The following is a 56,742-nucleotide window of genomic DNA, read 5'->3' on the forward strand; positions in this document are numbered from 1 at the left end:
GGCATCATCGCCGTGGATCCGACCAGTCCTTTCAGTGGCGGCGCCCTGCTTGGCGACCGCATCCGGATGCAGAACCATGCAGTCGACCACGGCGTCTTCATCCGCAGCATGGGTACCCGGGGCAGCCTGGGCGGATTATCCCATACCACCGGGGAAGTAATCAAAGCCATGGACGCTTTTGGATTCGAGTGGGTGATTATTGAAACGGTAGGCGTCGGGCAGGCTGAAATCGACATTATGCACGTGGCCGATACCACCGTGGTGGTGCTTACCCCCGGGGCCGGCGATGCCATTCAGACCATCAAGGCCGGAATCATGGAAATTGCGGATATCTTTGTGGTAAACAAGTGCGATCTGCCCGGCGCGGCCAGGGTGGCCGCGGAAGTGGAAATAATGCTGGATATGCAGGCCGGACGCCTTGACTGGCGGCCGCCGGTGGTGACCACTTCCACCTTGAGTGACCGGGGAACGGCTGATTTGCTGACGGCAATTGATCAACACCGCCGCTACCTGGTGCAGGGCGGCTTGTTCACCCGGCGCCGTCAAACCAGGGCAAAAGACGAAACGCTTTCCCTGGTCAACCACCGCTGGCAGCAACTGGTCCAAAAAAAAATCACCACGCCCGGGCCGGTGAACGATCTGCTCTCCGCCGTGCTGTCCAGGGGAATGGATCCATATACAGCCGCCGCCCGGATTTTTTCCTTCCTGACCGCCGGCGGGGAGAATCACTGATCTGCAGGTGTTGATGACCCGGGATATAATAATATTACATTTCCAGCGAAAGGAGTGCATACCATGCAGGTTACCTTTCTCGGCCATGCCGCTTTTTTGCTTGCCGGAAGCAAAAGCGTGCTCATCGACCCTTTTATCACTGGAAATCCGGTGACTGTAAGCAAAGTGCAGGATTTGCACCCGGACCTGATTCTGGTCAGTCATGGCCATGACGATCATCTGGGCGATACGGTGGAAATAGCCCGGCAATCCGGCGCCACGGTGGTGTCGGTCTTCGAGTTGGCCAATTTCTGCATGCGCCACGGGGTGGGGGCGCATCCCATGCATATCGGCGGCAGCCATCAGTTCGACGGGGTGCGGATCAAGCTGACACCGGCCTGGCATGGCAGCGGCCTGGCCACCGGCGGAACGGCTGAATACCTGGGTACGCCCTGCGGTTTTATCATTACCATGGACGGACACACCGTATATCATGCCGGTGACACCGGGCTGTTCGGGGACATGAATTTAATCAGCCGCCGGCAGGCCATTGACCTGGCCCTGTTGCCCATCGGCGACAATTTCACCATGGGGCCGGATGACGCCCTGGAAGCAGTGCAATTGCTCCAGCCGCACACGGTGATTCCGATGCACTACAACACCTGGCCGCTGATTGCCCAGGATGCCTCCCGGTTCAAACAGGATGTGGAGGCAAAAACCACGGCGCGTGTGGCGATCTTGAACCCGGGGGAAAGCTATGAGCTCGTTTGAGCAAGCGCCGGGAAAAGAACAGGGCGCCCGGTTGCTGGAACTTTTGTTGCAATCGCTGGAGCAATGGCAAAAGGTTTCTTCCCGTCCTGATGCCGTCGCTTGTGCTGCTTTTTTACACGGGCAGATCTACGGCCTGGCCACCGCCTTACGCCTTTTTTTCCCCGGTCCCGGCAATCTGGGCGAACAGGCCGCTTTGGCGTTGCGGCCTTTATTGACACAGCATCATTGTGATTGCGCTCCGGCGAATAAAAAAGGTGATCTTTAAGATTGATTCCTCTCTTGGTTGCAGGTTATTAGCAGCAAGTCTTCCGCCGGACAGGGCGGGACGCGGACCGGATTCAGCCAGATGCTTTGTCCGGTGTGCATTTTTACACCGCCGGACGTACGCCGGAAATAGGTAACCGTAAATATGACAGCTCCCGGCACGGCCGGCCCGGTTTCCGTTTTCAGTTTTATGGCGTATTGTTCCAGCACCGATTGCCGGTCCATCCCCGCCTGCCAAGCGCAATCGAGGTAAAGCACATCCGCCGTTTCACCGGTCTTGCACCCGCCGGCCGTCAAGACCGCGCTCACCCCTTCCGGTCCCGCCGCATGCCGGCACAAGGCATACAGGCGACAGTCCGGCCGCCACAGCTCCAAGCGGCGGCCGTTTTCCTCCGGCTTCAATTCCACCTGCCAGCCCCGCCGCTGCAACCCCGCCGCCACCGCCAGTTGAAAAGCAGCCGGAGCAAAATCCCGGCCGTCCCTGAAACCGGTCCACCATTCCGCAAACCCCGCCTGCCGCCGGATCAAAGACAGATCCTTGCCCAGGCAGGCCAGGCGCTGCATGGTCGTGCTCATACCGGTGATCAATCCCAGTTCGCTTAAAGCACACTCCTCTTTTGCCCGGTACCAGAGATAGCCCAGCGGCGGCACCCCGGACGGCGGCAATTCTATATACCGTCCCCGCGCCGGCCCGGCGCCGTCCATTTCCTTAAGCCGGTCAGTACACTTTTTCAGCCAGTCCAGCCCGGCCAGTGATTCTATTTCCGCCAGCGCATCATCCACATCGTGCAATTCCAAACCATCAACCTCCTTTAAATAGATGCAACAAAACCGTCAAACCACTCGCCAAAAGGCGGAACACCGGTGAGAAAATTCTTCCTGTGCGCTGTAACAATGGCTTCCCGGTATACATATTTTAGATCAGAACAATGCACCCGGGTGCAGTTTGTTCAAAAAAATCAGCAACAAGGAGGTATTTTCGCATGGTTGATGTGGTTGAAAAATCGGGCGTGGAAGTCAAGGCCTTTCCCACCAGCGTGTTTGGCATGGCCCTGGGCGCCCTGTTGGCCGGAGTCGGACTGTTCCTGGCCGTAGCCGATGCTTTTCCCGCCGTGGTAAGAGTAATTGGTTTTATTCTCTTCCTGGTCGGTGTAATCATTTTCGCCCTTTAAAAGCACCATTTCAGACTGGCATGGATAGGGCCGCTGCTTTTGTGGCCCTATCTCATATCATTAATATAAGGATGTGTTCAGTATGACTGTCACTGAAAAACCCCTGCATGAAACTCTGGATACGCTGGTAACCAAACTTGAATCCATCCAGGCGGAAAAGAGCAATCAGATGGAAGACGCCGCCAAAATCACATCCAACATTGACCGGCTGGCCGAAGCGATCGCTCATCTGGAAATGACCCGGGCCAGGGAAAACAAGCTGGCCCAAAAACTTGATATACTGACCGGCCAGATCGAGAACCTGACCCGCCTGCCCTACCGGGGCGCACCGGTTGCTCAAAAGAGTCTGGAATCAACATTGCGCACATTGATCACAGGCACCCGCACCGTCGGACAGGTGATTGAAATTATTGCCAACAGCATCCAGCTGATGTTTGATTCGATAATTAAAACCTTTAACGACTACAAAGTTACCACTTCCGGCACGGTTGAACGTGGAGACAAGAGCAATTCCCTGGATTTGGCCAAGATTCTGGATCCAATCAACACGCTTTTGCGCAGCATGGCCGATAAAAAGAACGGGGGCACTCAAAGTGCCGGGGGAAATGAACAGCAGTAAAAGGAGAGGACACCATGGGCATGTCCGGCAGCACCGCTCAGGTGGAAAAAATAATTTTATTTAAAAGGCCGGTGATGAAAGGGAAAAACCTGCGGCCGGAATACGGGGAACTGCTCCTCAAACATGGAGCCACCGGCATTGAACCCCTGCCGTTAATTGACGGCGTCTTGTGTTCCCTTCCCAATACCCCGCAAATTCAGGAACTGCATGCACAGGATGATATCAAAGCTCTGGCGGACAACGCCCGGATTAAACTGCAACCGGTCAGCATAATCTCTGAAAACATCCAGTTTAAAAGTGATCATTACCAGGTAATACCCTGGGGTATTCACCGCATCGGAGCGGATCTGGTCTGGCCCAAATCCGGGGGGGAACGGGTAAAAGTAGCCGTGCTTGATACCGGGGCTGATCTGGAACATAGGGATTTAAAAGGAAATATCAAGGGCGGGGTAAATATTCTGCACCCCGGGGAGGCACCGGCGGATGATCACGGTCACGGCACCCATGTCTGCGGTATTATTGCTGCCGTGGACAATGATTTTGGCATCAAGGGTACTGCCCCGAAAGCATCCCTGTACCCGGTCAAAATATTAAACCGGCAGGGGGAGGGCAGTTTTGCCGGTATTATTCGCGGTTTGGACTGGTGTTTGCGTCATGGCATACAGCTGGTGAACATAAGTTTTGGTACGGATGAACCTAACCGGGCATTGCATGAAGCGGTGCGCCGGGCGGCAGCCGGCGGCATAATCATTGTCGCGGCTGCCGGCAACGACGGCTCTTATCAATCGGTGGACTATCCCGCCGCCTATCCGGAAGTGGTGGCCGTTGCCGCCATGGATGAACATGATCAACTGGCCTACTACAGCAGCCTGGGACCGGAAATCAAACTGGCCGCGCCCGGTAACAGAATCATGTCCACGGGAACAGGCGGTACTTTCAAACGGATGAGCGGTACTTCCATGGCTGCGCCGCACGTCACCGGCGCCCTGGCCCTCTTGATCGCCCTGGCGCCGCGGGAAAAACCGGCTGATTTGCTGGAGATGCTGATTTCCTCGGCCGAGAAACTAACCGCTCTGGATTACGGACCGAATAATGCCGGACTGGTCAGAGCGGATCAGGCGGCCAGCAAGCTGGGCGAAATGACAAGAACAGTTGACGGCAGCAGGTTGGGGGGCGAAGATCGACCGCCGTCACTGGTGTTGCGCCGTTCCTTCCCGTACCGGAGAACCATCTTCAGGCGCAACATCAAAACCAGCCAGCGATGACATTAAAACAAGGGCCGTAAACGATACGGCCCTTGTTTTATATGGCTTTCCTTTATTTCCCCGCCGGGTTGAGCAGCTGCGCCACACCGGACAGCAGTTGCTGCAGCGCCTCGCTGTCCTGAGTGTTCAGCGACTGACGCACCATGTCCGCCGCACCGCCCAGCAAGCCGAGCAGAGCGGCCGGATCAATGCTGTCCCGCAACTGTTCCAGTACCGCCGGGTCAATATTCAAAAACATGCTGCGGAAGGGTTCGGGCAACATACCGGGATCAAGTTTTTCCAACCTTTTCGCCTCCTGTTCAACCAATGTCTATATCAATTTATGAGCGTGCGGCTATTTTTGCTCCTCGCTGGCAAAAGCAGTTGCAGGAATTGCCCTTCCGGCAGCGAATGAAAAAGGATGCCGTCAAAAAACGGGAAGAATAAACAACGTCAAAGAAAATCCCCGGGAGTGAAATGTATTGCTTGAGTCTTGCGTGTTTTGTGACCTGGAAACAACCGGCTTGAACCCCGAAAAAGACGAGATAATTGAAATTGCCCTGGTCAGGCTGGTTAACGGGGAGATTAACGGAACCTGGCATTCATTGGTCCGTCCCCGGGGACATGTACCCGTTAACGTACGCCGGCTTACCGGACTGGACGATGCCCAACTGGCCGGCGCCCCGGAACTGGGGGCGGTTTTGCCGGCCGCTTTGCATTTCATCGGACATGAACCGCTGGTGGGACATAATATATCTTTTGACCGTGACTTTTTGGCTTTTGCCGCCGGCGCGCTACCCAACCCGGTTTATGATACCCTGGAATTGTCCCGGGTGCTGTTCCCTTCATTTCCCGGGCACCGCCTGGCCGAGCTCTGCCGCCGGTTGAACCTGGAGCACGCCAGCACCCACCGGGCACTGGACGACAGCCTGGCAACAGCCGCCCTTTACCGGAAGTTACTGAAAACAGCAGCCGGACAGGATGCCCGGATACTGCTTTATCTGGCCGCCCTGCTGCAAACGGCCGGTTCCCCCTGGGCGCCGTTAATGGAGCAAATAGCCTGGCAGTCGGCCGGAACAGGAATCGAAAGGACGGTGCTGTTCACCCCGGCCGCCCCGGAAACCGGGCAACCGCTTCCGGCCGGAACACCGCCCCCGGAAGACAGCGGCCCGGAACAACTGGCTGCCATGTTCGAACCCGGCGGACCGCTGTCCGGACGCATTCCCGGCTACGAATACCGGCCGGAACAGCAGTCGGTGGTGGCTGCAGTGGCCCGCGCCTTTGCCGGAAAAAAATTTTTGCTGGTGGAAGCAGGTACGGGCACGGGTAAATCCATGGCTTATATCATTCCCGCCCTGTACTGGTCTTTGCTCAGCGGCGAGCGGGTGGTGCTGGCCACCCGGACCATCAACCTGCAGGAACAGCTGTGGAACAAAGACATCCCCCTGGTGCAAGAGGCATTGCCCGCCCCCTGTCGCGCCGCACTGGTCAAGGGCCGGCAGAATTACCTCTGCCTGCGCCGCTGGCTGCACGCACTTTCCGCCGGCGGGTGGTCGCCACCCGAAGCGGCTTTCATGGCCCGGATCTTGCTCTGGGCCGCCGCCACGACAACCGGAGACCGCAGTGAAATAAACTTGAGCTATAATGAACAGGAATGGTGGCTGCAAATTTGCGCCGACAGTGAAGCCTGCCTGGGCACCGGCTGCCGCTGGTATTCCCGGGACTGTTTCGTTACCCGGGCCAGGCGGCGGGCTGAGGCAGCCAACTTAATCATAGTCAATCACTCTCTCTTGCTTTCCGACGTCCGGGCGGACAACCGGGTGTTGCCGGCTTACGGCCCCCTGGTCATTGACGAAGCACACCACCTTGAAGACGCTGCCACCGAACAACTGGGCCGGCAGCTCTCCCGGAACGGATTGCGGCGCTGGCTGAACGGTGTATACAAGCTAATCCGTCAACTGGGCGAACCGGTTCCGCCCCGTGACGCCGGCGAGTGGCTTCAATTGCTCCAGGAAGCACGCCTGTCCCTGCAGCAGACGCGGGAAACAACGGATCTTTTTTTTAACACACTGATCGAATACATCAGACAGCTTTTCCACAGTCAAAACAAAGACGCATCCCGTTGTACGCTGCGTTTAAAGCCGCCCGGGGAACTGCCGGTGCAGGCTGAGCTGGACAACCTGTCAAGCCGGCTGAAGGGGCTCCTGGACTGCCTGACCAGGCTCCAGGCCGTCCTGGAAGCCTGGCAGGCCCTTAATGAGGCCTGGGCCGGCCAGGCCGGGGATGTCACCCAGCAATTGACCGCCGGCGAGGCAATGGCCGCCGACCTTTTATTTATTCTGAATTACAGCGACCCGGAATTCGTTTACTGGGTGGAAACAACCGGGGAGGGGGAAACGGCAGGCTGCACACTGCATGCCGCACCGGTGCAGGTGGGGGAAATTCTGTACCGGGAGTTGTATCAAAACAAGGAAACGATTGTCTTTACTTCGGCTACGCTGACAGTTGACGGTTCCTTCGAGCATTTTGCGGAACGCACCGGAATCAACCTGCTGCCCGCCGGCCGGGTGCAAAGGCTGCAGGTGGATTCACCTTTTCAATACGATAAGCAGTCCCTGCTCTGTATTGTCAGAGATATCCCCGGCCAGGGTTTTGCTCCCGAAAATGAATATTACGCCGCCCTGGTGCCTGCGCTGGCCGGTCTGGTCCGGGCTACCCGCGGCCGCATGCTGGCCTTGTTTTCCTCCCACCGGGTGCTGCAGGAAACCTACCGGTTGCTCAAACCGGCCTGTGAGGAAATGGACATCTGCCTGCTCGGTCATAACATCGACGGCAGCCGCTCCCGCTTGATGGAAGAATTCACTCATACGGAACGGGCACTGCTTTTTGGTGCATCCAGTTTCTGGGAAGGGGTGGATATTCCCGGGCAGGCCTTGAGTTGCGTTGTTATAGTCAAATTACCCTTCGGCTCGCCCGGGGCGCCAGTGGTGGAAGCCCGCTTGGAACAACTGGCCCGGGCGGGAAAGGACGGTTTCCGCCATTACAGTCTGCCGCAGGCAATCATTCGTTTCAAGCAGGGTTTCGGCAGGCTGATCCGCTCGGTTAACGACCGGGGTGCCGTGGTAGTGCTGGACAGCCGCCTGGTGAGCAAAAAATACGGCCGTTTGTTTTTAAACTCCCTGCCCTTGAAAAGCCATATCCGGGGTGATCTGGACATGATCATCAAGCGGGTGTCCCAGTGGATGGAGCAACCGGTAGCCGTCGCCCCAAACCGGTCCTTGTTCGAACCGGGGGATGTGGTGCACCGCTTTCCGGCCGGGATGCGGAAATAAATAATTTAGTCACGTTTCTCCCGGAATCGCCATATTATATAAGAAGCCAACCTAATAAAGGGGTGATTGACATTGCGCGTATATTTTTTACGTTTACCTTCCTTTATCAGGTCAATATTATTAAAGGTATGGAAATAAGTTCCGGGGCGGGTGCAAAACCGCCCCCGCCTTTTTATCCGAATTAAAGGATTTTCTACAGTCGCGTAGAACGGTCTTAAAGAGGGAAATTTACCGGCTGCAGCTTACTCCCAGCACACCGCCCAGGGTACCGGCCAGCACGGCCAGCAACAATTTTTGGTACAGCGGGGTGGTACCGGCGGATACGGGAGGCAGAATATAGACGGCAATCAACCAACTGAAAAGAAAAAACAACACAGCCACCGTCAGTCCGTAAATCAATCCCCGGTTGCCTGTTCTCCGGGCTGTGGACCAGGCACCGCCCAAGACACTGAAAAAATAAACGCCGGCGGAAACCCAGGGCAGACTATGTTCCGGGAGGCTGGAAAAATAGCAGGCGGCACCGGTAAATAGACTTCCCAGCACCGAAATGGTCAGGGCCAGTAAAGCGCCACGCAGAACCTCCCCCAAACTGAAGCCGGGTCTGTTATTGGCAAGCATGGAATCACCTCCCGTTTTTTTTATATCTATACTGATGCCCAATGGTTATTATGACCTAATTTACCGTAAGAAGGATTGCAAAATGAAGGGACAAACAATTGCTTATCCAATCGGAAACAATTTATACCTGAATGTAACCAACCGGTGTTCAAACAACTGCGTTTTTTGTATCAGGAATACAGAGGAGGGAGTCGGCTTCAACCTGTGGCTGCAACAAGAGCCTTCCTTTAGCGACTTGCAGGCGGCGCTTGCCGGTGCGCAACATTACCGGGAAGTGGTTTTCTGCGGTTATGGCGAACCGCTGCAGCGCTTGGAACTGGTCAAAAAAACAGCCGCCTTTTTAAAGCAAAAAGGAGCGCGCATCCGTATCAATACCAACGGCCAGGCCAACCTGGTTTACGGCCGCGACATAACCCCGGAATTGAAAGGCCTGGCGGATGTGATCAGCATCAGCCTGAATGCCGGCAATGCCGCGCAGTACGTGGCACTATGCCGGCCGGCCATGGGTCCGGCCGCCTACGGCGGTATGCTGGATTTTACCGCCCGCTGTCGTGATATTATTCCGCAAGTTGTGCTGACGGTGGTGGAGTGGCCCGGGGTGGAGATCGAAAAATGCCGGGAGATTGCCTCCCGGTTGGGTGTCTCCTTCCGGGTGCGGCCATTCAGCGGCACCTTGAAAAAGCAGCAGGCAAAGCCCTGACAACCCGCGATCTCCAGCGGTACGGATTGCCCAATCCCGGTCGCGGCAATATAATTTTGCCGTGCTCCTCGACGGCCGGTTATTGAAGTTACGTGAACCGCGCCGGTAAAAAAACCCGGCTGTATTCACCGGCCGGCTATGGATTCAACCCCGGCCCGGGCTTTTGAGACTGCCTTTTCTCCGCTACGGGTACGCCGGATAATGTTTTCGGCGGTTGCGCGCCGGCCGGAGTATCGTCGTCGGTGAAATCGTGCTCCCAACGGCCGTCCAGGTTAATCATGGTGGCCGAACCGGTCTTTTCCCGGACAAAGGAGTCACCCTTGACAAATTTATTTTGATTGTCTTTTTTCATTTTTCCGTCCTCCCTTATTCTGTTCTGTAAATATATAATTGACACCCGCTCCGGTTAATATACTTTTCCCGGGCTATTGCGCCAAATGCGGGACATAATATAGCTGTCCTCAAATTATTGTCCCGGAAAGGAGCAATAGTGATGCAACGCTGGTTCTGGAGCGCCCTGGCCGGAACATTGCTGGCCGGGCTGATCCTGGGCGTCTGGTTGGCGCCCCTGCTCGGGCTCACTCCGTCGGCCAAGCCCATGTTACCGTCCCCAAACGAACAAACCATGATCAATTACATGACCCGTCCGGCCAACCGGAACAACGTGGCCAACATGTTCAGTACACCGGAAATGCACCGGGTGATGGTGGAGGCCATGCATTCACGGAACGTACAGCAAAATATGGCTTCAGTAATGTCCGACCCCGGCGCCCGCCAGGCGGTGGCCAATATTATGGCCGCCCCGGTCATGCGGCCGGTCATAATCGAGATCATGACCACACCGCAAATGCGCCCGGTATGGCGGGATATGCTGCACGACCCAAGGCTTAAAACATTGTTGAACCAAAACACCCTTTAATATATGAAGGGAGGTGAGAATGTGACCGGTCAGCAAACTGTGTTGCAAGTGGCGGGCATGTCCTGCAACCATTGTAAAATGGCGGTGGAAAAGGCACTTAAGGCAGTTGAAGGAGTTACCGGGGCAGTTGTGGATCTGGCCGCCAAAACTGCCACTGTTGCACATGGACCTGCCGTGACCAGAAATCAACTGGTTGAAGCGGTGGAAAAAGCCGGCTACCAGGTGGTCGGATAAAATGTCGACAAAGAAACACCCGGGAGTAGTCGTGTAGAATACTCCCGGGTGTTTCTTTGCGCCGTGTCGTAACAACGAGGGATTTGATGGAATAAAAATGAATATTTTAGCAGGAAACACTATCATTGGTAGCGAAGTAATGGCCAGTTAATAATCCAAAGGAGCGATCCGTGATGTGGAACCCGTTGCCTACGGTGAGAAAAGCGGTGACCGTTGCCTATCTTTGGCAGGCCGGGGCCCGCATCCTGGAAGTACTGGGAGCGGAAGAACAAGCCCTGCGCTGGATAGACCGGGCGGTGAAGCTGGAGCCCAGGCGGGTGAACCTGCATTTGCAGGCCACCCGGTTGTGCCTGAAGCGCGGCCGGCTGGACCGGGCCATTTTGCACTGGAAAAAGGCCGCCGGTGAACACAGCCGGACAAGCCTGCTTTATTGGCTGAACCGTGTCAACCAGCGTTCCCGTACGGGTGACCGGCTGCTGAAAAAACATCTTGCCCTGGAGGAAGAAAACCGGAGATTGCCGGCCCCAAACAAATCCAGACCGGTTATCAACGAAAACAAAAAATCTTTTTCCGGCCCCCTGGGTTTGTTGAACAAACTGCTTGTTGAACCGGAAACGCTCTCGTTAAATGACGTGGGCATCAATTTACTGGCCATGGATCGCCCGGAGGAGGCCTTGACTGTGTTTCGCCAGGTGCAGGCCACCACCGGACCGGATCCGGCCTTGTACTTGAATACCGGTTTGGCACTGAGCAAACTGAACCGGCATGAAGAAGCGCTGCTCTGCTACCAGCGCGCCCAGGCCGGCGGCTTGAACAGCGTCGAGTTGATGAACAACAAGGGATACAGCCTGCATTTTCTGGGACGTCTGGAAGAAGCGATCACTTGTTATGAAGTGGCCAAAGAGTTGTCGCCCGGTGACGCTTCCATCCTGGCCAACCTGGCCGGTTGCTACCAGCGGGCACGAATGTACCGGCAGGCTCTTTCCTGTTACGAAAACGCATTGATTTGCAACCCGGACGATCCCACCGCCATGAACAACTACGCCCTGTGCCTGGATGAAATGAACCGGCATGAGGAAGCCTTAAAACTATACAACCGCGCCCTGTCCATCGAACCGTTCAATCAAACCGTACTTCTGAATAAAGCCGCCTGCTTGAACAAACTGCACCGTTACAGCGAATCCCTGGCCATCTGTGAAGGAATGTTGAAACAGTCGCCTGATTGTCCGGAAACCTGGGGGTTGTTGGGAAACCTGCATAACGAAATGGGCCGGGCAGCCGAAGCGGTCAAATGTTACAGCCGGGCACTCGGTCTGGTTCATTAGCGGGCATAAAAAAAGGGCGGCGATTAACCGCCCTTTTTTTATGCCCGTCCGGAAGGACGTTGACATTGAGCGACGAAATAGTTAAAGTCAAAATGATTGAGTTATACTAGCTGCGGAGGAAAAAAGCATGTACCAACTGTCCGTCACCAAACGGTTTGCCGCCGCCCACCGGTTGTCCAATTACCAGGGCCAGTGCGCCAATTTGCACGGTCACACCTGGCAACTGGAAGTCACTGTAAAAGGCGAAAAATTGGATGCAAATGGAATGCTGCTGGACTTTAAGGCATTAAAAGAAATGGTGGGCCGGGTAATCAAGGAACTGGACCACCAATACCTGAATGAATTGCCCTCTTTTAACCGGATCAATCCAACGGCGGAAAACCTGGCCCGGTACATCTCCGGCCGGTTGCGCGTGCTGCTGGCACCGGAACTGCAGTTGGCCCTGGTGCGGGTGTGGGAGTCACCCGATGCCTGGGCCGGCTACACGGAGGATGAACAGGCATGAAAAGCGTGGTCTTGCTTTCCGGCGGACTGGATTCCACGGTTTCCCTGGCCCAGGCCTTACGGGAAAGCAGTGTCGAACTCTGCCTAACCGTAGATTACGGGCAGCGGGCGGCCATACGGGAAGCGGGTGCCGCCCGGGCACTGGCCGCGTATTACCATCTGCACCATCAGACCGTGGCCGTTCCTTTTTTACAGTCGCTCACCTGCACCGCCCTGGTCAACCGGGAATTTTCCGTTCCCCGGCCGGATGAAGAAGACCTGGACGATCCGCAAAAGGCCGGAGAAACGGCCGCCCTGGTCTGGGTACCAAACCGCAACGGCTTGCTGATCAACATAGCGGCCTGTTTTGCCGAGTCGCTTGGCTGCACCCGGGTGGTCACCGGATTCAACCGGGAAGAAGCAGTCACCTTTCCCGATAACAGTCCGGCCTACGTAGAAGCAGCCAACCGCGCCCTGTCTTATTCCACCGCAAACGGTGTCCAGGTGGTCAGCTATACCCAACGGCTGAATAAAGTGGAAATCGTCCGTCTCGGTCAACGACTGGGCGTGCCGTGGCACCTGATTTGGAGCTGTTACCTCGGTAAAGAACTGATGTGCGGCCAGTGTGAAAGCTGCCGCCGCCTGCAGCGGGCTTTAAAGGCCGTCGGAATACCTTTTCCCGGCGGCCGGGAGGAGATATGACAGGATGCATACCTTTTTTATTGAAAAAACAATGCTTTATGATGGCACGCAGCTTTCTTCCCTGTGGGCCTACCGGACCCTCGGGCTGCCCGGGGACAGCATTGTGGCCTTCCGGGGCCCCTGCCGCCTGGACTTTGCTCATATGGTGGACATGGAGGACGTGCTCCAACAGTCTCCCATTTACGGTTCAGATATGTTACACTTTATCATAGAACATTTCGATGCCGGTCTGGGGCGGACTATTTTGCGTCAGCGACTGCTGGTGGCTATAATCAATGAAATAGTATCCTCACGGGGAAGTTCCCTGAAACGGGACGGCGATGACCTCTATCTGGCGGGGCGCAAGCTTTCCATTTCCATCGCCACTGTCACACCGGTATCCACCATGATTCATACCGCTTTGAACGTAACCGCCGAAAACACGCCGGTGCCCGCTGCCAGTCTGGTTGAAATGGGTTGGAGCGGCAATGAAATTCCCGCCCTGGCTGAAAAAATTTTTACCGCCTATGCTGCTGAGCTGGAAAGCGTCAAAAGAGCACGCTGCAAGGTAAGAGGAGTGAATTAGATGCCTGCCGACAGCACCATGGTCACGGAAATTTTTTCTTCCATCCAGGGGGAAGGTATTTTTACCGGCTGCCGGCAGATTTTTATCCGTTTTTGGGGTTGCAACCTGAACTGCCGCTATTGCGACACCCGGACCGGAAAAGCGCCGGTTCACTGCCGCATTGAGACGGAACCGGGAACTGGCAATTTTTGTTTGCTGCCCAATCCGTTAACGGCCGCTGAAGTGGCCCTCCGGGCGGGGGAATTGAACCCCTCCGGGCATCAGACAATTAGTTTGACGGGGGGGGAACCCTTGTTGCATACGTCCTTCCTCAGCCGTTTAATACCGTTACTCCCGCCGGCCCGCCAGGGCATCTATCTGGAGACCAACGGTACATTGCCGGAAGAACTGGCCCGGATCATTGACGGCATTGATATTATCGCCATGGATATAAAACTGCCCGGCACCGCCGGCATAACCCCCTGCTGGCGAGAACACGAGGCGTTCCTGGCGCTGGCCCTGGCCAAAAAGAAAAAAGTAATGGTCAAAATTATTATCGCCGACTACAGTGCCGACCGGGAGATTGAACAGGCCGTGGAACTTCTTTCCCGGTACAAAGACATTCCGGTTGTCCTGCAGCCCGTTTCATCCTCCCGCGGGATACCGCAACTGGCCCCCGGACGGGCCTTGGCCATTCAGGCGCGTGCGCTGGAAAAGCTGATCGATGTACGGGTAATTCCCCAGACACATAAATATCTGCACCTTTTGTAGTTGCTGGGAGGGAGTGGAGAAAATGATTGACACAGCTAAAATTGAAAATGCGGTTCGTATGATTCTGGAAGCAATCGGTGAAGATCCGGAACGGGAAGGATTGCTGGAAACACCGGCCCGGGTGGCCCGGATGTACGGGGAAATATTCTGCGGTTTGTGGCAGGATCCGGAGGTGCACTTGCAAAAAGTATTCTCGGAAGAACATGAAGAAATGATTATTGTCAAGGACATTCCGATGTATTCGATGTGTGAACATCACTTGCTCCCTTTCTTCGGCAAAGCGCACGTGGCCTACATTCCACGCAAGGGCAATGTAACCGGTCTTTCCAAGCTGGCCCGGGTTGTCGAGGGTTATGCCAAACGTCCCCAGTTGCAAGAACGGCTGACCAAACAGATTGCCGACAGCATCATGCACCGCCTGAACCCGCAGGGGGTGCTGGTGGTGGTGGAAGCGGAGCATATGTGCATGACCCTGCGCGGTGTGCGTAAGCCGGGCTCCAAGACGATCACCTCGGCAGTAAGAGGTTCCTTCCAGCGCAACGAAGCCACCCGGGCGGAAGCCATGTCGCTCATTAAAGGTTGATGGAGGAGGACGTATGAGTGAGGGGAAAAAGGAAGGCAAACTGGAGCTGATTGCTTACAAGTCATTTCAGCCCTACGATGAGATGTACAAAATTGTTGACTTCTTAAACAAAAGTTTGAAGGATAAAAAATTGATGTTCGGGTTGAGTAAAGACTTTCAAAAAGGAACCATGGTTATTTCAATTTATGAGGTTTGACCGGATGGAGGGCTCAAATGCGCATCCTGATCAGTAATGACGACGGCATTCATGCCGACGGGTTGAAAGCCCTGCTGGAAAGCCTGCAGGACCTGGGTGAATTGTTTGTAGTTGCACCCGACAGGGAACGCAGCGCCACTGGACACGGTATTACCGTGGACCGCCCCCTGCGCATCACACCGGTCCGCCTGCCGGTGAATGTTTCCCGCGCCTGGGCGGTGGACGGCACCCCGGCCGACTGTGTAAAACTGGCCGTGGAGGACCTGTTGCCCGAACCGCCTCATCTGGTGGTGGCCGGAATCAACCAGGGTCCAAACCTGGGCACCGACGTGCTTTATTCCGGTACAGTATCAGCTGCTATAGAAGGCGTGATTAACGGGTTTCCGGCTCTGGCCGTTTCTCTGGCCGCCTATGAAAAAATGGATTTTGGGCCCGCCGGTCAGTTTATCCGGGAAATCATCCCGGCAATATTCAAAAACAACCTTCCCCCGGATACGCTTTTAAACATCAATGTGCCGGCTGGCGGGACCAGGGGGAGACGGATCACCTGCCTGGGTAATAGACGTTATATAAACATTTTTCACAAGCGTACCGATCCCCGTGGAAGAGTTTATTACTGGATGGCCGGCGAACCGATGGACATGGAAGACAAAAAGCCCGGCAATACCGATGTGGAAGCCGTGCGCAACCAGTATATATCAATTACGCCAATCCAACTCGATCTTACCAATTACCGGGCCATGCACGGAGTGGAGAACTGGCTGTCCGACCTAACGCAGGCGGAGAAATGAATGCAGGCGGCTTAAATCATATCTGTGCACACCGCCCAAAAGGAGCAAAATAAACAAATAGGTGAACCCGCCAAGCAGCAGGAAAAAACCGATGTGAAAAATTGAATCCGGCTTGAACATATATTCACGCCATAACTGCATTACCGCCAGCATACCGGCGGTGGCCGCCAGCGGTTTGCCCAGACAGTACCCGGGATCAACGCGCAGCCGGATGCTTCTCCTTAAATCAAGATAATTCAAAAGGGCCATAATCATATAGCCAAGACTGATGGCCGCCGCCGTTCCCCGGACGGTCAGGGAGGGAACCGCTGTCAGATAATAAATACCGATAATCTTAAAGAGGGAGGCAACAAGCAGGTTTTTCAACGGCCGGTCGGCCAGTCCCAAACCCTGTAAAACACCGGTCACGGTTTGCTGCAAATACAAGAAAGGACCGCCGAGAGCAAGTATGGCCAACGCCTGCCCGGCCTCGCCGTAACCAAAAAGCACAGCACACAATTCACGGGGCATAAACCAGAAAACGGCGGCGGTGGGCAATCCGGCCAGCATCGTTAAACGCAGTGCCTCTTCGGTCCGCCCGCGCACCAGCGCCAGATCGTTTTGAGCCAGGGCGTCACTGATCGCCGGCACCAGCGCGGTGGCCAGGGATATGGTGACAATACCCGGAGTAAACAATAATGTTTCGGCAATACCCACCAGTTGTCCGTAAGTGGCCGTGGTCTCGAGCAAACCCAGACCGGCCGCCTGCAGTCGCCGGGGAATCAGGATGGCATCCACGGAAAGCAGCGCAGTGGACACAAAGCGGGTCAGGGTAACCGGGACGGCCAATTGAAAAATGCGCCGGGCATCCACGTACAGGGGCGCCGGCAGATTGAGGCGCAACCCGGTCAAAGGGGGCCTTTTTTGCACATAAATGAACAGCATGAGCAAAAAACCGGCCAGTTCACCACAGACCACTCCTAAAGAAATGCCCATGGCCGCGTACTCCACCCCCCGGGGCAACAACAAATAGGCAATGACCAACCCGGCTGTCACACGGATTATTTGTTCCACCACCTGAGTCGTAGCCGTGGGAGTCATCTGCTGCAGTCCCTGGAAAAAACCGCGGAAGGCCGAGCAGAGCGATACAATGATTATGGCCGGAATCAAAGCAAGCAAGCTGTAATAAACCTTGGGGTGGGGAAAAGCAAGCTGTTTTATCCATGGCAGGGCGAAAAGAAGCAGCCCGGTGAGAAAAACACTGCTCCCGGTAATGCACCAGAAAGCGATGGTGAATATGCGGTAGGCCCCGTATAAATTTTTCCGGGCCACCTCTTCAGCCACCAGTTTGGCAATGGCCACCGGAATGCCCGCTCCGGCCAACACCAGCACCAGCACATAAATAGGATAAACCATATTAAAAAGCCCGACACCTTCCGGCCGGATAATGCGGATCATGGCAATCTGATAAATAAAACCGATCACCCGGTTGAACAGGCTGGCCACCAGGAGAATGAATGCGCCGTAAACAAAGGACTGCCTGGTCATGAAGAGCCACCTCAAGCTATATCTATGTCCAACCGGCTTTTGCTATGTGGCCAACCTTGTCGCCGCAGCCTGGATTATATACCGTCAATATTTTCACTTAAAGACAAGGAATTTGGGGCCGGCGTATAGAATATCAGGTGATCAGGCTCCTTAACGGCGGCCTGACGCACACCGGGCCTTGACTGGCATGCGGGTACGCTGGATAAACGTTAAACCGCTGAATTATCACCGTGCCGCCGGGACGCCGGCAACCAGCGGCGGAAGCATGATCGTGCCCGTGGCGGGGCGTTTTTATATTGGTAATCTTTTGCCGGGTATAGAAAAAACTTTTAGAGAAAACATTATTTACAAAAGGAGGTACGGGATTTGAAAAATTACCCCAGTTCATTTATCCGTAATCTTGGTGTGGTGGCGCACGGCGGCGCCGGCAAAACTTCCCTGGTCGAAGCCATGCTGTTTAACACGGGAGTGATCAACCGTCTCGGCCGAGTGGAAGACGGCACAACCACAGCCGACTACCATCCGGAAGAAATCAACCGTCATCTAACCATTCACACCAGTCTGGTGCCCTGTGAATGGCAACAGCATAAACTGAATATGCTGGATACGCCCGGTTACTCCGATTTCATCGGCGAAGTGCGCGGTGCGCTTCGCGTGGTGGACAGCGCCTTGTTTGTGGTTTCCGCCGTGGACGGGGTGGAGGTGCAGACCGAAATTATCTGGGATTTGGCTGATCAGGCCGGCCTGCCCCGGATCGTTTTTATCAATAAGATGGACCGGGAAAATGCCAACTATTTCAAGGTGCTTGATGAGCTGAAAGAAAAATTCAATGCGGATTTTGCACCCGTTCAGCTTCCAATCGGACAGGCCAATGATTTTTCCGGCATTGTGGACATGCTTGAACAAAAGGCCTACCAATACGATGCCGGCGGTAAAGCCACGGAAATTCCCGTTCCCGGTCAACTGGCCGAAAGCATTGCCGAACACCGGGAAAAACTGGTTGAAGCGGCCGTGGAGGCCGATGACGAGCTGATGATGAAATACCTGGAAGGCGAAGCGCTTTCCATTGAGGAATTGAAAACGGGACTGGCCAAGGGCGTAGCCTCGGCCAAAGTAATACCCGTGCTTTGCGGTTCGGCCACCCGTAATATGGCCATAACCAACCTGCTGGACTTTCTGATTCATTATGCCCCGGCCCCGCGGGTGGAGGAGGGTAAACCTTTCTCCGGCCTGGTGTTTAAGACCCTCGCCGACCCTTATGTGGGTAAAATGAATTTTATCCGTGTATATACCGGCACATTGAAAAGCGATTCCACAGTGTTAAACAGCAATAAAGAAAAGACGGAAAAGATCGGCCAGATTCTTTATGTCAGGGGCAAGGCCACTGCGCCGGTCCAGGAAGTTCCGGCCGGAGACATGGCCGTACTGGTCAAGCTGCAGGAAACAGGCACCGGGGACACGCTGTGCGATAAAGAGCAACCGGTAAAGCTGGCCGGCATTGATTTCCCGCAACCCACCCTGACCGTGGCCATTCAGCCCAAAAGCAAGGGCGACGAGGATAAGCTGGGCAACTCCCTGGCCAGGTTGCTGGAAGAGGATCCCACCGTACGGGTGGAAAAGAATGTCGAAACCAAGCAGACCCTGCTTACCGGTATGGGCGAAATGCACCTGGACATCCTGCTCGAAAAACTGAAACGGAGGTTCGGTGTGGATGTAACCATGTCCTCCGCCCGGGTGCCTTACCGGGAAACCATCCGCAGTGAAGTGAAGGTGGAAGGCAAGCACAAAAAGCAAACCGGCGGACACGGGCAATATGGTCACGTCTGGTTGCGCCTGGAACCACTGCCCGACAAGCCGTTTGAATTTACGGAGGAAATATTCGGCGGTTCAGTGCCGAAACAATATATCCCGGCAGTGGAAAAGGGCGTCCGGGAAGCAATGACCGAAGGCGTGCTGGCCGGATATCCGGTTACCGGGGTGAAGGTGGTTCTGTACGACGGTTCCTACCACCCGGTGGATTCATCCGAACTGGCCTTTAAAATAGCCACCTCCCTGGCCTTCAAGAAGGGCTGTCAACAAGCCAAACCGGTACTGCTCGAACCAATCATGGAAGTTGAGGTCACAGTGCCGGAAAGCTACATGGGCGATATCATCAGCGACTTCAACAGCGCCAAACGGGGACGGATCCTGGGCATGGAACCGGACGGCAAAAACACCCGGGTCAAGGCGATCGTACCCCTGGCGGAAATGTACCGTTACGCCATTGATCTGAAGTCCATGACCCAGGGCCGGGGTTCTTTTCACATGGTATTTTCTGGTTATGAGGAAGTACCCGCCCGTCTGGCGGAAGAAATCATCAAAAACGCCAAAACAGAAACTGAACCGGATAAATAATAATAGAAATGCATTTTAAAAAAAGCAGGCTTCTAAGCCTGCTTTTTTATTATCTATATTGTCATAAAATAGTTGCACAGGTTTATGCTGAGCATCTCCTTGAGAAGAGAATTTCTCACCATGGGCAAGGTTTGCCCAGATTATTCATATTTCAAAAACCAAAAAATATTTATCAAAACCTTTCACCCAGGCAGGAAAACTTAAAATTATGTCAAAGTATACAGTATACTTTCTTTTCAGAACATTTGATGTTGCCCAACCAGTCGGAATTTGGCCTATTTCAACAATTTACTATAATATGCTATGCATTCCTAGGACAGCAATGCAGGCACGGGGAGGTGTATTAGAAAGGGAAAGGCTGGAAAACGAAAATCATTTAATTACTATGTAGGATACTATGCAGGAAGGAGAATGAAATCATGAAGCCTTCAAATTATCGCTGGATTATCATTGGAATGGTTTTTCTGATTACAGTCATTAACTATGTTGACCGTTCGGCGATAGCTTTTGCCATGCCGATTCTGAGCAAACTGTTTCATTTAAATGAAGAGCACATTGGTTTGACACTAGGTGCCTTTAATATCGGTTATGCGGCATTATGCTTTTTTGGTGGATTAATGGTAGATAAGTGGGGATCACGTAAGGTTTGGCTAATTGCCGCACTGATCTGGTCCGTAAGCATTTTCTCCACGGCCTTTGCAGCTGGTTTCGCTTTCCTGTTCACCGTCCGTTTGTTCCTCGGACTGGCGGAAGGGCCGAACTTTCCGGCCTTAAACCGCGTGGTCGGCGACTGGCTGCCCAGTAAGGAAAGAGCGGTCGCGCTGGCCAACGCCCTCGTATCCGTGCCGCTGGCGCTGATGCTCGGCGGCCCGATTGTATCTCAACTGGCCATCCACTTTTCCTGGCGGGGAATGTTCATGATCCTGGGCGGTCTGGGCATTATCTGGGCACCCTTGTGGTTCTTCTTGTTCCGTGATTTTCCGGAACACTCCGTGCACGTAAACGATGCCGAACTGTCCCATATCAGGGAGCAAAAAAAAGTTTCCCGGGATATCTCCGAACAGGCCATCAGAAAGCATCAGCATGCCAGCTCGCCGGGTATGTGGAGGTTTCTGCTGACCAACCCCACATTGCTTTCCAATGACTGGGCGTTCTTCGTTTTCGGCTACAACCTGTTTTTCTTCCTGGGCTGGCTGCCTACCTTCTTAAGTAAATCCTACGGCATGGATTTGCAGCATGTGGGCATGTTCACCATCCTGCCCTGGGCGTTGGCTTCAATCCTGCTTTATTTTGTTGGCCACCTGTCCGACCGGATCTTAAAATCAACTGGTAACCTGCGCCTGTCCCGTTCCTATCCAATCTGGATTTCGCAGTTGCTGGGCGCCCTGAGCTTGCTTCCTGTGATCATGTACCACTCACTGAGCCTGTCGTTGATCTCCATTTCCCTGGCGGTGGGATTCAACATGGCCTCCAATTCCACTTTCTACGCTGTCAATGTGGACATGATCAAAGAAAAATCAGGTACCGCCCTCGGAATTATGGATTTCTTCTTTGCTGTGGCCGGTCTGATTGCCTCCACACTGACGGGTTTTATTGTCCAGCTCAGCGGTTCCTTCCACGGCGCCTTCGTGCTGGTGATCATTCTGAACCTGACCTCGGTGTTCAGCGTCCTCTTATTCCACCGTCCCGACAACAGCACTCTGGAAAAAACAACCCGTACCAGCCACGCATTTTAGTCTGATGCCAAAATGGATCCATTACGCCATTTTCACCGGTTTCGCTAAAAAACGAAGGAGCCTCAAACCCTTGAGGCTCCTAACTTTCTTTGGCAGGGGAGACAGGACTTGAACCCGCAGCCTACGGTTTTGGAGACCGCCGCTCTACCAATTGAGCTACTCCCCTGTATGCCGTTTCCGGCAACAATTATTATATCTTATGGAATTGCTTCCGTCAAGACAATTCCAGATCTGAATTCAAGGCGTTTGAATAATGCCGCATATTCGGGCGGTCCGGGATTAAACCTTTTCCAGCACATTTGGGATACACAAATCGACCGGTCAACCGGGCGGGGATGACAGGGCATGTAAAAACTGCTAAGATATTATGAGGAAATAATAAAAAAGGAGGGGAATCCTGCCGCCGGGGCTGTTGTTCCCCAGCAAAGGCAATGGTTGCCGGCAGCCAGGCCGCAAATGCCATTAGAATTCCGTAAAATTATCAATCAAACCCGCTTTCACCACCCGCTCAAGGATTTTGCCCTGACCACCGTACCCAACGAAATCCGTTTTGATCCCTTAACCGGACAAGCGGTACGTATCATGTCCTTCCGGAGCATGAAACTGGAGCGTCATGACTGGACACCTTTTGTGGAGGAATCGCGGCGGAAGTTCTGTCCGTTTTGTCCACCGAAGATGGAGAAGGTCACCCCGCGGTTCCCGGAAGACATTGTTCCCGGTGGACGCCTGCAGGTGGGCCGGGCGGTGGTGGTGCCCAACCTGACACCCTATGAATTGTATTCGGCTGTAACAATCATGTCACCCGAACATTACCTGTCCATGCCCGCACTGACGGCTGAAATCATTAGCGATAGCGTGTGTGCCGCCCTTGATTTTCTAAAACTGGCTGAAGCGGCGGATCCCGGCGGGGCCAGGTATGGCTCCATAAACTGGAACTATATGCCCTATTCCGGCGGATCGTTGATCCACCCCCATTTGCAGATTCTGTCCGGACCGGCGCCATGCCGTTACGATGCCGGGCTGATCCGGTGCGGCAGGGAATATCTGCTTCAGAATGGACGCAATTACTGGTCCGATTTAATCAATACGGAAATAAAAAATAATGAACGTTATCTGGGCCAAACCGGCAACACCCACTGGCTGGTCACATTTGCCCCACGCGCATTATGTGACGTTACCGCCGTTATGCCGGAAAAAACGACCATCAACGACCTCACCCGACGCGATATAGACGATCTAGCAGCCGGGCTGCGTAAAGTGATCGAATTTTATGACGAAATCAATATCGCCAGTTTTAATGCCGCTCTTTATCTGGCCCGGCGGGAAGATGAGGGTTTTTGGGTCACCGCCCGCATTGTCGGCCGGTACACCATCTTCCCCCTGGTGGGCAGCGATTACAGTCATTTGCAGGTGATGCATGATGAACCGTGGACACTGCATATACCGGAGGAACTCACCCGTCAGCTTAAGCCCCGGTTCAATTGAATGCAAGACCCCCCGGGTTGCCCGCTTTATGCGGGCAACCTTTTTGCTGTCTTGATTTAATGCACACTCCGCCAGGCAGGAATTCAAAATCCGCCGGCGAATTAAAAAAGGAGGAGTGGTGTGTCCATTTAATATTCGGAGGTGGAGCCCTTGACACGCTGTATAATGTGCGGGCGGGAAATTGAACCGGAGGAGTTCAAGCCGGATCCATATGATGAAGATGACGATGAAATGCCGCGTAAGAAAGCGGTGTTAATCTGCCAATTATGTGAAGCTAAACTTCGCCACGAGGCGGACGACACCCGGAAAAACCCCAAACCCATGTAAACCCGGAACAGCGCCGCCGGATACTCTTTTAGCAGCAAAATTTGCGGCAGGGAGGAGAATTCAGTTGCAACACAGGCTTCGTTATGTTATTTCCGTCCTGGCAGCCGCTGTTATACTGCTACTCGCGCTGGTACACTGGGGGGCGCGCTTCTATACCGATTGGCTCTGGTTCGGATCGGTACACTACCAGCAGGTGTTCCTGACTATTCTACTTTCGGCAGTGGGCTTGCGGCTGGCGGTGTGGGCGCTTGTTTTTGCCGTCCTGTTTGCCAACCTGTTTTTCACCCGCCGGCCAATTGTCAACGCGGCCGGAACCGCCCGCCGGATACAGGAGGGGGATGTAGTCACCCTGGTTCAACCGTCCTGGAGCCGGTTGATTGCCCCCCGGACGGTGACTTTATTATTTGCCGCCGCAAGCCTGATACTGGCCTTTTTGATCAGTGAGCCGGCCGCGGGAAACTGGCTGGCTTTCCAGCAATTCTTACACCCGGCCGTTTTTAATATCCAGGAGCCCATATTCCACCGTGATGCCGGTTTTTATGTTTTCCGCTTGCCATTTTTAATCTTGCTTTACCGCCTCTTACTATGGACGGCGGCCCTGTCCCTGCTTTTGGTCTCCGCTATCTATGTACTTTCCGGCGCGGCAAGCGGGGGAGTAAGGGATATATTGAATTCACCGTCCGCCCGCCGTCACTTGTCCATTTTGCTGGCCATCTTGCTGTTTATCCGTGCCTGGGGATACCGGCTGGACCAGTACCTGCTGCTCTACTCGGAGCATGGTGTGGTTTACGGAGCGGGCTACACAGACATACATGCCCGTCTGGTGGCATATAAGATTTTACTGGTATTATGTCTTTCCAGTGCTGCAATACTGCTGATCAATATTGTCTTAGGCCGTCTGCGCCCACTCATCTACAGTATTGGCATCCTGGTGGTGGCGGCTATTGTTTTAAACGGTATTTACCCCGCGCTGATGCAGAAATTTCTCGTCCTGCCCACCGAGCAGGATAAAGAACGGCCGTACATCGAAAACGGCATCAAGTTCACCCGTCTGACCTATGATTTAAATAACATCGAGAGCCGGTTGTTTCCTGCGGGTGGCACGTTAACTCCGCCGGACATCAAGAACAACGAAGATACCATAAAAAATATCCGCTTATGGGATTACCGGCCGCTGCAGCAGACGTACAGCCAGCTTCAGGAGATGCGCCTGTATTACGAGTTCAAGGGCATCGACGTGGACCGCTATACAATTGACGGTCATTACCGCCAGGTGATGCTGGCGGCACGGGAATTAAACCAGGAACAACTACCTGAACAGGCCAAAACCTGGGTAAACGAGCATCTCAAATACACCCACGGCTATGGTATCGTAATGAGTCCGGTTAACGAGATAAACAGCGACGGGTTGCCCCGGTTGTTGATCAAGGACATCCCGCCGGTTACCGGTACCGACTTGAAAATAACCCGGCCGGAAATCTACTACGGCGAGTCAACCGATAACTATGTAGCGGTAAACGCCCGCGGCCAGGAGTTCGACTATCCAAAGGGCAACGACAACGCCTGGTGCACCTATCAGGGGCATAGCGGGGTGGATGTACACTCTTTCTGGCGCCGGCTGATGTTTGCCTTGTCCTTTAGCGACTATAAATTGCTTCTGTCCGGCGACATTACCAACAGCAGCAAGCTGCTTTATTACCGGAACATAAAACAGCGGGTACCCAAAATAGTTCCTTTTCTGACCTATGACAGTGATCCATATATTGTTTTAAATAACGGCCGGCTTTACTGGATATGGGACGCCTACACGACCACCGGCATGTTTCCTTATGCCGAACCTGCCAAACCGGGTTTTAATTACATTCGTAACGCTGTCAAAGTGGCCGTGGACGCCTATAACGGCGACGTAACCTACTATGCCGCCGACCCCGGGGATCCCATCCTGCAGTCTTATAGCCATATTTTCCCGGGGTTGTTTAAACCGCTGGCAAATATGCCCGCCGGTTTGAGAAGCCACTTGCGCTATCCGGAAGATATGTTCATGATTCAAGCGCAAAAATACGCCACCTACCATATGACGGACTACCGTGTTTTCTATAACAAGGAAGACAAATGGAACCTGCCCACGGAAGTGTCCGGCACCAATAACGAAGAACAGCCAATGGAGCCCTATTACACCATCGCACGGCTACCGGGGGACAAACAGCCGGAATTCATTCAAATTTTACCTTTCACACCGCAAAACAAGAAGAACATGGTTGCCTGGCTGGCCGGACGGTCCGACGGCAGCAAATACGGAAAACTGCTGGTTTACGAATTTCCCAAACAGCAACTGGTTTATGGACCGGCCCAGGTTGAAGCACGCATCGACCAGGACACCACCATTTCCCAGCAGCTTTCCCTGTGGAGCCAGCGTGGCTCCACGGTATACCGTGGCAACCTGATGATCATTCCGGTCAAGGACTCCCTGATTTATGTAGAACCACTCTACCTGCAGGCGGAACAAAGCAAAATACCCGAGCTGAGCCGCGTAGTGGTGGCCCTCGGCGACCAGGTGGTCATGGAACCCACCCTGGAACAGGCTTTAAACCGCATTTTCAACGGCCAGTTGACCCAAACCGGAAACAACGTCCCCGGCATACCGCCCGCAACCGGTGAGTCAGTGTCCGGACTGGCTGAAAAAGCCAATCAAATATATAACCAGGCGCTGACCCGTTTAAAGGCAGGTGACTGGGCCGGCTACGGCGAAAGTATGCAACAGCTTAAAACCATACTGCTGGAACTGCAGTTAAAAACAAAATAATTTTATCAGCCGGATGTTGCTTGTGCCAGAAAGCAATCATTCCGCAAGGGAGGGAGAAGTTATGTTTTTCAGCCACTGGTGGCAGGGTATCGTGTTTGGTTTTTTTACCACGGTGGTCATGCTGGGTATCGGGTATTTTTTCACTGCCATGTGGGACAAATACGAAGAGCCCAAAAAGGCGCCATTGAATGAATGCGAAATGCACCATTAAACAAAGCAAATTTACCACGCATATAATCACTTCTTTAGTGAAAATTACCGGTTCTGGCACCGGTAATTTTTTTAAAAGGGGGTTTACATAATGCCACATATTGTAATCGAAGATAACGTATATTTTTATGCCTCCGGTAAACCGGACGGAAAGGAACCGGCACAGGGTGTTGTATTCGTGCACGGGGCGGGAGGCAGTCACCGTCACTGGCTGCCCCAGTTGCAAGCGCTAAAACGCGATTACCTTGTTTATGCCGTGGATCTGCCCGGACATGGCCGTTCCGGCGGACGGGCCTGCGATCAAATTGCCGCTTACCGCGAATTTATCCGTGCCTTTGCCGCGCAGATGCTGCCTGACCGGCCGTTTTACCTGGCCGGGCATTCCATGGGCGGAGCGATTGCCCTGGACTTTGCCCGTTATTATCCCCTGCTTTTAAAAGGGATCATTTTGGTGGGCACCGGCGCCCGCTTACGGGTGCTGCCGGCTATGCTGGAGGCCTTCCGCCGCGGGGAAAGCTACGATCTAACCGCATTGGCCTACAGTAACGAAGCACCGGACTTACTGCTGCGCTCCGCCCGGGAAGAGCTGGCCGGCGTCCCTCCGGCGGTGCTGTTGGCCGATTATACTGCTTGCGACCATTTTGATTTGATGCCGGAGTTGTCCACGATCAACGTACCGGCGCTGGTGATCAGCGCCGACCGCGATCAGCTCACACCTCTTAAATACGGACGCTATCTGGCGGACACCCTTCCCCGGGCCGAACTGGCCGTGGTGCACGGTGCCGGACACATGATGATGCTTGAAGAACCCGCCCGGGTCAATGATATTCTGCGGCATTTCCTGACGGCAGGATAAACCTGTTAAACGGCGTATAAAAGAGGGATAATAGAAATAATTTTGATGAGGGGGCCTAATCATGACCGTCAAGATTAAACGGCTGGGTGTATTAACCGGCGGCGGCGACGCACCGGGGTTGAATGCCGTGATCCGGGCAGTGGTAAAAACCGCCATCCGGGAATATGACCTGTCCGTATTAGGATTTCTCAACGGATTCGGCGGTTTGATCAAAAACCAGACCCGCGAAATGACCGAGCAGGATGTGGTGGGCATTTTACCCCGGGGCGGCACCATCCTGGGCACAACCAACCGGGACAACCCTTTTCACTATCCGGTGGTTAAAGGCAAGGAAAAAGTTTATGTAGACATATCGGACCGGATTTTCGAAAATGTTAGCATCCACCAGGTGGATGCCCTGGTGGTGATCGGCGGCGATGGCAGTTTGGCCATCGCCAAGGAGCTTTACGAGCGGGGACTGCCGGTGGTGGGAGTACCGAAAACCATAGACAACGACCTGATGGATACGGATCAAACTTTCGGTTTTGACACCGCACTGACCACGGCTACGGAAGCTCTGGACAAACTGCACACCACCGCTGAATCTCATCACCGGATCATGGTGCTCGAAGTTATGGGCCGTTACGCCGGCTGGATCGCCCTGGAGGCCGGGCTGGCCGGCGGTGCGGACGTGATTTTAATTCCGGAACTGCCCTACCGTATCGAACAGGTAATCGGCAAAATAAATCAACGGGAACAACAGGGGAAAAAGTTCAGTATCGTGGTCGTGGCCGAGGGAGCCAAACCATTAAACGGCGAACAGGTGGTCCAAAAAAGGGTGGAGGACAGTTTCGACCCGGTTCGCCTGGGCGGCATCGGGCAGGTGGTGGCACGGCAACTGGAAGAAGCCACCGGCAAAGAAGCCCGGGTAACCGTGCTGGGACACCTGCAACGGGGCGGTTCACCGACCGCTTTTGACCGCATCCTGGCCACCCGTTACGGCACCGGTGCGGTGAAACTGGTAATGGAGGGCCGTTTCGGTGAAATGGTCTGCTTGCACGGTACTGAAATCACCTCGGTACCACTGGCTGAAACCGGTGGACGCACCCGCCAGGTACCCCTGGACAGTGATCTTTTACATTCCGCCAGGAAACTGGGTATTTGTCTGGGTGACAACAAGGAAGGGGAGTGCAAATAATGTGCCTGGGGAAAAGCGACTGGGAGAAAGCTTTTGAATTTCATGGCCATATTTGCCCGGGCCTGGCCATCGGCTTCCGGGCCACCCAACTGGCCTTGCATGAACTAGGAGCCGGACGCTCAATTGATGAAGAAATGGTGGCCCTGGTGGAAAATAAAGCCTGCGGGGTAGATGCCCTGCAGGTGCTCACCGGGTGTACATTCGGCAAGGGCAACCTGTTTTTTCACGATTACGGCAAGCACGTATATACCATAGCCCACCGGAGTGAGAACCGGGGGGTGCGCATAGCAGTCAAATATGGCGCCTTCGACCGCCCAGAACTTGCCCGCCTGCGTCAACTGGCGGCTTCCGGGCAGGCCGGACCGGAAGAAAAGCGGCAGTTGGCAAAATTGCAGCAGGAATTCATTGAAAATATTCTCAACGCCGGGCGGGACTGTTTTGATATCAGCAGGGTGGATCTGGATCTGCCGCCAAAGGCACAAATCCATCAGTCTATCCGGTGCGCTTCTTGCGGTGAAGCAGTAATGGAGACACGCACCAGAAATATTAACGGTAAATTGTTATGCATACCATGTGCAGAAAAGTTGACATAACATATTAAGAGGCAGAGCAGCAGTGCGGTTTAACGCCAAAGATGCACCCGTGCGGTGCGTATCAAACCACGAAAAACTTTTCCGGCCGGCAAGTTAGACGACCGGCCAGATTACTTGATTTAACAGCAGCTTAAATAGATTGCCCCGGCTCCATTCCCGGATGTATAATGAAAAAAAACACGGAACGGGGTGGATGAAATGATCAGGGTGGAAATCCCCGGGCGCGGTCTACTGGTCATTGAACATCTGGTGCTGGATTTCAATGGTACCATGGCCAAAGATGGCGTCCTGATACCGGGGGTGGAGGAAAGGTTGAACAGGCTGGCCGGACAGCTTACAGTGCATGTGCTTACGGCGGATACTTTCGGCACCGGGCGGGAGGCCTGCCGGAATATAAAAGCTGCGGTGCATTTGCTGGAACCGGGGGAAGGGGGCAGTCAAAAGGAAAAGTTTATTAACCGGCTGGGCGCAGAACAAACGGTAACTGTCGGCAATGGAGCAAATGACTCGCTTATGCTGGCCGCGGCCGCGCTGGGTATCATTGTACTGGGACCGGAAGGGACTTCGGTGCGGTCGCTGCAGTCGGCCGACGTAGTGGTGACGGACATCAATGACGGGTTGGACATGCTTTTGCACCCGAAAAGGCTGGTAGCGACCCTGCGCACTTAAAATCACGACAGTTCAAGCCGAAAGGAGAGAAGGTCTGACCGGGAAAAAGACCTGGCATGGCCATTGCAGCCAGGTGTAAAAGAACACGGTGCAGGCCGCGCCCAAATGGTTCATAACTATACTGAAGAAGCGGTAAGAAGGGCTCTGCCGGATGTGCTGCAGGAATACCGGCTTGCCCATCCGGATACCTGCGACTGCCAGCGTTGCCGGGAAGACATTCTGGCGCTCAGCTTGAATCAGTTGCCGCCGCATTATGTGGCCTCGAACGAAGGCACCATTTTCACCAAGGTCAGTTTTGACCAAATCGGCGGCAAGGCGCAAGTTATCGCTGCCATTACCAATGCCATAAAAACTGTTTCCGCCCATCCGCGACATTGAAGAGGGGAGCGGTATGTTTTACGAAGAACCTGTTTTCCGTCCACCCAGCGAAGCCAACAGTCTGATACTACAGGCTACCACCGGATGTGCACATAACGCCTGTGCTTTCTGCGGCATGTACAAGGGTAAAATGTTCCGGGTACGCAGCCGGGAGGAAATCCAGCGGGACATAAATGAAGCCGCAGCGGTAACAGGCGGACGGGTAAAACGCTTATTCCTGGCCGACGGAGACGTTCTGGCCATGGAAACCGGTGACTTGCTGGATCTGCTGTCCCGGCTGAACCGGGCTTTTCCATATCTGGAACGGGTGGCCGGTTATGCCGGACCGCGCGATTTGCTGGCCAAAACGCCGGCCGAACTGTCCCGGCTCCGGAAGGCAGGACTGCAACTTCTTTATCTGGGAGTCGAAAGCGGCCACGATCAAATTTTAAAAAAGATGGCCAAAGGAGTGGACGCCGCCGGCATGATCCGCGCCGGGCGCGCCGCCATAGAAGCCGGCTTCACTCTTTCGGTAACTGTGATTACCGGGCTGGGTGGCCGGGAACAATCACTCGATCACGCCCGGGCCACCGCCCGGGTGATCAACGCCATCAACCCGCACTTTCTGTCCGCCCTCACATTGATGGTGCTGGAAAACACTTCTTTATACCATCAAATCAAAGCGGGGAAATTCACCCTGCTGACACCCCTTGAATCACTGCGGGAAATTGCCTGGCTACTGGAAGACATTAATCTGAGCGGATGCCTGTTCCGCTCCAACCATGCTTCAAACTACCTTCCTTTAAAGGGTAAGCTCAATGATGACCGGGAAAAGCTGCTCGCACTGCTGAAACAAGCAATAAAAGAGCCGGGCCGGGCTGGATTGCGTCCGGAATTTTTGCGCGGACTCTAAAACAGCAAAAAGTCAATAAAACCGAATCACTCCCATATTTTTACAAGGAAGAAATCCCTCCGCCGCCGTAATATTAAATATGAAAAATGGCGGGGGGATGGTCCAGATGTTTGGAAATTACAGCCGGTACGGGCGCGTTCCATGTTCTTTGCCGTTTCTATTGTTTATGGTTGCCGTCTTGACTTTATTATCCCTGGCCGGCACGGTGCGGATAGATACCGGCCGGGCGGCGCCGGCCAAAACCCCGGAGCAGGAAATTTGGACGGTGGTACAGGGTGCGGTAACGGATCAAGCCTGGTGGCGGGCCGGCAGCGAGACGGAAGTGAAATCCATCTTGAGCCGTTACTACGGAGGACCTTTGTTGGAGGATTTGAGCCGCAATGTTTGGGATTTTATCTCCCGGCCAACCGACTGGTACTGGAAACCCGGCCTGGAAGGTGGACGGGTTCAACTGCTGAGCGGTGAAACGGCACGGGTGGAGGCGCGATTAACCGATCAGGATGTACGTACAGGCGTGATCCGGCACGGAAAAGCGACCTATCTTTTAAAAAAAGAGCGTACCGGGTGGCGGATTACATCAGCCGGCTACCACTGGGAAAAAGAAAATGCAGAAGGGGATTGAGAATGCGATATTTTAACATGGATATGATATAATAATATCAAATCCATTTTCAGGAAGGGTGTCAAACCGCTTTGAAAATAGGCGTGTTCACTGACAGCTACCGTCCATATACCAGTGGCGTTGTCCGTTCCATCGAAACTTTCACCAGTGAACTTACCTCTTTGGGTCATGACATTTTTATCTTTGCGCCGAGCTATCCGAATTGTCAAAAGGAAAACCGGGTATTCCGGTTTGCTTCCATCCCGGCCCCGACCAACCCGGACTTTACCCTGGCACTGCCTTTTTCCCTGCAATTACGTCAGACCATGCGCCGTTGGGAGCCCGAGATCATTCACGTGCATTCCCCTTTTCTGCTCGGGCGGTTAGGGGCACATTTCGCAAAGCAAATGGGCGTACCACTGGTCTTCACATTTCACACCCTTTATGATCAATACGTGCATTATGTACCCTTTGCCCGGGAGGTCACCCGGGAACTGACCCGGCGCTTTTGCCGTGACTTTTGCAATCAGTGCGACCTGGTCATTGTACCCACCGGCGTGATTGGTGAGCATTTAATAAAAATGGGCGTCCGTACGGCGGTGAAAAAAATACCCACCGGCATCAAGCTGGAAGAGTTTTCGGCCGGCAACAAACAATGGCTGAGGCATAAGTATAAAATCGCGCCGGAAGAAAAAATCCTTCTGTTTGTGGGCCGGCTGGGGCAGGAAAAAAACATCGGCTACATTCTGGATAACTTCGCCGCAATCGTAGCGGAACTGCCGGCAACCCGGCTGGTTATTGTGGGAGGGGGGCCGGAAGAAGAAGCGATTAAAAAGCAAACAGACAGACTTGGTTTAAAAAACCAGGTGATTTTGACCGGCACATTACCGCGCTCCGAGGTGATAAACTGTTATTGCGGCGCCGATATTTTCATCTTCGGCTCCAAAACGGAAACCCAGGGACTGGTACTGGCCGAGGCCAAAGCAGCCGGTCTGCCGGTAGTGGCCGTCAGGGCCTTTGGAGCCATGGAGATGGTGCGTGACGGAGAAGACGGTTTCCTGACCGAGGCCGGCGACCGGAAGGCATTCATCAAAGGAGTGCAACAACTGCTTACCGACCGGGAATTATATCAGCGCATGTCCAAACAGGCACTGCTTAATGCCGGTACGCTGTCCTCACGTCAAAGCGCCCTTAGCCTGCTGGTAAGTTTCGACGAACTGATCAAGACGAAAGAAAAATACCGGAAAGCGCGGTAGATATTACCGTACTGTACCCGCTCCACCCGGTGCGGGGGGTGACTTGATTGCGATAACAGATGATGAACCGTTCAAACCGATTACGGCCAGGTATTCCTGCCCGGTGGCATTGTCGCGAATCACGGTAAAACCGCCCAGGTTTTTTGTTTCCCCGTGTTCATAGATAATTTCGAACCGCGACGGCTGACCTGGTTGCGTGCCTGCAGTTTGATTTGACTGTGCATCCCCGGCAATCACCGGTGAGCGGAGCAAATAACCAGGCATACTCTGAGCGCTGGAACAGCCGCCCGTCATTGACAGCAAAAAGAAAAACGGCACCAGTACTAAAACGGATCCGGCAAACGCGCCGCCGGGTCTTTTTTTGTTCTCCGGCATAATTTTCTCCAACCCCCGCGACTAATGTTATTCCATATATATTTTCTTTCAACAAAACAATAAAAAAACCCTTGCCGGACATGGTTCGAACGTTAGAAATATTATTTGCGGAGGTGCTGGAGAAGATGATCGGTCAGCTGCCCTTAGTTTACATAATACTTATTATGGGTACCAATATCGAACAAAAACAGCTACTACTCCCTTATTATTTTAGCCACTATTATTTTTAACCACTTTTTCATGTTTTTCATGCTCATGTTTTTCATTCCCATGTTTTTCATTCCAAGGAAGGATAATGTCATCAATCGGAATGTCGTTATAATCGGCCAGTTCCAGACACTTGGCGCAGTTGTCACACGTTTTGGCCGGATCCAGCTCACAAACAAAACAAGAACAACAATTGTCGCAGACTTTATCCTCTTCAAGTATACACATTTTGGTAATTTGCTTTAATTTGTACTTGTCTATTCTGACCAATTCAAACCAGCCCTCTGTCGGATCTATTTTGCAGGTTCCCATTTTAATTAATTTTATTTGATTTTAAAAAAAAGATCAGCAGTTATTCCGTCAATGGACTAAACTCCCCGGCGAAAGGAAAAATATCAATCTCAAATTACAATAATAATCCCTCTTCCCAATCCCCTTCGCAATTTGTTTACATAATATTAAAGAGAGCAAAAAAATGGGCTGCAGAATTAACTGCAGCTCTTCTATGTGAAGAAGGAGGTAGTGGGCTTATTGAAATCATGCAGGCACTGCAACAGGAAACCGGCTGTGGTGCGTTGCGCCAGAGGCAGTAAAACCGCCGTTGCTTCCCGGTAACCCTGTTCCCCGCGGCTCACGGCAACCTGGGCCATGAATTCCCGGGCCACCCGGGCGTTGGCATCGATCCAAGCGCCGCCGGGCGGGGCCAGATCATAACAGCCTGCATTATCCGCCGGGAAAAACTGAAAATGATGCTGTACCCATCTTTCATAACGTTGGTGACCGCCAAAGGCAATTCCCCTGGCATGATGCGGAACACAAAGATCCTGAACCAGATGAGCCGCCGCACCCAGGTAGAAAAAAGCCTGCTTAAATTTGCGCTGTTCCCAGCATAGCCTGGCCCTGGCAACATAATGTTCACATTCACTTCCGGCATCCGGCCAGGGACCAAGGCCGTTTCCTGATTCCGGCTTCAAATAATGGGCAAAACATTTCCAGCCGCGGTCAGCCCAGCAGTTTCCTTTATTTAAACAAACCAGATAGCTGCCGGTAATTTCCGCTTCTTCTTCCCAGCCGTCATTGAGCATAATCTTAATGGCCTGGCGGTTACAAAAGGCGTGCGTGATGCCGCCCCGGTCAACCAGATTTTGTATCGGATCGGCAACGGCCAGAAACATTTTTGCCGCCACCCAAGACGAATTCCCAATCAAATTCGGTAGTCCTCCCCATCCGGCCTGGCAGGAAAACAAACCTCGCTATTATCTTAACCAGGACAAGGTTTGATTAATCCACCCGGGCAGCCGGTAAAAAAAACTACCAATTCCCCCAATCCATTACCTTGTCTATCCGGCCTTACTAAAAAGCTCCGCCTTGACAAACAACTCCGCGGATAATTGAAGGAATGAAAACAATACTCGCTCCCTGACATTGGATAACTCTATCCTGCGTCCGCTGTTTTGCATTTCACTCAAAAGTTCAAAGAGCTCTATCGCACCTGCACGATCAATATACTCAAGTTCAGCAAGATCAATTACCAGTCTGCTGTTTTCCCGGCAAGCTTTTTCCAATGCGGTGCGAACTTTTTTAAAATGATGATTGACTATGATACCACCGATAAATATATGGTCATCATTCTGCCAAATCTTTACCAAGATAAACGCCTCTTTTCCTTATCTCCTTTTCGGTAATATTGTATAACAGCAAGATTAAGGTACAAGGCATAATTCATTAATTATTTATTAAAATTGAGATCAGATTAAGAAGTTTTGCTCAGGCACTTGCCCTGCTGTTGCAGAAACAACCATATGCCATCAAGCGATGCATTCAATATACAATTCTCCTGAATTCCTGCTTCAACTGCCACAGACAAAGCCCGGTCACACTGACCGACCGAATAGCAATTATGAGCGTCGCTGTTAATGGCCACCAGCGTACCGCAGCGCGCGGCCAGACGGGCCAGGTGGCGGCAACGGGGGCTGCTGCCCGGACGGCTGTGGCAAAGGGAGCTGTTATTAATTTCCAACGCTTTTCCAGCCAGGCGGGCCGCATTAACCACTTTGTCCATATCTACCGGATAGGCCGGATTTCCTGGATGGGCAATGATGTGTACATATGGATTCTGCATGGCTCCGATCAGCGCCCTGGTGTTGGCCTCCACGGAATCACCCGGGTAACCGCAACCATCATGAAAGCCGGCCACCACCAGATCAAGACTTTTAAGCATCCGCTCGGGCATGTCCAGTCCACCGCAGAGGTCAATAATATTTGCTTCGACCCCCTTTAAAACATGGACGCCGTTAATCTGATCCGGTAGACAAGCCAGCTGGCTGAAATAATACTCATGCGGGCCGCCGGGCATACGCAGGCCATGATCCGTCACCGCGATCATTTTCAAGCCGGCAGCGGCAGCCGAATCAACCATTTCCCCAAGAGTGCTGAAGGCGTGTCCGCTGGCAATGGTATGTGTATGCAAATCAGCCACCAGTTTCATTGTTTCACCCTTCCCCCGCCCCGCGTTTTATCAAAATATTAGCCGGTCAACGTTAATACCCGATTAAGCCGGCATTAATTCTGCATTAATTTTTTCTTCTTCCGGCCCTTCCTGTTTGTCTACATTAAAACGACCCAGGTCCTGCTGCATCCGGTCGGCCATGGCAGCCAACCTGGCCGCCATGGCCGCAATATCCCGGGCCGATACCTGCGTTTCAGCGTTAGTTGCCGTTCCGGCAATGAGCCGGACTGTCTGCACTGCTTCCCTGGTACCCAGAATGATTTCCTGTGCCGCCGAGGCAATAGCGGCTATTTTTTCACCGGTACCGGCAACTGCGTGATCAATCTGCCGGAGTGACTCCTCAGCAAGGTTGACCGTTTCCACCCCTTGATCCGCCACTTTCAAACCTTCTTCCACCCGCTCCGTCACCAGGCGGCTGCCTTCCTGAATGGTATCAATAATTCTGGCCACTTCCGCCGTGGCCTGGTTTGTTTCCTCGGCGAGCCGGCGCACCTCTTCCGCCACCACGGCAAAGCCCCGTCCCTGCATTCCGGCCCGGGCCGCTTCAATCGAGGCGTTCAACGAAAGCAAGTGTGTCTGCCTGGAAATGTTATTGATTATGTCAACTATTTTACCAATTTCCTGGATCTGCAGCTCCAGATCATGCATGGCCGATGCAGTGGAAGAAATCAATTCCCGGTTCTCACCGATCTTCCCGACTACTGTCTTCAACGATAGCATCCCGTCCCCCGCCAGGCGCATCATTTCTTCGCTGGACTGCTTGGCCTGCATGACCTGCCCGGTTACATTCTCTACGGTGGCAGCCATTTCTTCCACGCCCCCCTCCGTCTCCAGGGCAAATTTAACCTGGTTGTCCGCCACCCGGTTCATCCGGCGACTGGTTTCATGCAATTCACCGGCGGTATCACGGAATTGCCCGAACAAACGGCCCAGTTCATATAACATAGCGTTCAACCTGTCTCCCAGAATGCTGAACTCGCGGCCGGCGTTCAATTTGCCCGCCCGTACGGTGAAATCACCCTTGCTCGCCCGATCCATGACACCGGTCAAATGGTTCAACGGACCGGCAAACTTATTTGCCCCGACGGCGCAAATAATCAGCGTGGCCAGTATGCTGGCCAGGGCCACAACGACGATCAAATTGCGCAATTCGCTGATCGGTTGCAGATAATCCTTTTCCGCCAGGCCAACGACATAAGTCCAATTGTTGCCCGGAATGTGTTGATAGGCGACCCGCCATTGCTTACCCGCCATCTGAACTGTTTCCAGTCCGCTCCGGCGGGTGAGCATGGTGGCGACCAAACGGCCGGGCAGTTTGAAGCCACCTTTATCCTGCTGCCCTGATGAAAGCAGGATTTTTCCCTGCGGATCGAGAATTTGCAGCTGCGCCTGCATGCCCTGGCTGCTAAAGGAATTTGCTTCCGCATTCAATAAATAGCCTGCCTTGCGGGTCAATTCGCGCTTGTCTACCGTAGTTGTAAATATATCCACCTTTTCCGACAGGTTACGGGCTGAAACTAGCAACCGGTCGTCGGTGTACCGTTCCAGCCATTGTTTACCGCCCCAATATGTAACTGCGCCCAGTGTCCCCATCACAATCACAATTAACAAGGTAAAGGCAAACAAAATGCGAAATTGAAAACTGACCCCGCCATGCGCTTTTTTTTTAAAAAGGCGGGCAATGTTACGCCCGGCAAATTGGTTGCCAGCGGAGGTAAAAAATCCGGCCGTTGATGAAAAGAGCTTCATCCGGCCGGATGAATATTTATCCATATCATCCACCTCTTTATCAGTGCTGAAACATCAGGAGCACAAGCTCTAACTAAGCTGCTGTCATCCGGCGATGGATTACCCGTCCGAGCCAGCGCGCGGAAAGGTTGAAGATGAGTACCACCAGCACCAGCACGGCTGCGGAACCGTCCGCCACCCGGCGTACGTCGGGGATCAACGACTCGGAATTGATTTTCCAGATGTGTACAGCCAGTGTTTCCGCCGGCCGGAAGGGATTTAACGGCGACAGATGGCTGAACGGGTTGAAATCAGCAAAATTCAACGGCGGGCTGCTCATGCCCGAGGTATAGAGCAAAGCCGCGGCCTCCCCGAATACCCGCCCGGCCGCTATAATACCGCCGGTAAGCAGGCCTGGAAAAGCGGAAGGAATGATTACCCGCCACATCGTCTGCCAGCGCGCTGCACCAAGGGCCAGACTGGCTTCCCGTAATTCCGGCGGCACGCTGCGGATGGCTTCTTCCGAAACACGCACCATCAAGGGCAAATTGATCACCGCCAGGGCCAGCGCCCCGGACATCAACGTGTAGCCCCAACCGGTCATGTTGACAAATATGAGCAGTCCGAACAGGCCAACCACAATGGAAGGCAGCGAGGATAATGTTTCGATGCATAAACGGATGCTCTCCGTAACCCTGCTCTGGCTGGCATATTCAGCCAGATAGATTCCAGCCAGCAATCCGACGGGAACGGTAATCAGCATGGCTAATAACAACAGGTAGAAAGAGTTGAAAATCTGCGGGCCGATACCGCCGCCAGCCAGCATATTCTGAGGCGGCGAAGTTAAAAAGTGCCAACTGATATCTTTTAATCCATGAATCAGGATATAGCCGAGCAGAAACCCCAAAATCAACAGCACCAGCAGGGCGCCGGCCCAAAACATGACTGTGGCCAGCCGGTCGGCAAGACGGTTGTTCATTTAACCATCCCCCTTTTGACCACCAACCGGATGGTCAGGATAAAGAAGAATGACATAATCAACAAGATCAACCCCATGCTCCACAGGGCGTTGTTCCACATCGAGCCCATGATCGTATAGCCCATATCCATAGTGATGGCGCTAGTCAAAGTCATAATCGGCGACAAAATAGAGTGCGGAATTTCCCGGGTATTGCCGATGACCATCTGTACGGCCAGCGCCTCGCCAAAAGCACGCGCCAGGCCGAGCACCACGCCGGTGATAATCCCGGTCCGCGCCGCCGGCACCAGCACCATCCGGATGGTTTGCCAGCGGGTGGACCCCAGGGCCAGTGCCGCTTCCTTCCACTGTCCGGGCAGCGCCTTCAGGCTGTCGGCCGATACACTGATTACCGTGGGCAAAATCATTACCGACAACACTAGAAACCCGGCCAGCAAACTGAACCCGGTGAACCCCTGTCCGCCGGAATGGATGCGGATGAATGGCACCAGCATGCTCAGGCCGATCCAGCCATAAACAACCGAGGGAATGCCGGCCAGAATTTCAATTGCCGGCTGCAACACCCGCTGTCCCCAGCCGGGCGCAATTTCTACCATGAAAACAGAAACAATCACGCTTAACGGCGTGCTGAGCAGCACCGCCAGCAAAGATACCAGTACGGAACCAATAATCATGGTGGCCGCACCAACCAGCGGTCCGCCCTGGGCGGCCGGCCGGTCCGGATACCATTGCAGCCCGAGTAAAAAAGACCTAATACTTACGCCATTGACGGTAAATATGGCCAGACCTTTGACGGCTATAAAATATATAATGGCCAGTGTGATTAGAATTACTGCGGCGGCACAGGAAAAAGCCAGCCCGCGGCCGATAATTTCACCATACCTTCTCCTCTTCGCCGTAAGAGATTTTCCCGCTCCGGAGACCGGATTGCCGGCCTGCTCTATTTTTTCTACATCCAGAACCGGGGTCATAGTTTTTTCCATCCCCACAACCTCCTCGCTAATCAGGGGACAGTCCGCCAATATCAACGGGCGGGGTGGCCGGATCACCCGGCCGCTTGCCCCGCCTGGTTTGCTTCTACCAGTTATTTCTGAGTCACTTTGCCCTGAGCGTCACGTTCCACTTTCATCTGGGTAATCGGTATATAACCCATCTTGGAAACCAGCTGGTCCTGCACATCCGGGCCGACCATGTAGTCCAGGAAAGCTTTGGCCAATCCGGTGGGTTCACCCTTGGTATACATGTGCTCGTAGGACCAGACCGGATACTTGCCGGCAATCACATTATCCACCGTCGGCTCGACGTCGTTGATTTTAATCGCTTTAATGGTTTTATCAACATAAGACATGGCCAGGTAGGAAATGGCACCCGGGGTTTCCGCCACCATCTTGCGCACAGTGCCGGATGAATCCTGTTCCATACCGGGAGCGGTTTCTTCCACTCCATCCAGGGCAAATTTCTTAAATGTGGCGCGGGTACCTGATCCTTTGGGCCGGTGAATAACCGTAATCTTCTGATCCGGACCGCCCACCTGCTTCCAGTTGGTCACCTTGCCGGTAAAGATATCCTGCAGCTGTTTTGTGGTCAGATTGCCCACTGTGACACCGGGGTTGACCACACAGGTCATGGCAACTACGCACACTCTATGATCGACCAGTTGTGACGCATCCAAACCGCTCTTTTCCTCGGCAAAGATATCCGAGTCACCGATGTTCGCCGCGCCCTGAGCGACCTGAGACAGCCCGGTGCCGCTACCGCCGCCCTGCACCACGATTTGCGCCTTGGGATTCTTGCTCATATACTGGGTGGCCGCCTGTTCCACCAGTGGCTGCAGGGCAGTGGAACCAACCGCTGTAACGGAACCCGATACTTCAGCTTGTCCACCGGACGATTGTTGCGGGCTCTGTTTGGGTTGATTTTGATTGCCGCAACCGGCCAGGGCTACCACCAGCGCAAGAACGCAGGCTGCCACCAGCATCCATTTAGTTTTTTTACCCAACTGGACATCCCCCTCTTAAATTAAATGAAAGTTTTTTCTATCTCAAGCAACGGTCCGCCCGTTGCATCATTTTCCCCTCCTGCCATCGGACGCCAGGACAAAGATTGTCGCTAACTGGCCAAATTTTCATTCTGATAATATTTTAGGCATTATTTGTTAACCCGGGATTAGCTGAGTGTTAGGGTGCGGTTAAGTTTGTGTTAACCCGGCGTTAATCTTCACGGAACCGGTAGCCCACTCCCCGCACGGTCTCAATAAAATGGGGATGGCCCGGATCCGTTTCGATTTTTTGACGCAGGTAGCGGATATGTACGTCAACCGTCCTGGTTTCCCGCACCGAATCAAAGCCCCAAATCCTTTCCAGCAGGGTGTCCCGGGTGAAGACACGCCCGGGATGCCCTGCCAGCAACAGTAATATTTCAAATTCCTTCGGGGAAAGCTCCAGCTTCCGCCCGTTTAACAAAGCTTCGTATTTTTCCGGGTGGATGACCAGCTCACCATGGCGGATCTCTTTGACCGGTCCCACGACACGCCGGTCATTGCGGCGCAGGTTTGCCTTCACCCGGGCCAGCAGTTCACGGGGACTGAACGGTTTGGTGATGTAGTCGTCGGCGCCCATCTCAAGGCCTAAAACCCTGTCCACCACATCCCCCCGGGCACTGAGCATCAAAACGGGCACATGCGCCGTTGCCGGTTGCATGCGTAAGCGGCGGCAAATTTCAAATCCGTCCTGCCCCGGCAGCATCACATCAAGGATGATCAAGTCCGGACTGTTCTCAGCCAGCAGGTTTAAAGCCTGCATACCATCTTCCGCTGTGAGCACGCGGTACCCTTCCTTTTCCAGTGCGAAGCGTATGAGTTCCAGTATACTGCCTTCATCATCCACCACCATAATGGTTGGCATGCCACAGGCCACCTTCCGGCACAGGAAGTTGTTAACCTTTTCCCGCATTAAACTATAATGGGATGATGTTAAACTGATGTTACCAGCTTTTTAATTTTTGGTTAAAGCGGGAAAATGCTTGCACTGCTGCAAAAAAAACACCGGCAGAAAACTGCCGGTTTCATGCAGACATATGTTTGACTTGTTTGTTTTTTCGTCAGGCCGGGTAAAACTCGCTGCCCCGGGCGGCCAGATCCAGATCCACATTTATTTTTTTAGCCAGGCGCTCCTTAAGGAACTGAGGCGCCACCTGCGGGAAGAGGGCCACCGAGACGACGTCTTCCTCCTTTTGCATATACGGGGCGGCCTCCTTGCGCGCCTCCGGCAGGCCGGGTTCCAGCAGGTCGGCCGGCCGGCAGGTGATCGGCTGTTCATCACCAATGATCATTTTACGTACCGCCTCGTCCACCGGTGCCGGCGGCTGGCCGTAATAACCACGCATATACTGTTTTACTTCACTGGTGGGCATTTTATACCGGCCCAGCAACACATTCAACACCGCCTGGGTGCCGACGATCTGGGAAGAAGGTGTAACCAGCGGTGGATAGCCGAACTCCCGGCGCACCCGGGGCAACTCCTCCAGCACTTCCGGCAGGCGATCCAGCGCATTTTGCTGACTCAGTTGCGAAATAAAGTTGGACATCATGCCACCGGGAATCTGGTAAATCATCACGTTCGTATCCACACTGTTGGAGGCCACATCAAACTGGGCGTAATGCTTGCGCACCTCCTTGAAATATTCCGCGATCTCAGTCAACTTTTTCAGATCCAGGCCGGTGTCATAAGGTGTATCTTTCAACGCGGCAACCATGGTTTCAATGGCCGGTTGGGAAGTCTGCAGGGCCATAGTGGAAATGGCGCAATCAATGATGTCCACACCGGCGTCGATCGCCCGCAGGTAGGTCATGGCGGCCATACCGCTGGTATAGTGGCAGTGCAGCTGAACCGGGATGTCCAGCTCTTCCTTCCAGGCCTTGATGATATCATAAGCCGGCTGGGGGGCCAGGATGCCGGCCATGTCTTTCAAGCAAATTGAATCGGCGCCCATATCAGCCAGGATTTTAGCCGTTTTTACATAATACTCCAGGTTGTGCACCGGGCTGATTGTGTAAACCACCGTGGCCTGGGCGTGAGCGCCCTCTTGCTTGACCACTTCAATCGACTTTTCCATATTGCGCACATCGTTCAAGGCGTCAAAAATGCGGAAGATATCCAGCCCGTTATAGACGGTTTTTTTGATGAATTCGATCAGTACGTCATCGGGATAATGTTTGTAGCCGACCACGTTTTGCCCCCGCAAAAGCATCTGTAGCGGTGTTTTCAGGTGGCGGCGCAAAACGCGCAGCCGCTCCCAGGGGTCCTCGTTCAGGAAGCGCATGCAGGAGTCAAAAGTGGCCCCGCCCCACACCTCCAGGGAGTGGAAGCCAATCTGGTCGACTTTTTCACATATGGGCAGCATGTGTTCGATGCGCATACGGGTGGCCAGCAACGACTGATGTCCGTCCCGCATGGTGGTATCGGTGATTTTCACTTTCCGTGCGGTCATGTTCTATCCTCCCCCGCCAGCAATATTTTTAAGGGGCATTTTATTGTTCCAGTCCGGCCAGCAACTTGCGCACCGCCTGCGCGGATTTGTCCAGGGCGGCTTTTTCCCCGTCCGACAGGTCGATTTCAATAATCTTCTCCACTCCGCTGCCGCCGATGATCGCCGGCACGCCCATGTAAATTCCATCCTGGCCGTATTCTCCCTGCAGGTAGGCGGCGACGGGCAGAATGCGTTTTTTGTCCTTGAGCACCGCTTCGGCCATCTGGACCACTGAAGCACCGGGGGCGTAGTAGGCGCTGCCCGACTTCAGATAGTTGACAATCTCCGCCCCGCCCTTGCGGGTGCGTTCCACCATGGCTGCCAGACGGTCGGCGGGAATCAGCTTCTCCACCGGAATACCGCCCACGTAAGTGTAGCGGACCAGCGGCACCATGTCGTCCCCGTGGCCGCCCATCACGAAAGTGGTCACATCTTCAAAGGACACCCCCAGTTCCAGGGCGATAAAGGTGCGGAAGCGGGCCGAATCGAGCACCCCGGACATCCCGAAGACCCGGTTGGCCGGGAAGCCGCTGGCCTGCAAGGCCACATACGCCATTACGTCCAGCGGGTTGGTGACGACAATGATAAAAGCGTCCGGTGAATATTTGACTATCTGCCCGGTTACCGTTTTAACAATTTTGCAGTTGGTGGCAAGCAAATCATCCCGGCTCATACCGGGTTTGCGGGCGATGCCGGCGGTGATCACCACCACATCCGAACCGGCGGTGTCTTCATAGTTATTGGTGCCGGTGATCAGAGCGTCAAACCCCTCCACCGGCGCCGCTTCCATCAAATCCAGCGCCTTGCCCTGGGGAATGCCTTCCACCACGTCGATCAGGACAATATCCCCCAGTTCCTTGGCGGCAGCCCAGTGGGCACAGGTGGCGCCGACGTTCCCGGCGCCGACAATGGTAATTTTATTTCGTTTCAAGCAAAATCCCTCCCGACTATAAGTTCAATGGCCCCGGCGCCGTCCGCAGTCTTCCGCGGACAAACGGACGGCGCATGACAATTGGCGGCCGGCCCTAGGCGATGACCACCAGCAGTTCCCCGTTTTGAACCGTCTGCCCCTGCTTCACGGCTACCTCTTTAACAGTACCGTCCACGGGGGCGGGAATCTCGTTTTCCATCTTCATCGCTTCCAGGATCAACAGCACATCGCCGGCCTTGACCGGATCGCCGGGTTTCACCTTGACGGCGTTAATATTTCCGGGCATCGGCGCGGTTACCGTTCCGGCACCCTGCGGCGCGGCCGGCCTGGGTGCGGCCGGGGCGGCGGCGGGAGCCGCCGGTACGGCCGCAGGCGGCGCAACCGGCGCCGCCGCGGGTGCAGCCGGCGGCGGCGCCGCCGGCCGGACCGGCATTGTCCTGACATTGTCCGGAGCTGCGCTTCCCGCTTCCTCCACCGTTACTTCAAAAGACTCGCCGTTCACAATCACATTAAATTTTTTCATCCTAAATATCCCTCCTCGGTTGACCTGATACACTGACACTGATCAGGCGCCAAAACGCCAGCGCAGGTTGTGGCTGCGCATCAATTCCATCAATCCGGCCTGCCGCCAGCGGTTTTCCTGTTCCTGACGGCAGATGCGCGTAATCCGCCCGCTGGCGGCCAGTTGCCCGCCGGCGGCCAGAGCGGCGGTAATGGCGGCCACTATTTCCGGACGGATTTTTTGCTTTTCCCCGGTCATCAGTTTCCCCCCCTGATCAATAATATTGCAGCCGTCCGCTACAAGGGCAGGTTGCCGTGCTTCTTGGCCGGCCTGGTTTCCCGCTTGGTGGACAGGGATTGCAAAGTGGCAATCAACCGCGCGCGGGTGTCCCGGGGATCGATAACGTCCTCCACATAGCCGCGGGCACAGGCAATGTAGGGGTTGGCGAATTTATCCCGGTACTCGGCGGTCAATCTGGCCCGCGCTTCCATCGGATTGTCCGCGCCGGCAATTTCATTGCGGTGAATGATGTTCACCGCGCCCTCCGGCCCCATGACGGCGATTTCCGCGCTGGGCCAGGCAAATACGGCGTCAGCGCGCAGGGAACTGCTGCACATGGCCAGATAAGCACCACCGTATGCCTTGCGCAAAATGATGGTGATTTTGGGCACGGTGGCTTCGGAATAGGCGTAAAGCATCTTGGCCCCGTGGCGGATGATGCCGCCGTACTCCTGAGCCGTGCCGGGCAGAAAGCCGGGCACGTCCATAAAAGTGAGCAATGGCAGGTTGAAGGCGTCACAGAAACGCACAAAGCGGCTGATTTTATCCGAGACATTGATATCCAGGCAACCGGCCAGGAATTCCGGCTGGTTGGCGATTACGCCCACCGCCTGGCCGTTCAGCCGCGCAAATCCAACCACGCCGTTACGTGCATATAAAGGCTGTACCTCGAGCAGTTCCCCGCCGTCCACAATCAGGCGGATGATCTTGCGTACGTCGTAAGCCTGATTCGGGTTGTCCGGAATAATGTTCAACAGTTCCGCCGGGTCGCCCGGAGGCTCCACGGGCTGATAACAGGGCGCTTCTTCCAGGTTGTTGGAGGGCAGGTAACTCAACAGCAACCGGACCATGGCCAGACAGCCTGCTTCATTTTCAGCGATGAAATGAGCCACCCCGCTGGTCTGGTTGTGAGTCAGCGCCCCGCCCAATGTCTCCATGCTCACTTCTTCACCGGTGACGGCCTTGATCACCTGCGGCCCGGTAATAAACATCTGTCCGGTACCCTGCACCATGAAGATGAAGTCGGTCAGCGCCGGCGAGTAAACCGCCCCCCCGGCGGACGGCCCCATGATCACGGAAAGCTGGGGAATCACTCCGGAGGCGATGGTATTCCGGAAAAAAATCTCCCCGTAGCCGTTCAGGGCGTCCACACCCTCCTGGATGCGCGCCCCGCCGGAATCGTTCAGCCCGATCACCGGGGCGCCGGTTTTCATGGCCAGATCGAGCACCCGGCAGATCTTGGCGGCGTGGATGGCGCCCAGGGAACCGCCGGCCACGGTGAAGTCCTGGGCAAAGACATATACCTTGCGGCCGTCAATCAATCCGTAGCCGGTAACCACGCCCTCACCGGGGTTTTTCAGGTTGCTGATATCGGGATCACCGGCAAATGTATTGATCTCCACAAAAGTACCGGCATCAAAGAGCATGTCGATACGTTCCCGGGCGGTCATTTTCCCCGTGGCGTGCTGTTTTTCCACCCGTTTGGGACCGCCGCCGGCCTGTATTTGTTGACGCAGTTGATTCAGTTGTTCCAGTTTATCCTGCATGCCCACATTATTTCCCTCCCCTGACTAATCGCGTTGGCACAATTCCACCAGCACGCCCCCGGTGGCTTTGGGGTGAAGGAAGGCGATCCAGGCACCCCCCGCCCCCTGGCGCGGTTTTTCGTCAATCAGGCGCACGCCCTGCGCTTTGAGTTCAGCCAGCTTTTCGGCCAGGTTGGCCACCCGGAAGGCAATGTGCTGGATGCCTTCGCCGTTTTTTTCGATAAAACGGGCGATCGGTCCGTCCGGGGTGGTGGATTCGAGTAATTCCACCTCGCTGTCACCGGTGGGTAAAAAGGCCACCTTCACTTTTTGATCCGCCACCTCTTCCGTATCCGTTACAGTAAGGCCGAGCACACCCTCGTAAAACTCCCTGGCCCGGTTCAAATCCCTGACGGCAATACCAATATGATCAATTTTCTCAACCATTATAACCCTCCTCTCCCGGGTCCGCCGCCCGTTCAGGCAGGCACCCTCTCCCGGATGAAACTAATCACATCTTTGGTCAACGTGCCCGGTCCAAAAATTTCCACCACGCCGGCTTCCCTGAGCACCGGGATATCTTCGTCGGGAATCACCCCGCCGCCCAGCACCAGCACATCGGCGGCGTTCTGCCGGCGCAGTCCTTCCACCACCAGCGGAAAGAGATGCAGGTGGGCGCCGGAAAGGCTGCTCAAAGCCACCACCTGGACATCTTCCTGCAATGCGGCTTCCACTATTTGTTCGGGAGTCTGCCGCAAACCGGTATAGATCACTTCCATCCCGGCGTCCCGCAAAGCCTGGGCAATGACCTTGGCACCCCTGTCATGACCGTCCAGGCCCGGTTTGGCCACCAGGACGCGAATCGGCCTTGCACTCATCTACCTTTCCTCCTTGCCCTAAAATATTATCTGCTGACGGTATTCACCAAAAACATCCCGCAGCACATCGCATATTTCGCCCAGTGTGGCATAGGCATTGACCGCCTCGACAAACAGCGGCATCAGGTTTTCGCTGGTGTCGGCCGCCTCCTTCAAGCGGTCCAGGATGGCGCTCACCCGGGCATTGTCCCGCCGTGCCCGCAACGCCTCCAACTTGGCCGTCTGGCGCTCACCCACCGCCGGATCCACCTTGAGCAGATCTTTGGGCTTCTCTTCGGTCACCTGGAACTTGTTCATCCCGATGACCACCTTGCTGCCGCTTTCAATATCCTGTTGATACCGGTAGGCGCTTTTCTGGATCTCCCGCTGCATAAATTCAATTGCTTCCGGGGCGCCACCCAGTTCGTCTATTTTTTCAATGTAGGCACGGGCACGCTTTTCAATTTGATCAGTCATGCTTTCCACAAAATAGGAACCGCCCAGCGGATCAACCGTATCGGTTACTCCGATTTCATAACCGATTACCTGCTGGGTGCGCAGGGCAATCAGCACGGAATGGGCGCTGGGCAGGGCCAGTGCCTCGTCACGGGAGTTGGTGTGCAGGGACTGGGTGCCGCCCAGCACGGCGCTCAAGGCCTGGAAGGCCACCCGCATGATGTTCACATCGGGTTGCTGCGCGGTCAGCGTGCAGCCGGCTGTCTGGGTGTGGAAGCGCAGCATGAGGGATTTGGTATTTCTGGCTCCGAAGCGCTCCTTCATAATCCGTGCCCATAAACGGCGGGCGGCACGGAATTTGGCCACTTCCTCAAAGAAATTGAGATGGGCGTTGAAGAAGAAAGACAGGCGCGGCGCAAAGTCATCCACATTCAATCCGGCGTCAATGGCCGCCTGTACGTAGGCGATACCGTCGGCCAGAGTGAAGGCCACCTCCTGGACGGCTGTCGAGCCGGCCTCACGGATGTGGTAGCCGCTGATGCTGATCGTATTCCACTGGGGTATTTCTTTGGCGCAGTAGGCAAAAACATCCGTAATCAAACGCATGGAGGGACCGGGCGGGAAAATATACGTCCCCCGGGCAATGTATTCCTTCAAAATGTCATTTTGAATGGTCCCCTTTAATTTGTCCGGGGCAACCCCCTGCTTGGCGGCCACTGCAATATACATGGCCAGCAGAACCGCCGCCGGGGAATTGATGGTCATGGATGTGCTTACTTTATCCAGCGGTATCCCGGCAAACAGCGTTTCCATGTCTTCCAGGGAGTCGATGGCCACCCCCACTTTGCCCACCTCGCCGCGGGAAAGCGGATGGTTTGAGTCGTATCCAATCTGGGTGGGCAAATCAAAGGCCACGGACAGGCCGGTCTGCCCCTGTTCCAACAGATAGCGGAAACGTTCATTTGTCTCTTCCGCCGTACCGAAACCGGCGTACTGGCGCATCGTCCACAGGCGCCCCCGGTACATGTTGGGCTGCACCCCGCGGGTGAAGGGATAAGCACCGGGGTAACCCAGATCTTGTTCAAAATCCTGTCCGGCCAAATCCAGCGGAGTGTACAAGGGTTCAATCTCCACCCCCGCATCGGTGGTGAAACTTTCCTGCCGTTCGGGCCGCTTTTTGCATTGCCCGGCCAGCTTTTCCCGGTATTCCCGCTCGGTAATCCGGAGCTGGTCCAGTTTGTCCCGGTCGAACATCGGATCTCTCCTTCCTGGCAAACACTTTATTAAAAGGTGGCGGCAAAACTAACCAAGCGCTTCTTTAATCAAGGCCGGCACTTCAAAAGGCAGCACGGCCACCCGGGCGCCGGCCGCGGTCAGCGCCTGCACTTTGCCTTCAAAGGTGCCCTTGCCGCGCTCAATGATCGCTCCGGCATGCCCCATGCGCTTTCCGGGCGGCGCGCTCTTGCCGGCGATATAGGCCACCACCGGCTTGCGCATCTTTTTAATAAACCGGGCGGCATCCTCCTCGGCATTGCCGCCGATTTCGCCCACCAGAACCACCGCCCTGGTTTCCGGGTCCTTTTCAAATTTCTCCAGCACATCCACAAAAGACAACCCGACCACCCGGTCGCCGCCCAGACCGATCACCGTGGACTGCCCCAGACCGTTGGCCGTCAGGTTGCCCACAATTTCATAAGTGAGGGTGCCACTGCGGGCAACAACGCCGATATGCCCGGGCACAAAGAACTGGTTGGGAGGAATGCCGATTTTACACCGCCCGGAGGAAACAATACCGAAAGTATTCGGCCCGATTACTATGGTACCCCGCCGGCGGGCAAAAGCAACGATCTCCAGTTCGTCATGCACCGGAATATGTTCGGTGACAATCACCACCACCTTGATCCCCGCATCAATGGCTTCCAGCGCCGCATCCTTGGCAAACGGCGCCGGGATGAACAATACCGAGGCATCCACTTGATGCGCTTCCACCGCTGCGTTTACCGTATCATAAACCGGTACTCCCGCCGCTTCCCGGCCGCCCTTGCCTGGGGACACACCGCCTACCACGCGCGTGCCGTAGGCCAGCATCTGCCGGGTATGGAAAAGCCCCTGGTTGCCCGTGACGCCCTGAACAATAACGTTGGTTTTTTCATCGATAATAATAGCCACCAATCAAACACTCCTTTACCGGCAATAATTAGTTCGGTTCAAGACCGGGCCAGCTCCACCGCCTTGGCCGCGGCCTCATGCATCACCTGATAGGCTTCAATGCCGTTGTCCCGCAGGATGCGTACACCCTCTTCCTCATTGGTGCCTACCAGGCGGATCACCACCGGCACGGGAATGCCCCGCTCCTGCTTCACCTTGGCAAAAGCAGCCGCCACATCGTCGCAGCGGGTAATGCCGCCAAAGATGTTGATCAAAATAACCCGCGGATTGGTGGATAACAATATTTCCAGCGCCTTGGCCGTAGCCTCCATGCCCGTACCGCCGCCAGCGTCCAGGAAATTGGCCGGCCGGCCGCCGTAGTGCTGGATAATATCCAGCGTACCCATGGTGATGCCGGCGCCGTTGGCCATCACCGCAATATTGCCGTCCAGCTGTACATAGGACAGGCCCAGGGCATGCGCTTGCCTTTCCGCCGGAGTACGTTCATCCACATAGGGGAGATCCTTTTGCCGGTACAGGGCGTCGTCGTCAATGGTCACCTTGGCGTCGGCGGCAACCAGTTTTTCCCCGCTTTGTACCAGCGGGTTTATTTCCACCAGTTCGGCGTCTTTTTCCCGGAATATGCGGTACAATAACGGCAGCAGGCGCTGCATTTCCCTGGCCAACTGACCGCTTAAACCAAGCCGGCGGCTGATGTCCCGGGCCAGATAGGGCTGAATACCCAGGTAAATGTCAATGTGCTCTTTGATGATGTATTCCGCGGGCACATCTTCAATGTCCATGCCCCCCTGGGCGGAGGCAATGAGCACCGGCCTTTTGGCCGCACCGTCGATAGTAATGGCCAGATAGAACTCGTGGTCTATCTGCAGCTTTTCCTCCACCAGCAGCATTTCCACCGGCAAACCCTGCACAGAAGTTCCCAATAAACCGCCGGCCTGCTCCCGGGCCTCCGCCGGATTATCGGCAAATTTAATCCCGCCGCCCTTGCCGCGCTTGCCGGACAGGATCTGCGACTTGATCACCACCGGTGCGCCGGTTTCCGCCGCCACGGCCGCCGCTTCATCAGCGCCGGTCACCATTTTACCGGCGGGTACCGGCACACCGTAGCGCGCAAACAGCTCCTTGCCCATGTATTCAAATAACTTCACCAACGTCTCCCCCCCTGAAATTCATGCTTGTTTCCTTCGCTCCGCGCCGCTGATATCCTGCCTTCCGGCCGGATACCAGATTTTTCGGACAACAGTAAAAATTCTAAAACCTGAAAAGCTCTAAAGCCAGTAAACAACCGGCTTCAGATGCACATCTACCTGGCGGCATATATTTTGGTGCCTTCTTCGTAAAGATCGCCGCCCAGCACATCATTAACCACGATCAGCGGGAAATCCTCCACCACCAGCTCATGAACGGCCTCCGGACCCAGTTCGGGGTAGGCGACGACCCGGCAGGCCTTGATCGAACGTGAAATCAAAGCGGCCGCTCCGCCCACGGCGGCAAAATAAACCGCCTTGTATTGTTTCATCGCCTTGATCACTTCCGGCGAACGCTTGCCCTTGCCAATCATTCCTTTCAGCCCAAGGGCAATCAGCCGCGGCGCATAAGGGTCCATCCGCCCGCTGGTGGTCGGACCGGCCGAACCGATCACCCGGCCCGGTTTGGCCGGTGAAGGACCGACGTAATAAATGACCTGTCCAACCAGGGGAATGGGCAGTTCCTTTCCCTGATCCAGCAATTCCACCATCTTCTTGTGCGCCGCATCCCGTCCGGTATAAATCGTGCCGCTTAAGAGCACCCGCTGGCCGATTCTTAAATTTTCCACCACCGCTTCGCTAAACGGTGTGGTCAGTTTGATTTGGGACAATCTCTCCACCTCCCGCTGCTCCTAAATTATGGCTTCCTTGTGCCGGCTGGCGTGACAGTTCAGGTTGACAGCCACCGGCAGGCTGGCGATATGGCAGGGATAGGTTTCGATATGCACGGCCAGGGCCGTAGTCAGTCCGCCCAGCCCTTGCGGACCGATACCGGTGGCGTTGACAGCCTCCAGCAATTCATTTTCCAGCGCCGCCAGCACCGGATCGGGACTGGGCCGCCCCACCGGCCGGAGTAAAGATTCCTTGGCTAATAAAGCCGCTTTTTCAAATGTGCCGCCGATCCCCACCCCGACCACAACCGGCGGGCATGGGTTGGGGCCGGCCGCCTTAACCGTTTCCAGCACGAAATTCTTCACTCCGGCCACACCCTCGGCCGGCTTGAGCATTTTGATCGCGCTCATGTTCTCGCTGCCGCCCCCTTTGGGCGCGACAACAATGCGCAATTTATCACCCGGCACAATACGGGTGTGAATCACGGCCGGCGTGTTGTCCCCGGTGTTCTTCCGGTTCAGGGGATCACCGACGATTGATTTGCGCAAATACCCTTCCACATACCCCCGGCGTACACCTTCATTTACTGCTTCATACAGATCGCCGCCGGTAACATGCACCTCCTGTCCCAGTTCCAGAAAAACCACGGCAAAACCGGTGTCCTGGCACATCGGCACAGACTCCTCGCGGGCAATTTCCGCGTTTTTCAGCAGCTGCTGCAGAATATCCCTGCCGGTCAGGGATATTTCCTGTTCGCCGGCATTCTTAATCGCTGTCAGAACATCTTCACCCAATTGGTAATTGGCCTGCTGACACAACCCGGCAACGGTCCCGGTAATTTCGCTCGCCGGTATGTTGCGCACACAATTCCCCCCTTAAGTAAACCATGCTATACACTTCTAAATGAATTTAACCTAGCAAAAACAATACCAGGACCCGAAAATGCAGCTATATCCATAAAAAGCAGGTCGCTTATAATTTATGGAATAAGAGAGCTGCGGTTGATTGTTTACACCTATTAGAACGAACAGGCCAAAAAAAGTCCCCTATACAGGGAATGCAAGCGTAATCCGGTCTCTTTAAAGATCTTAGAATAGATCTAAAAACTATAAGGCTATCTGTTGTCTAATTCCGTCCGGAACTTTTTCAGCTTGTTATACAGAGTGGCCAGGGAGATATTCAATACCTGGGCGGCACGCCTCTTGCCTTCCACTGAATTGCCAAACTTGGCCATCGCTTTTTTGATCAGAAGCTGTTCCATCTGGTCGATCGGAATCAAATCAATGTCCCGTTCCGGAGTTGCATTGAACTGGCTGACATGCTGCATCAAATGTTCTTTGGTCAAAATATCTTCATCAACAGTAACCATCACCCGTTCAATTACATTTTCCAGTTCACGGATGTTGCCCGGCCAGTCATACCCCAATAAAATCTCCTCGGCATCCCGGGTTAGGCCCTTAACCTTTTTACCCAGCTTGCGGTTTAGCTTGATCAATAAATTGTTCACCAGTACGGGCAGGTCATCCTTGCGCATGCGCAGCGGCGGAATGGTAAATTCTACTACGTTCAGCCGGTAATAGAGATCCTCCCGGAATTTGCCCAGCCGGATCAGTTCCCGTAAATTGCGGTTGGTGGCCGCAATTACACGCACATCAACATGAATGGTCTGGTTGCCGCCTACCCGCTCAAATTCCATTTCCTGCAAAACACGCAGCAGCTTCCCCTGCAGGCTGAGGTTCATGTCACCGATTTCGTCCAAAAAGATGGTCCCGCCGTGGGCCAGCTCAAATTTGCCGATTTTAGACTTGACCGCCCCCGTAAATGCGCCCTTGGCATAACCGAAAAATTCGCTTTCCAGCAGGGTCTCCGGAATGGCGGCGCAGTTTACTTTGATGAACGGTTTCTCCCGCCGCGGGCTGGTATGGTGAATGGCGTGGGCAAAAAGCTCCTTGCCGGTGCCGCTTTCACCCAGCAATAAGACGGTGGAGTTGCTGCGGGCGGCACGTTCGGCCAACTGGATGCAGCGGCGCAACTCCGCACTGGTACCCAGGATATCCACAAAACTGTACTTGCTGGTGGTCACCTGTCCGAACTTGTCGGACAGGTTTTCAATGATGGAAGTGCGCTGGCGCAGTTCGTCCATCAATTTCATGATGTCTGTAAAATGTTGAAATACGACCACCACTCCTTCCAACCGGCCGTCAATCATAATCGGCGCCGCATTGGAAATCACCTCGGCGCTGCTGCCGCCTACAGTGGTCCGGAATCCGGTCACGGAACGGCCGGTGCGCAAAGCGGTGGCCAGGGCGCCGTCCGGTGAGGCGTCAAAAATGTTCTGTCCGATCCGCTCCTCTTCCGGTATACCGGTAATCCGGGTAAAGGCCGGGTTGACATATTTGATTACTCCATTGCGATCGGCCACCTCAATCGCTTCCTGCACCGAATCCAGGATCGCTCCCAACTCGCTTTGTACCTGCCGGGCCTGAACCAGTTTTTCATGATCCTTGAGCATGCACTCCAGCAACTGCACCGGCTGCCGGCAAAGCAGAATTTTATCCTTGAACAGCCGGTGGAGCTTGTCTTCAATCAAAGGATCCCCTGTGGTATCAATAATTATATCAAGCGCAGACAGGTGCTTCAGGGCGGACAAATCCGCCGAAACAAAGATGCCCCTGGCGGCAGCCGCTTCCAACATCGGCGGGCTGATCCGGCTGCCGGCCAGACCGGCGATTTCTATTTCCTCAAAGCTGTTTAACGCCCGGAAAAGTGCATAACCACTGTTATTGGCACAAATTATAGCCACTGCCAGTTTACCCATAATTCCACCTTCTACAACTGAATCAAGATTAATTAGAGAAGTTCGACGATTTAACGGCCATTCCTTCTAAAAAATAAAATAAAAATATTCGAACAGGCGTTTTACAAACATAAATACTATGGTATAATGATAAAAAAATGGAAAGGGTGTTCAGCGATGGCAGGAAATCAACTTACTCCCCGCGAGGAAAGCATTTTAAAAATGATTCAGGAGAGTGTCCGTACCCGGGGCTATCCCCCTTCCGTCCGGGAAATCGGACAGGCGGTGGGTTTAAGCTCCAGTTCCACTGTACACAACTATCTGCGCCGGTTGGAGACAAAAGGATACTTGCGCCGGGATCCGACCAAACCCAGGGCGCTGGAACTGCTGGATGAAAACCGCCCGGCGGCCCTCCCGCCGCTGAAAATCCTGCCGGTATTGGGCCGGGTCGCGGCCGGCATGCCCCTGCTGGCGGTGGAAAATCAGGAGGAAATCTTTCCCCTGCCGGTGAGTTTTACGGGGGAAGGTGAGTTTTTCATGCTTACCGTACGTGGTGACAGCATGATTGAAGCCGGCATCTTTAACGGTGATCTGGTGGTGGTCAAACGTCAGTCCGCTGCCGACAACGGTGATATTGTGGTCGCCCTGTTGGACGATGAAGCCACCGTGAAAAGGTTTTTCCGGGAAAATGATCATATCCGATTGCAGCCGGAAAACAGTGCCATGTCTCCCATCCTGGTGAAAAGCACGATTATTTTGGGCAAAGTAACCGGTCTGCTGCGCAAGATCTAAAAAATTGCCGCCCCGGCACTTTAAAAACCGCTCATCAACAACGGCAAACTGTGTCAATAGTCAAAAAAAACCGGGTCAGCAGCCCGGTTTAAATTTGTTAATCATATACCCAGATAAACATCTTTGATGTATTTATTGTTCAACAGTTCGGCACTCGCACCGCTCAGAACAATTCGTCCATTTTCGATCACATAGGCGCGATGGCATACTTCCAGCACCTGCATGACGTTTTGTTCCACCAGCAGCACTGTTATGCCCTGCTGATTGATATCCTTAATCAGCTGAAACATATGCTTAACCAGAACCGGGGCCAGGCCGAGAGAGGGCTCGTCAAACATGATCAACCGCGGCAGGGCCATCAGGCCGCGGCCGATGGCCAGCATTTGCTGTTGTCCGCCGCTTAACGTGCCGGCCATCTGATTTTGTTTTTCCTTCAGCACCGGGAATAGAGTGAACACCCATTCCAGCGTTTCTTTCCGTTTTTGTCTGGCCGGGGGGGAGAGCGAACCAATCTCCAGGTTTTCTTTCACCGTCATTTCCGGGAACAACCTTCTCCCCTCGGGAACATGTGCTATCCCCAGAGCGGGAATTTTGTGCCCGGGAACGCGCGTGATATTCCGGCCGGAAAACTCGATTTCCCCTTCTTGAGGATGAAGCAGGCCGGAAATGCTGTTCAGCATGGTTGTTTTACCTGCCCCGTTGGCCCCCAGCAGGGCGACCAGTTCCCCTTCCCCGACGGAAAAGCTGACATCCCACAGAATATGCACATCGCCGTAAGCAACGTGAACATGATTTACTCTAAGCATAGTGATCACCCAAATATGCTTTGATTACTTCGGGGTGGTTGATTACCTCACGGGGTTCACCCTGGGTGATTTCCCGCCCGAAGTTGATGGCTACTATTTTTTCAGAAGTGCCCATAATTACTTTCATTTTGTGTTCCACGATAATAATGGCGATGCCGGAACGGCTGATTTTTTTAATAACTTCAATAGCCTCCTCTGTTTCTTTGGGATTAAGACCGGCGGCCGTTTCATCCAATAGCAACAATTCCGGATCAGTGGACAGCGCCCGGGCTATTTCCAAACGTTTGCGATCAGCGATGGTCAGCTTTTTGGCATCCAGATCGCGCTTGTTGATCAAATTACAGAACTCAAGTATTTCCAAGGCCCGGGCACGGGCTTGGGAGGTGGAACCGGTGTGTAAAAAGGCGCCGGCCATCACATTATCCAAAACGCTCATTCTTTTCAGGGGTTTTACGACCTGAAAGGTGCGGGCAATGCCCAACGCGCATATCTTGTGGGTCGGCAGGGAGTCGATGCGCTTTCCCTTGAAGTATATTTCACCTGCCGTAAGGGGAAAAAAA

63 protein-coding genes and 1 tRNA gene (1 of these 64 only partly in view) are annotated in these 56,742 nt (G+C 54.2%); 33 read left to right on the forward strand and 31 right to left on the reverse strand.

All coding sequences use genetic code 11. The annotated features are described in order from the left end of the window. The 3 genes from meaB to A6M21_RS10205 all read left to right on the forward strand — a co-directional run. A partial coding sequence (gene meaB / locus A6M21_RS10195; RefSeq protein ID WP_066668435.1) for a methylmalonyl Co-A mutase-associated GTPase MeaB occupies window positions 1-732 on the forward strand: 732 nt, incomplete at its 5' end. 63 nt (window positions 733-795) lie between these two features. Beyond that, window positions 796-1,482: a metal-dependent hydrolase gene (locus A6M21_RS10200; protein ID WP_066668436.1), complete on the forward strand. Its 687-nt coding sequence runs from the start codon at window positions 796-798 to the stop codon at window positions 1,480-1,482. Continuing rightward, complete coding sequence (locus A6M21_RS10205; RefSeq protein ID WP_066668438.1) at window positions 1,469-1,747, forward strand: HAD family hydrolase; 279 nt, start codon at window positions 1,469-1,471, stop codon at window positions 1,745-1,747. Before A6M21_RS10200 ends, A6M21_RS10205 begins: the two co-directional genes overlap by 14 nt. Here A6M21_RS10205 and A6M21_RS10210 read toward each other — a convergent pair. Then, the gene (locus A6M21_RS10210; RefSeq protein WP_066668440.1) at window positions 1,744-2,544 is read right to left on the reverse strand and encodes a hypothetical protein; all 801 of its coding nucleotides are present in this window, start codon (window positions 2,542-2,544) and stop codon (window positions 1,744-1,746) included. The genes A6M21_RS10205 and A6M21_RS10210 overlap by 4 nt on opposite strands. A gap of 185 nt (window positions 2,545-2,729) precedes the next feature. Here A6M21_RS10210 and A6M21_RS10215 point away from each other — a divergent pair, with 185 nt between their 5' ends. The 3 genes from A6M21_RS10215 (at window position 2,730) to A6M21_RS10225 (ending at window position 4,802) form a co-directional block, all read left to right on the forward strand. Then, complete coding sequence (locus A6M21_RS10215; protein WP_066668442.1) at window positions 2,730-2,918, forward strand: hypothetical protein; 189 nt, start codon at window positions 2,730-2,732, stop codon at window positions 2,916-2,918. Between the two features lie 82 nt (window positions 2,919-3,000). Next, the gene (locus A6M21_RS10220; RefSeq protein WP_066668444.1) at window positions 3,001-3,537 is read left to right on the forward strand and encodes a hypothetical protein; all 537 of its coding nucleotides are present in this window, start codon (window positions 3,001-3,003) and stop codon (window positions 3,535-3,537) included. 14 nt (window positions 3,538-3,551) lie between these two features. Continuing rightward, the gene (locus A6M21_RS10225; protein WP_066668446.1) at window positions 3,552-4,802 is read left to right on the forward strand and encodes a S8 family peptidase; all 1,251 of its coding nucleotides are present in this window, start codon (window positions 3,552-3,554) and stop codon (window positions 4,800-4,802) included. A 52-nt stretch (window positions 4,803-4,854) separates the two neighbouring features. Here A6M21_RS10225 and A6M21_RS10230 read toward each other — a convergent pair whose 3' ends face one another. Beyond that, window positions 4,855-5,085, reverse strand: a complete 231-nt coding sequence (locus tag A6M21_RS10230) for a hypothetical protein (RefSeq protein WP_066668448.1) — start codon at window positions 5,083-5,085, stop codon at window positions 4,855-4,857. Window positions 5,086-5,263: 178 nt separating this feature from the next. Between A6M21_RS10230 and A6M21_RS10235 the strand changes: the two genes are divergently transcribed. Beyond that, entirely contained in the window at window positions 5,264-8,113 is a 2,850-nt protein-coding gene (locus tag A6M21_RS10235) for a helicase C-terminal domain-containing protein (RefSeq protein WP_066668452.1), read from the forward strand. A gap of 228 nt (window positions 8,114-8,341) precedes the next feature. Here the strand turns inward: A6M21_RS10235 and A6M21_RS10240 are convergent, their stop codons facing one another. Then, window positions 8,342-8,731, reverse strand: a complete 390-nt coding sequence (locus A6M21_RS10240) for a TIGR04086 family membrane protein (protein WP_066668454.1) — start codon at window positions 8,729-8,731, stop codon at window positions 8,342-8,344. An 82-nt stretch (window positions 8,732-8,813) separates the two neighbouring features. Here A6M21_RS10240 and A6M21_RS10245 point away from each other — a divergent pair, with 82 nt between their 5' ends. Then, window positions 8,814-9,431, forward strand: coding sequence for a TatD family nuclease-associated radical SAM protein (locus tag A6M21_RS10245; RefSeq protein ID WP_066668668.1), 618 nt, complete (start codon window positions 8,814-8,816; stop codon window positions 9,429-9,431). A 136-nt stretch (window positions 9,432-9,567) separates the two neighbouring features. Here A6M21_RS10245 and A6M21_RS18930 read toward each other — a convergent pair whose 3' ends face one another. Beyond that, complete coding sequence (locus A6M21_RS18930; protein WP_066668456.1) at window positions 9,568-9,783, reverse strand: hypothetical protein; 216 nt, start codon at window positions 9,781-9,783, stop codon at window positions 9,568-9,570. A gap of 141 nt (window positions 9,784-9,924) precedes the next feature. Between A6M21_RS18930 and A6M21_RS10255 the strand changes: the two genes are divergently transcribed. From A6M21_RS10255 to surE, 10 genes are all read left to right on the forward strand, one after another. Next, window positions 9,925-10,350: a hypothetical protein gene (locus A6M21_RS10255; RefSeq protein ID WP_066668458.1), complete on the forward strand. Its 426-nt coding sequence runs from the start codon at window positions 9,925-9,927 to the stop codon at window positions 10,348-10,350. 57 nt (window positions 10,351-10,407) lie between these two features. Further along, window positions 10,408-10,584 (forward strand): heavy-metal-associated domain-containing protein, encoded by a 177-nt coding sequence (locus A6M21_RS10260; RefSeq protein ID WP_427854623.1) that lies wholly within the window; start codon window positions 10,408-10,410, stop codon window positions 10,582-10,584. Window positions 10,585-10,757: 173 nt separating this feature from the next. Next, entirely contained in the window at window positions 10,758-11,909 is a 1,152-nt protein-coding gene (locus A6M21_RS10265; RefSeq protein WP_066668462.1) for a tetratricopeptide repeat protein, read from the forward strand. A gap of 127 nt (window positions 11,910-12,036) precedes the next feature. Further along, the gene (gene queD, locus A6M21_RS10270; protein WP_066668469.1) at window positions 12,037-12,414 is read left to right on the forward strand and encodes a 6-carboxytetrahydropterin synthase QueD; all 378 of its coding nucleotides are present in this window, start codon (window positions 12,037-12,039) and stop codon (window positions 12,412-12,414) included. Beyond that, window positions 12,411-13,094 (forward strand): 7-cyano-7-deazaguanine synthase QueC, encoded by a 684-nt coding sequence (queC, locus tag A6M21_RS10275; RefSeq protein ID WP_066668473.1) that lies wholly within the window; start codon window positions 12,411-12,413, stop codon window positions 13,092-13,094. The genes queD and queC overlap by 4 nt, the downstream gene beginning before the upstream one ends. Window positions 13,095-13,098: 4 nt before the next feature. Beyond that, complete coding sequence (locus A6M21_RS10280; protein WP_066668474.1) at window positions 13,099-13,659, forward strand: DUF366 family protein; 561 nt, start codon at window positions 13,099-13,101, stop codon at window positions 13,657-13,659. Then, entirely contained in the window at window positions 13,660-14,409 is a 750-nt protein-coding gene (locus tag A6M21_RS10285) for a 7-carboxy-7-deazaguanine synthase QueE (protein ID WP_066668476.1), read from the forward strand. 22 nt (window positions 14,410-14,431) lie between these two features. Continuing rightward, window positions 14,432-14,992: a GTP cyclohydrolase I FolE gene (gene folE, locus A6M21_RS10290; protein ID WP_066668478.1), complete on the forward strand. Its 561-nt coding sequence runs from the start codon at window positions 14,432-14,434 to the stop codon at window positions 14,990-14,992. A gap of 13 nt (window positions 14,993-15,005) precedes the next feature. Further along, window positions 15,006-15,188 (forward strand): YpmA family protein, encoded by a 183-nt coding sequence (locus A6M21_RS10295; RefSeq protein WP_066668479.1) that lies wholly within the window; start codon window positions 15,006-15,008, stop codon window positions 15,186-15,188. Between the two features lie 17 nt (window positions 15,189-15,205). Then, the gene (surE, locus tag A6M21_RS10300; protein ID WP_066668480.1) at window positions 15,206-15,979 is read left to right on the forward strand and encodes a 5'/3'-nucleotidase SurE; all 774 of its coding nucleotides are present in this window, start codon (window positions 15,206-15,208) and stop codon (window positions 15,977-15,979) included. Here surE and spoVB read toward each other — a convergent pair. Beyond that, window positions 15,959-17,506, reverse strand: a complete 1,548-nt coding sequence (gene spoVB / locus A6M21_RS10305; RefSeq protein WP_066668482.1) for a stage V sporulation protein B — start codon at window positions 17,504-17,506, stop codon at window positions 15,959-15,961. The two genes, surE and spoVB, sit on opposite strands and share 21 nt — an antisense overlap. Before the next feature lie 366 nt (window positions 17,507-17,872). Between spoVB and fusA the strand changes: the two genes are divergently transcribed. Both fusA and A6M21_RS10320 read left to right on the forward strand, forming a co-directional pair. Next, window positions 17,873-19,900 (forward strand): elongation factor G, encoded by a 2,028-nt coding sequence (fusA, locus tag A6M21_RS10315; protein ID WP_066668487.1) that lies wholly within the window; start codon window positions 17,873-17,875, stop codon window positions 19,898-19,900. 419 nt (window positions 19,901-20,319) lie between these two features. Then, a complete protein-coding gene (locus tag A6M21_RS10320; protein ID WP_066668489.1) occupies window positions 20,320-21,636 on the forward strand; it encodes an MFS transporter in 1,317 nt (438 codons plus the stop codon). A 90-nt stretch (window positions 21,637-21,726) separates the two neighbouring features. Here the strand turns inward: A6M21_RS10320 and A6M21_RS10325 are convergent. Continuing rightward, a tRNA-Trp gene (locus tag A6M21_RS10325) sits at window positions 21,727-21,802 on the reverse strand. Between the two features lie 290 nt (window positions 21,803-22,092). On the opposite strand from A6M21_RS10325, the gene A6M21_RS10330 reads away from it, so the two are divergent. From A6M21_RS10330 to A6M21_RS10375, 12 genes are all read left to right on the forward strand, one after another. After that, entirely contained in the window at window positions 22,093-23,121 is a 1,029-nt protein-coding gene (locus A6M21_RS10330) for a hypothetical protein (RefSeq protein WP_066668491.1), read from the forward strand. Window positions 23,122-23,262: 141 nt separating this feature from the next. Continuing rightward, a complete protein-coding gene (locus A6M21_RS18795; RefSeq protein ID WP_345788096.1) occupies window positions 23,263-23,448 on the forward strand; it encodes a hypothetical protein in 186 nt (61 codons plus the stop codon). Between the two features lie 64 nt (window positions 23,449-23,512). Next, window positions 23,513-26,251, forward strand: a complete 2,739-nt coding sequence (locus tag A6M21_RS10335; RefSeq protein ID WP_066668494.1) for a UPF0182 family membrane protein — start codon at window positions 23,513-23,515, stop codon at window positions 26,249-26,251. A 61-nt stretch (window positions 26,252-26,312) separates the two neighbouring features. Beyond that, on the forward strand, window positions 26,313-26,462 hold the full coding sequence (locus A6M21_RS18935; protein WP_201721871.1) for a hypothetical protein: 150 nt from the start codon (window positions 26,313-26,315) through the stop codon (window positions 26,460-26,462). Window positions 26,463-26,552: 90 nt separating this feature from the next. Continuing rightward, window positions 26,553-27,317, forward strand: a complete 765-nt coding sequence (locus tag A6M21_RS10340; protein WP_066668496.1) for an alpha/beta fold hydrolase — start codon at window positions 26,553-26,555, stop codon at window positions 27,315-27,317. A gap of 61 nt (window positions 27,318-27,378) precedes the next feature. Further along, window positions 27,379-28,494, forward strand: coding sequence for a 6-phosphofructokinase (locus A6M21_RS10345; RefSeq protein WP_066668498.1), 1,116 nt, complete (start codon window positions 27,379-27,381; stop codon window positions 28,492-28,494). After that, the gene (locus A6M21_RS10350; protein WP_066668499.1) at window positions 28,494-29,087 is read left to right on the forward strand and encodes an FmdE family protein; all 594 of its coding nucleotides are present in this window, start codon (window positions 28,494-28,496) and stop codon (window positions 29,085-29,087) included. The genes A6M21_RS10345 and A6M21_RS10350 overlap by 1 nt, the downstream gene beginning before the upstream one ends. Before the next feature lie 198 nt (window positions 29,088-29,285). After that, complete coding sequence (locus A6M21_RS10355) at window positions 29,286-29,756, forward strand: HAD family hydrolase (RefSeq protein ID WP_066668500.1); 471 nt, start codon at window positions 29,286-29,288, stop codon at window positions 29,754-29,756. Between the two features lie 105 nt (window positions 29,757-29,861). Continuing rightward, window positions 29,862-30,134: a late competence development ComFB family protein gene (locus A6M21_RS10360; protein ID WP_066668501.1), complete on the forward strand. Its 273-nt coding sequence runs from the start codon at window positions 29,862-29,864 to the stop codon at window positions 30,132-30,134. 13 nt (window positions 30,135-30,147) lie between these two features. Then, window positions 30,148-31,026 (forward strand): radical SAM protein, encoded by an 879-nt coding sequence (locus A6M21_RS10365; protein ID WP_066668503.1) that lies wholly within the window; start codon window positions 30,148-30,150, stop codon window positions 31,024-31,026. Window positions 31,027-31,132: 106 nt separating this feature from the next. Further along, window positions 31,133-31,648 carry a hypothetical protein gene (locus A6M21_RS10370; RefSeq protein ID WP_151191896.1) on the forward strand — a complete coding sequence of 172 codons (516 nt, stop codon included), beginning with the start codon at window positions 31,133-31,135 and terminating at the stop codon, window positions 31,646-31,648. A gap of 71 nt (window positions 31,649-31,719) precedes the next feature. Beyond that, the gene (locus A6M21_RS10375) at window positions 31,720-32,883 is read left to right on the forward strand and encodes a glycosyltransferase family 4 protein (RefSeq protein ID WP_066668507.1); all 1,164 of its coding nucleotides are present in this window, start codon (window positions 31,720-31,722) and stop codon (window positions 32,881-32,883) included. Window positions 32,884-32,886: 3 nt separating this feature from the next. On the opposite strand, the gene A6M21_RS10380 is transcribed toward A6M21_RS10375, so the two are convergent. From A6M21_RS10380 to A6M21_RS10490, 23 genes are all read right to left on the reverse strand, one after another. Continuing rightward, a complete protein-coding gene (locus A6M21_RS10380; protein WP_066668509.1) occupies window positions 32,887-33,258 on the reverse strand; it encodes a hypothetical protein in 372 nt (123 codons plus the stop codon). A gap of 210 nt (window positions 33,259-33,468) precedes the next feature. Continuing rightward, window positions 33,469-33,735, reverse strand: a complete 267-nt coding sequence (locus A6M21_RS10385) for a hypothetical protein (protein WP_078060570.1) — start codon at window positions 33,733-33,735, stop codon at window positions 33,469-33,471. A gap of 233 nt (window positions 33,736-33,968) precedes the next feature. After that, a complete protein-coding gene (locus A6M21_RS10390; protein ID WP_066668672.1) occupies window positions 33,969-34,640 on the reverse strand; it encodes a zinc dependent phospholipase C family protein in 672 nt (223 codons plus the stop codon). A 165-nt stretch (window positions 34,641-34,805) separates the two neighbouring features. Then, window positions 34,806-35,114, reverse strand: a complete 309-nt coding sequence (locus A6M21_RS10395; protein WP_066668510.1) for an STAS domain-containing protein — start codon at window positions 35,112-35,114, stop codon at window positions 34,806-34,808. 104 nt (window positions 35,115-35,218) lie between these two features. Beyond that, window positions 35,219-35,953, reverse strand: coding sequence for a phosphatase (locus tag A6M21_RS10400; protein ID WP_066668511.1), 735 nt, complete (start codon window positions 35,951-35,953; stop codon window positions 35,219-35,221). 63 nt (window positions 35,954-36,016) lie between these two features. Beyond that, the gene (locus A6M21_RS10405; protein WP_066668513.1) at window positions 36,017-37,747 is read right to left on the reverse strand and encodes a methyl-accepting chemotaxis protein; all 1,731 of its coding nucleotides are present in this window, start codon (window positions 37,745-37,747) and stop codon (window positions 36,017-36,019) included. 49 nt (window positions 37,748-37,796) lie between these two features. Continuing rightward, window positions 37,797-38,681: a phosphate ABC transporter permease PstA gene (pstA, locus tag A6M21_RS10410; protein WP_066668514.1), complete on the reverse strand. Its 885-nt coding sequence runs from the start codon at window positions 38,679-38,681 to the stop codon at window positions 37,797-37,799. Next, window positions 38,678-39,664, reverse strand: a complete 987-nt coding sequence (pstC, locus tag A6M21_RS10415; RefSeq protein ID WP_242868822.1) for a phosphate ABC transporter permease subunit PstC — start codon at window positions 39,662-39,664, stop codon at window positions 38,678-38,680. Before pstC ends, pstA begins: the two co-directional genes overlap by 4 nt. A 101-nt stretch (window positions 39,665-39,765) precedes the next feature. Continuing rightward, window positions 39,766-40,659, reverse strand: coding sequence for a phosphate ABC transporter substrate-binding protein (locus tag A6M21_RS10420; RefSeq protein WP_066668676.1), 894 nt, complete (start codon window positions 40,657-40,659; stop codon window positions 39,766-39,768). 232 nt (window positions 40,660-40,891) lie between these two features. Then, on the reverse strand, window positions 40,892-41,584 hold the full coding sequence (locus A6M21_RS10425) for a response regulator (protein WP_066668678.1): 693 nt from the start codon (window positions 41,582-41,584) through the stop codon (window positions 40,892-40,894). 196 nt (window positions 41,585-41,780) lie between these two features. Then, on the reverse strand, window positions 41,781-43,169 hold the full coding sequence (locus tag A6M21_RS10430; RefSeq protein ID WP_066668515.1) for an oxaloacetate decarboxylase subunit alpha: 1,389 nt from the start codon (window positions 43,167-43,169) through the stop codon (window positions 41,781-41,783). A 40-nt stretch (window positions 43,170-43,209) separates the two neighbouring features. After that, window positions 43,210-44,139, reverse strand: a complete 930-nt coding sequence (gene mdh, locus A6M21_RS10435; RefSeq protein WP_066668516.1) for a malate dehydrogenase — start codon at window positions 44,137-44,139, stop codon at window positions 43,210-43,212. Between the two features lie 94 nt (window positions 44,140-44,233). Next, window positions 44,234-44,662 (reverse strand): biotin/lipoyl-containing protein, encoded by a 429-nt coding sequence (locus A6M21_RS10440; protein WP_066668520.1) that lies wholly within the window; start codon window positions 44,660-44,662, stop codon window positions 44,234-44,236. A 42-nt stretch (window positions 44,663-44,704) separates the two neighbouring features. Further along, on the reverse strand, window positions 44,705-44,899 hold the full coding sequence (locus tag A6M21_RS10445; protein ID WP_066668521.1) for a hypothetical protein: 195 nt from the start codon (window positions 44,897-44,899) through the stop codon (window positions 44,705-44,707). A 38-nt stretch (window positions 44,900-44,937) separates the two neighbouring features. Then, the gene (locus A6M21_RS10450) at window positions 44,938-46,473 is read right to left on the reverse strand and encodes an acyl-CoA carboxylase subunit beta (RefSeq protein ID WP_066668522.1); all 1,536 of its coding nucleotides are present in this window, start codon (window positions 46,471-46,473) and stop codon (window positions 44,938-44,940) included. 18 nt (window positions 46,474-46,491) lie between these two features. After that, window positions 46,492-46,893 (reverse strand): methylmalonyl-CoA epimerase, encoded by a 402-nt coding sequence (mce, locus tag A6M21_RS10455; protein ID WP_066668523.1) that lies wholly within the window; start codon window positions 46,891-46,893, stop codon window positions 46,492-46,494. 32 nt (window positions 46,894-46,925) lie between these two features. Next, window positions 46,926-47,324, reverse strand: coding sequence for a cobalamin B12-binding domain-containing protein (locus tag A6M21_RS10460; RefSeq protein WP_066668525.1), 399 nt, complete (start codon window positions 47,322-47,324; stop codon window positions 46,926-46,928). An 18-nt stretch (window positions 47,325-47,342) separates the two neighbouring features. Further along, entirely contained in the window at window positions 47,343-49,013 is a 1,671-nt protein-coding gene (locus A6M21_RS10465) for an acyl-CoA mutase large subunit family protein (RefSeq protein ID WP_066668527.1), read from the reverse strand. A 48-nt stretch (window positions 49,014-49,061) separates the two neighbouring features. Then, window positions 49,062-49,928: a succinate--CoA ligase subunit alpha gene (gene sucD / locus A6M21_RS10470; RefSeq protein ID WP_066668680.1), complete on the reverse strand. Its 867-nt coding sequence runs from the start codon at window positions 49,926-49,928 to the stop codon at window positions 49,062-49,064. A gap of 38 nt (window positions 49,929-49,966) precedes the next feature. Further along, window positions 49,967-51,076, reverse strand: a complete 1,110-nt coding sequence (gene sucC / locus A6M21_RS10475; protein ID WP_066668682.1) for an ADP-forming succinate--CoA ligase subunit beta — start codon at window positions 51,074-51,076, stop codon at window positions 49,967-49,969. Between the two features lie 155 nt (window positions 51,077-51,231). Further along, window positions 51,232-51,786 carry a Fe-S-containing hydro-lyase gene (locus A6M21_RS10480; protein ID WP_066668529.1) on the reverse strand — a complete coding sequence of 185 codons (555 nt, stop codon included), beginning with the start codon at window positions 51,784-51,786 and terminating at the stop codon, window positions 51,232-51,234. A 21-nt stretch (window positions 51,787-51,807) separates the two neighbouring features. Then, the gene (locus A6M21_RS10485) at window positions 51,808-52,650 is read right to left on the reverse strand and encodes a fumarate hydratase (RefSeq protein WP_066668531.1); all 843 of its coding nucleotides are present in this window, start codon (window positions 52,648-52,650) and stop codon (window positions 51,808-51,810) included. Window positions 52,651-52,901: 251 nt separating this feature from the next. Continuing rightward, entirely contained in the window at window positions 52,902-54,605 is a 1,704-nt protein-coding gene (locus A6M21_RS10490; RefSeq protein WP_078060573.1) for a sigma-54 interaction domain-containing protein, read from the reverse strand. 156 nt (window positions 54,606-54,761) lie between these two features. Between A6M21_RS10490 and lexA the strand changes: the two genes are divergently transcribed. Continuing rightward, entirely contained in the window at window positions 54,762-55,376 is a 615-nt protein-coding gene (lexA, locus tag A6M21_RS10495) for a transcriptional repressor LexA (protein WP_066668533.1), read from the forward strand. Between the two features lie 101 nt (window positions 55,377-55,477). On the opposite strand, the gene A6M21_RS10500 is transcribed toward lexA, so the two are convergent. Together A6M21_RS10500 and A6M21_RS10505 are read right to left on the reverse strand one after the other, a co-directional pair. Then, a complete protein-coding gene (locus A6M21_RS10500; RefSeq protein WP_066668535.1) occupies window positions 55,478-56,182 on the reverse strand; it encodes an ABC transporter ATP-binding protein in 705 nt (234 codons plus the stop codon). Further along, a protein-coding gene (locus A6M21_RS10505; RefSeq protein ID WP_066668537.1) for an ABC transporter ATP-binding protein crosses the window boundary here: on the reverse strand, window positions 56,175-56,742 show its 3' portion. The gene runs 152 nt beyond the window's last position; only the last 568 of its 720 coding nucleotides appear in the window; its start codon lies beyond the right edge, outside the window — the gene reads right to left on this strand; it ends in the stop codon at window positions 56,175-56,177. The genes A6M21_RS10500 and A6M21_RS10505 overlap by 8 nt, the downstream gene beginning before the upstream one ends.

It is taken from the genome of Desulfotomaculum copahuensis (genome assembly GCF_001655685.1).
GTDB lineage: Bacteria > Bacillota > Desulfotomaculia > Desulfotomaculales > Desulfovirgulaceae > Desulfotomaculum_G > Desulfotomaculum_G copahuensis.

Bases quoted from the DNA above. Each gene is read 5' to 3' on its own strand.
- A6M21_RS18935 (WP_201721871.1), top strand. From the start codon at position 26,313: ATGTTTTTCAGCCACTGGTGGCAGGGTATCGTGTTTGGTTTTTTTACC.
- mce (WP_066668523.1), bottom strand. From the start codon at position 46,893: ATGGTTGAGAAAATTGATCATATTGGTATTGCCGTCAGGGATTTGAAC.
- A6M21_RS10205 (WP_066668438.1), top strand. From the start codon at position 1,469: ATGAGCTCGTTTGAGCAAGCGCCGGGAAAAGAACAGGGCGCCCGGTTG.
- A6M21_RS10370 (WP_151191896.1), top strand. From the start codon at position 31,133: ATGTTTGGAAATTACAGCCGGTACGGGCGCGTTCCATGTTCTTTGCCG.
- A6M21_RS10285 (WP_066668476.1), top strand. From the start codon at position 13,660: ATGCCTGCCGACAGCACCATGGTCACGGAAATTTTTTCTTCCATCCAG.
- A6M21_RS10405 (WP_066668513.1), bottom strand. From the start codon at position 37,747: ATGGATAAATATTCATCCGGCCGGATGAAGCTCTTTTCATCAACGGCC.
- A6M21_RS10225 (WP_066668446.1), top strand. From the start codon at position 3,552: ATGGGCATGTCCGGCAGCACCGCTCAGGTGGAAAAAATAATTTTATTT.
- queD (WP_066668469.1), top strand. From the start codon at position 12,037: ATGTACCAACTGTCCGTCACCAAACGGTTTGCCGCCGCCCACCGGTTG.
- A6M21_RS10320 (WP_066668489.1), top strand. From the start codon at position 20,320: ATGAAGCCTTCAAATTATCGCTGGATTATCATTGGAATGGTTTTTCTG.
- A6M21_RS10350 (WP_066668499.1), top strand. From the start codon at position 28,494: ATGTGCCTGGGGAAAAGCGACTGGGAGAAAGCTTTTGAATTTCATGGC.
- surE (WP_066668480.1), top strand. From the start codon at position 15,206: ATGCGCATCCTGATCAGTAATGACGACGGCATTCATGCCGACGGGTTG.
- A6M21_RS10220 (WP_066668444.1), top strand. From the start codon at position 3,001: ATGACTGTCACTGAAAAACCCCTGCATGAAACTCTGGATACGCTGGTA.
- A6M21_RS10280 (WP_066668474.1), top strand. From the start codon at position 13,099: ATGCATACCTTTTTTATTGAAAAAACAATGCTTTATGATGGCACGCAG.
- spoVB (WP_066668482.1), bottom strand. From the start codon at position 17,506: ATGACCAGGCAGTCCTTTGTTTACGGCGCATTCATTCTCCTGGTGGCC.
- A6M21_RS10425 (WP_066668678.1), bottom strand. From the start codon at position 41,584: ATGCCAACCATTATGGTGGTGGATGATGAAGGCAGTATACTGGAACTC.
- A6M21_RS10330 (WP_066668491.1), top strand. From the start codon at position 22,093: ATGCCATTAGAATTCCGTAAAATTATCAATCAAACCCGCTTTCACCAC.
- A6M21_RS10360 (WP_066668501.1), top strand. From the start codon at position 29,862: ATGGTTCATAACTATACTGAAGAAGCGGTAAGAAGGGCTCTGCCGGAT.
- A6M21_RS10440 (WP_066668520.1), bottom strand. From the start codon at position 44,662: ATGAAAAAATTTAATGTGATTGTGAACGGCGAGTCTTTTGAAGTAACG.
- A6M21_RS10295 (WP_066668479.1), top strand. From the start codon at position 15,006: ATGAGTGAGGGGAAAAAGGAAGGCAAACTGGAGCTGATTGCTTACAAG.
- A6M21_RS10240 (WP_066668454.1), bottom strand. From the start codon at position 8,731: ATGCTTGCCAATAACAGACCCGGCTTCAGTTTGGGGGAGGTTCTGCGT.
- A6M21_RS10355 (WP_066668500.1), top strand. From the start codon at position 29,286: ATGATCAGGGTGGAAATCCCCGGGCGCGGTCTACTGGTCATTGAACAT.
- A6M21_RS10245 (WP_066668668.1), top strand. From the start codon at position 8,814: ATGAAGGGACAAACAATTGCTTATCCAATCGGAAACAATTTATACCTG.
- A6M21_RS10255 (WP_066668458.1), top strand. From the start codon at position 9,925: ATGCAACGCTGGTTCTGGAGCGCCCTGGCCGGAACATTGCTGGCCGGG.
- folE (WP_066668478.1), top strand. From the start codon at position 14,432: ATGATTGACACAGCTAAAATTGAAAATGCGGTTCGTATGATTCTGGAA.
- A6M21_RS10265 (WP_066668462.1), top strand. From the start codon at position 10,758: ATGTGGAACCCGTTGCCTACGGTGAGAAAAGCGGTGACCGTTGCCTAT.
- A6M21_RS10500 (WP_066668535.1), bottom strand. From the start codon at position 56,182: ATGCTTAGAGTAAATCATGTTCACGTTGCTTACGGCGATGTGCATATT.
- A6M21_RS18930 (WP_066668456.1), bottom strand. From the start codon at position 9,783: ATGAAAAAAGACAATCAAAATAAATTTGTCAAGGGTGACTCCTTTGTC.
- A6M21_RS10390 (WP_066668672.1), bottom strand. From the start codon at position 34,640: ATGTTTCTGGCCGTTGCCGATCCGATACAAAATCTGGTTGACCGGGGC.
- A6M21_RS10465 (WP_066668527.1), bottom strand. From the start codon at position 49,013: ATGTTCGACCGGGACAAACTGGACCAGCTCCGGATTACCGAGCGGGAA.
- A6M21_RS10420 (WP_066668676.1), bottom strand. From the start codon at position 40,659: ATGCTGGTGGCAGCCTGCGTTCTTGCGCTGGTGGTAGCCCTGGCCGGT.
- A6M21_RS10400 (WP_066668511.1), bottom strand. From the start codon at position 35,953: ATGAAACTGGTGGCTGATTTGCATACACATACCATTGCCAGCGGACAC.
- A6M21_RS10460 (WP_066668525.1), bottom strand. From the start codon at position 47,324: ATGAGTGCAAGGCCGATTCGCGTCCTGGTGGCCAAACCGGGCCTGGAC.
- A6M21_RS10200 (WP_066668436.1), top strand. From the start codon at position 796: ATGCAGGTTACCTTTCTCGGCCATGCCGCTTTTTTGCTTGCCGGAAGC.
- A6M21_RS10430 (WP_066668515.1), bottom strand. From the start codon at position 43,169: ATGACCGCACGGAAAGTGAAAATCACCGATACCACCATGCGGGACGGA.
- A6M21_RS10345 (WP_066668498.1), top strand. From the start codon at position 27,379: ATGACCGTCAAGATTAAACGGCTGGGTGTATTAACCGGCGGCGGCGAC.
- A6M21_RS10260 (WP_427854623.1), top strand. From the start codon at position 10,408: ATGTCCTGCAACCATTGTAAAATGGCGGTGGAAAAGGCACTTAAGGCA.
- A6M21_RS10380 (WP_066668509.1), bottom strand. From the start codon at position 33,258: ATGCCGGAGAACAAAAAAAGACCCGGCGGCGCGTTTGCCGGATCCGTT.
- pstA (WP_066668514.1), bottom strand. From the start codon at position 38,681: ATGAACAACCGTCTTGCCGACCGGCTGGCCACAGTCATGTTTTGGGCC.
- lexA (WP_066668533.1), top strand. From the start codon at position 54,762: ATGGCAGGAAATCAACTTACTCCCCGCGAGGAAAGCATTTTAAAAATG.
- A6M21_RS10490 (WP_078060573.1), bottom strand. From the start codon at position 54,605: ATGGGTAAACTGGCAGTGGCTATAATTTGTGCCAATAACAGTGGTTAT.
- A6M21_RS10445 (WP_066668521.1), bottom strand. From the start codon at position 44,899: ATGACCGGGGAAAAGCAAAAAATCCGTCCGGAAATAGTGGCCGCCATT.
- A6M21_RS10215 (WP_066668442.1), top strand. From the start codon at position 2,730: ATGGTTGATGTGGTTGAAAAATCGGGCGTGGAAGTCAAGGCCTTTCCC.
- A6M21_RS10365 (WP_066668503.1), top strand. From the start codon at position 30,148: ATGTTTTACGAAGAACCTGTTTTCCGTCCACCCAGCGAAGCCAACAGT.
- A6M21_RS10340 (WP_066668496.1), top strand. From the start codon at position 26,553: ATGCCACATATTGTAATCGAAGATAACGTATATTTTTATGCCTCCGGT.
- pstC (WP_242868822.1), bottom strand. From the start codon at position 39,664: ATGGAAAAAACTATGACCCCGGTTCTGGATGTAGAAAAAATAGAGCAG.
- queC (WP_066668473.1), top strand. From the start codon at position 12,411: ATGAAAAGCGTGGTCTTGCTTTCCGGCGGACTGGATTCCACGGTTTCC.